This is a genomic window from Companilactobacillus allii, assembly GCF_001971585.1.
GTDB classification, from domain to species: Bacteria; Bacillota; Bacilli; order Lactobacillales; family Lactobacillaceae; genus Companilactobacillus; species Companilactobacillus allii.
The window spans coordinates 1,557,131-1,614,801 of sequence record NZ_CP019323.1; the positions used below are offsets into that span (position 1 = coordinate 1,557,131).

Consider the following 57,671-nt stretch of genomic DNA (forward strand, 5'->3'; position numbering starts at 1 on the left):
AATTCCTGATAAATTTAATATGAGTGAAGTTGAATTTGCTGAAAAACTTGCTGAACAAGGAAAAGTGGGAGTTACTCCTGGATCTGCGTTTGGTAAAGGTGGAGAAGGTCATTTTAGAATGTCTTATGCATCATCTATGGAAGATATTCAAGAGGCTATGAAGCGACTACGTAAATTTACAGAGTCACTAGAAAATTAAATTAAGATATAAAGGATGAATATTATGAGTGAAGGTTATGAAGTAGCTATTTTAGGTGCAACAGGTGCAGTGGGAACTCGTCTGATTCAACAATTGGAACAATCAACGATTCCTGTATCAAAAATTAGATTATTGGCGTCAAGTCGTTCTGCAGGTAAAAAACTTCAATTCAAAGGTAAAGATATTGTCGTTGAAGAAGCTAAACCAGAGTCATTTGATGGAGTAGACATTGTCTTAGCATCAGCTGGTGGAGCTGTTTCTAAGAGATTATTACCTGAAGCAGTTAAACGAGGTGCAGTATGCGTGGATAATACTAGTGCATTTAGAATGGAACCTGATGTTCCATTAGTTGTACCAGAAGTTAATGAAAAGGCTCTTTATAATCATCATGGAATAATCGCTAATCCCAACTGTTCTACAATTCAAATGATGGTAGCTCTTGAACCAATTAGAAAGGCGTTTGGTCTTAAACAAATAATCGTTTCAACTTATCAAGCGGCTTCAGGAGCTGGTCAAAGTGCACTAAATGACTTTTATAGTGAAGCTCAAGACTACTTAGATGGTAAGAAAATGTCATCTGATATATTCCCAACTAAAGGTGATAAGGAACATTATCCATTGGCCTTTAATCTGTTACCACAAATTGATGTATTAGAAGATAATCTATATTCACATGAAGAATGGAAAATGATTCATGAAACTAAGAAGATCATGCTTGGTGATATGAATGATCCTAAGATTAAGGTTACCGCTACTTGTGTTCGTGTCCCTGTGCCTATTAGTCACGGTGAGTCTATCTATATTGAGGTCGAAGATAAAGATGGTGCTAGTGTTGAAGCAATCCAGAATCTGATCAAAGAAGCACCAGGTGCAGTCCTTCAGGATGATCCTAAACACCAAGTCTATCCACAACCAATCAATGCAACTGGTAAGCGTGATACATTTGTCGGAAGAATCCGTCCAGATTTAGAGAATAAGGGTGCCTTCAACATGTGGGTAGTTTCAGATAATCTATTAAAGGGTGCTGCATGGAATACAGTGCAGATTGCAGAGAGATTAGTTGCTGATAATCTCGTTGAAGTTAAGTGAAATTATAGATTTGGTCTTGTCTTAAGCATGAATAATGCTATTTGATGAGGCTGTTTTTTGTTATTTTGGAAGGTGATTCTTGTGAGTGAAGCAAAAAAAGTTAACGGTTATACGACTTTTCAAGATGGAATTAGAAGTTGTTTACCAACAGTATTAGGATATTTAGGAATTGGATTTTCATTTGGTATTGTAGGTATTAATTCTCATCTCAACTTGTTTGAGATTACATTGATGTCTGCTGTGGTTTATGGTGGAAGCTCACAATTTGTATTGTGTGGTTTATTACTGGCCAATACATCAATCACCGGTATCGTTATGACGGTGTTTTTGGTTAATTTACGGCACTTATTAATGAGTATGACTGCAAGTCCGTATTTTAGAGAAGAGACATTATTGAGTAATATTTCTATAGGTTCATTATTAACTGATGAGTCCTTCGCGGTATTTTCAACTGCAGTTGCACAGGATAAGCACTTCTCGTTAAGATGGATGGAAGGATTAAACATCACTGCATATATAACTTGGATTCTTGCTACACTTTTGGGAGGATTAGTGGGTAATTTTATTAGTGACCCCGATAAGTTTGGGTTGGACTTTGCTTTAACAGCAATGTTTGCTGGATTGTTTCTAACGCAGTTTAAGTGGGAATTATCAAAGAATACTAAAAAAGCTATTTCTGTTGTTGTTACGGTAGGAGTTAGTCTTGTAATTCTCTTATATTTTGTAAGTTCGTCTGTAGCTGTGATTATTTCAGCTTTATTGGGATGTTTAGTAGGGGGTATTTTGGATGATAAGTAGAACCGTGTTATTAATATTAATCGGGAGTGCCTTAGTTACGTGGATTCCACGGATCACTCCATTTGTGCTAGGAAAAATGGTCAAATTTCCAGCCATTCTTAGTAGATTTCTAGGGTATCTACCACTATCTATTCTTTTTGCATTATTATTAGAAACGGTATTCAATAGTAAAGTTGGAGTTGTCCCAATTCCTAAAGTTGATGTCGTTTTGGCATTAATCCCCACCGTTATAACGGCAGTGGCTCTTAATGATCTAATGAAAACAGTAGTTGTAGGGATTATTTCCATGGCAGTAGTTAGATTGATCATTTAGTTAGGGTGAATGTTGAATTTAAAATTTGTTTGTATGCTGGTTGATTCCTTATCTTAAAGTAAGTGTTGTAGTAAAATATAAATAGTAAACGTCACAAGTAACTAGAAGAATAAAAAATTGATCAATGGATAGAGGATGTAACTTTGAAAAAGATTTTTGAAACCTTTTCTGAAGGTGTACTTAATTTATTTGCCAATGTAGGTGTGGTTATACCGTATTTTTTCTGTTTATCATTGTATAATCATAATAAAGATATTGCGGTTTATGTATTGCCGTTCTTAATGCTTTACACGTTTCGATCAATTGGAATGTTATTGACTGTATATATACCTTTTTCGGCAAGTACGATGTTGATAGTCTCCAATTTATTTGGAATAGTTGGTTCGTTGATGATTGTTGGCTCCTTGAATCCGGTTCTTGGTATTTTAGGTGGTATTTTATTAGGATTAGCCTCAAGTTGGATCTGGCCATATTTTTTAACGGTTAGAACGAAAGGAAAAATCATTAACGATTTTCATATTACAAAGCTACATTGGCAAGGTTCTATAATTGCAATGATGATATTGGGATTGGTGGAATTACTCTCAATAAAATTCAGTACTTATAACGTTGCCTTTATATTATTGGCTGTATTCTTCCTGATATCATTGATTGGTAGTTACACCATGAAAAATAAAATAAGCTTTTATCATAACGGTGGATTACCAAAACACGACCGTAATTATTCAATCATTGGTATTATATTCATTATTATTCTTGTGATGCTTGTCTTTGCAATTCGTTATTCAAGATTAAAGACTATTTCACATGGATGGGATTTAATAATCGGGTTAGTTGCATTAGTTGGCTTGATTGTTTTGCTACTGTATCAATTAAAGATTCATCGTAATTTATATCCACTTAGTTTGGCATCAATCAATCGTGGGATAGTGATGAACTTCATACTCTTGTATACAATATTTGATAGTAGTTTGAGATTTGGATTCAGTACTTTGCTAACTGTTTACATAATTTACTTAGTTGGTTTTGAATTTGGTCCATTTATCTTAAAAAAGCATTTGAATATGAGATATCCGTTACTAATACTGGGCTTGATCCTATCCATTTTTAATATTACTTATTTTGTGGGTATATTACTTTGTTCATTGTTTGTTGGTTCAGATAATTCAATATTGAATAATTCATTGTATAATGATCCTAAAATTGAATCAGAACGGGCATTTCTGGTTAAATATCAATTATCTGCAGTAGGAAATATCTCGCAACAATTATTTTATATGATCATTGTTTATATAATTGGATATATGTATAACGTAGATGTTTTGAACTTTTTCAATGTTAATGGCAATGTCAATTCTAAATGGCTTTTGATAGTTAGATTAGCAGTTACATTTGGTGTCTTATTATCAGCAACTGCTACGTACCTGGTTACTAGGAATATAAAAGAAGCTCAATCTTAAGATTGGGCTTCTTTTATATTCTCTTTATTATTTAAGGTCATTTTTCCATCCATTATTTGATAAATATTATCGGCAAATTCAGTCAATCGCAGGTCATGTGTAACGATAATCACTGAAATATTATGTTTATGAGCTAAGTCATGGAATATTTTCCCAACTTCCAAAACTCTTTGGCTATCAAGTGCTGCTGTGGGTTCATCAGCTAGCACCATATCTGGTTTCGTATACAACGCTCTGGCAATTGCTACACGTTGATTTTGGCCACCGGATAATTCACCGGGATATTTGTTGATTAATTCATCGATATCCAATTGTTTAAGTAATGATTCGAGTGCCTCTTTATCCAGATTATGATTTTTTTTAACTTTGTCGACTAATTGAAACTGTTCTTTAACAGTAAGATACGGTATTAGATTATATGCTTGTAGAATGAATCCGATGTTATTTAGTCGTAATGAATCACGTTGTTTATTGGATAGAGACTTGATATCCGCGTTCTCTAATTGAACATTCCCACTTGACGGTGTTTGTAGTCCACCCGCAATAGTTAAAAATGTGCTCTTTCCTGATCCTGATGGACCAAGAACTAAGTTGAGTTCACCTTTTTTGGCAGTGAAATTAACGTCTTTTAGTACATGTACACGACTCGAACCTTCACCAAAGTATTTATTTATATTATTTAATTTTAATATTGTCATAATTAACCTCCAATTACACTAACAGGATCTACTTTCAAAATTATTTTAATAGGTATTAAAGAACCTAGTAGTCCAGTGAAAACAAGTCCTAGACTGACTGCTGATAGGATAGGAATATTGAAACTCATCGGTACTGCGGAAGGAATTATTAGTGCGGTTATTGCTGTAAGAGCAATTCCGACCAGTAAGCCGCCAACAACTAAGGTCAATGATTGAGCAATTGTTGCAGAAATAAGTGTCTTATTTGGAATACCTTGTGCACGTAATACCGCATAATTTTGAATTTTTTGAATGGTCAAAATATATAGGAAGACTGCGATTACGATCAAAGAAATGATCATTAAGAAGGCAATCATGAAAGTAAACGTTGAATTCTGTGCCGAGTAACCTGGCAATTCGTCAATAAATTGTTTAGTAGAGTAAGTTTTTAACTGCGAATTATTGGCTTTGTAGTTACTTTTTTTAGAAACAATGGCGCTTGCAATAAGTGTATTATTAACGCTCTTCAGTGTTTTCCAAGTTGTTAAAGTACCGTATACAACAGGGGCAACATTTAATTTGGCATTTTTGACGAATCCTACAATTTCATATTTTGTACTATTTGAGTTGAATTCTAGGTTATCACCAAGTTTGTATCCATCGTTTTTGAATTTTTCATCCACTACGATTTGATTGCTACTTTTGATATTGTGCCCAGAAGTAAGCTTTAAATTTTTTGCAATGAATTGATTAGTGTGAAGTCCGATAAATTGTGCTGATTCTTTGGTTTTACCAGATTTTTTTTGCGACGACTGCAGCTTGTCCGATATATGCGTCGTTTTTAGATATTTTTGTATTCTTTACTTCATTTTTAGTAATTAATGATTGAGTCAAGCTGGTATCAGAATCTTTATCTAATACGACACTTTTTATATTCCAAGATTCGATGGCGTCAGTATTTTCTTGAGCCAATCCCATTGCTAGACTAGTTAGAATAAAGATTAAATAACAGATTAAAACAATCATCCCTATTATTAATCCGTATCTAAACTTTTCCTTTTTTATTTCTTTCATTGATAGAAACATTTAATCATCCTCTTTTGCTAAAACATGTAAAACATTGTCTAATTTTTTTAAAATCATTTCTTGGGACTCAGGATTAATCATGATTTTTTTTAGCGCATCATGAATTAGGACCTGTGTTGCCCAAAAGTATTCGTTTTCAATTATCACTTGATTATTGAAAGTGGAAATAAAAAAGCTCTCATTATAGAGCAGGTGCATCTTAACAATGGCATAGTAACGGCTATTGGTACTTTTGGTAATAAAATTTCTAATTTGTTCAACATAACTATCTGGAGTTAGGCCATCAGTTGTATCAGTTGAAACACTTTGATGTATTTCCTGTAATGCATGATGATAGATGTATTCATATGCATCGTTTAGATCCTTAAAGTATTTATAAAAAGCTCCACGTGCAATTTTACTTTCTTTAACTATTCTCGACACTTTGGCATCGGCCAGGGTGTGATGTGAAAATTCATTTAAAAGAGCATCTAAAATACGTTCTTGCTTGTCCTTATTTAAATTCTTGAATGTATCAGAAGCCATAATTCCTCCTAAAGTGACAAGGTGTCACTTTTAACTTATGTTATTGAGTATATTTACTATTGGATAAAGAGTCAATGGTTTTCACTTAACTTCCGATAAACGAAAATATATAAGATGTTATCGTTATATATATAAATGTAATAAAAATCAAAAAGCCCAAAAATATTTCTTGAATAAAATTCTTGATTTTTTATAAAATATCCGATCCAAATTCATGAAACATTTAGGAAAAATAAATTTATATTAACCAATTGCATACCATATATAGTGTGAAACAAAAACACTGTACTACTAGATATTGATTTAATGGATTTAACCACATATAATTAATCCATTCAATTGAAAAGGGTTGTGTGACTATGTACGAATTAAAAAGCCAAAATATACTGGATACTTTAAAGAGTATTTCAGTATTAAAAAGATCGGGAACCAAGACAGATTTTTATCCATACAAGATTGATTTTGTCTTAAATAAGTTGATTGACGATAAAGAAGTCATTAATAAAATTGAGTATGATTTGGTTTATAAATATCAAGATTCATTTTTGATTGAGACAAGCCAATTACATGATGATCTAATTCTTTTAATGAACAAATACAATTACAAAGCTTCTTCAAAACAGTATCAAGAATATTTTCAACTTGAGCAAAAGAACTTTGAGGATGCTACTAATATTGAAGAGAATATCAATAAACTTTTTGGCAATAACGAAAGAATTGTCCACGAAAATGCTAATAAGGACAGTAATATTTTTAATACACAACGTGACCTTGAAGCTGGGGTAACAAGTAGAGCTTTAGGATTGAAGATGTTACCAGAATTAGTTGCTAAAGCACATTTACGTGGTGATTTACATTGGCATGATCTGGATTATTCTCCAGTTACACCAGAAACTAATTGTTGCTTGATAGATTTTGATGAGATGTTAACTAATGGCTTTAAAATTGGTAATGCCTGGGTGTCTTCACCTAGATCCATTCAAACGGCAACTGCTCAGATGTCTCAAATCATTGCCAATGTAGCTTCTCTTCAATATGGAGGCTGTTCTGCAAACCGTATTGATCAATTACTGGCTCCATACGCACAATTGAATTATGACAAGCATATGAAAGATGCTAAAGAATGGGTCGCAAAAAATAGACGAGAAGAATTCGCAAAGGCTAAAACAAAAAAAGACATTTACGATGCAATGCAAGCCCTAGAGTATGAAATAAATACACTTTATTCTTCACAAGGACAGACACCTTTTACGACTATTAACTTTGGACTGGGAACAAATTGGATCGAGCGAGAAATTCAGAAGTCTATTTTAAAAATTAGAATAAAAGGATTAGGAAAAGAACATCGTACAGCAATTTTTCCTAAACTAACATTCACTATCAAACGTGGATTAAATTTGAATCCACAAGACCCAAACTATGACATCAAAGAGCTTGCCCTTGAATGTTCCACAAAACGTATGTATCCGGACTTATTAATGTATGAAAAAATTAAAGAAATTACTGGTAGTTTCAAGACGCCAATGGGATGTCGTTCATTTTTACAAGGCTGGAAGGATGAGACTGGTAAAGAGGTCAATTCAGGTCGAATGAATCTGGGTGTAGTAACTGTAAACTTGCCTCGTATTGCCTTGGAATCAAATGGTGATATTAATTTGTTTTGGGAAATTTTTGACGAAAAAATGAAACTTTGTAAAACAGCCTTAGAATATCGTGTTGAGCGTACTAAAGAAGCTAAACCCGAAAATGCTCCGTTATTGTATATGTATGGTGCATTTGGTAAAAGATTAAAGGCAGGTGACAGTGTGGATGAGTTATTTAAGAATCAACGTGCCACTGTGTCACTTGGCTATATCGGGCTGTATGAAGTTTGTACTAAATTTTTTGGTGGCAGTTTTGAAGATAATAAGGATGCTCATGAATTTGCACAGAGCATTGTAAAGGCTCTTAGAGACAGATGTAATAAGTGGGCAGAGGAAAGCGGATATCATTATAGCCTTTATTCCACACCTGCTGAATCGCTAACTGACACATTTTGTAGAGATGATATTAACAAATTTGGGAAAATCACCGATATTACAGATAAGGAATATTATACGAATAGTTTCCATTATGATGTTAGAAAACATCCATCACCATTTGCTAAGTTAACTTTTGAAGAGATTTTTCCACACTATGCATCGGGTGGATTCATCCATTATTGCGAATACCCTAATTTGAAACAAAATCCTAAAGCATTGGAAGCTGTCTGGGATTGGGCTTATGACCATGTCGGATATTTGGGAACTAATACTTCGATTGATCAGTGTTTCAAGTGTGGATTTAAAGGTGAATTCAATGCCACAGCTAGAGGATTCGTTTGTCCACAATGTGGTAATCATGATCCACAGTTTTGTGATGTTGTTAAGCGTACATGCGGTTACTTAGGTAATCCACAACAACGTCCAATGATTCATGGTAGACACGTAGAAATTGCTTCACGTAAAAAGAATATGACACCGGAGATGATACAAAATGCTGCACAATACGAGGTATCCAAACAATCCGACACCCAAAGAATGGCTAGCCAAGAATCTTAGTCAAAAGTTCATTGCTGATTATAAACCGTTCAATTTTGTCGATGGTGAGGGAGTTCGTTGTAGTCTTTATGTCAGCGGTTGTCCATTTCATTGTCCAGGTTGTTATAACGTTGCAGCACAGAATTTTGGCTATGGTAAGCCATATACACAGGAACTTGAAGATAGGATCATAACGGACCTTGACCATGATTATGTTCAAGGACTGACTCTTTTGGGTGGAGAACCATTCATTAATACTCAAGTTTGTTTGCAGTTATGTAAAAGAGTTCGTAAGGAATTTGGACATGACAAGGATATTTGGTCATGGACTGGATACAAATGGGAAGAATTGCAGAAAGAATCAGATGACAAATTAGAGTTGATATCGTTATTAGATATTTTAGTTGATGGAAGATTTTTAAAGGATAAGATGGATCTAACTTTACAATTCAGAGGTAGCTCCAATCAAAGAATTATCGATGTTCCGGAGACTTTAAAAACTGGCAAAGTTGTTATTTGGAGTAAATTGGTAAAATAGACTCAAATGAGTTCAAGCTTGTTTTATGCTTAGAACATATGATATTTATATTAAAATGGCATAAGTATGTAGGAATGTATTAAAAATTTCGGCTTAATGTTATCTTTGTTTTAGATAAGGGGGTAATATTATGAATTCAGACAAATTGAAACTGTATAGTACATTAACCATTGGTGTTGTTGCCTTTGTTTTTGAGTTTTTGCTAAAAGAACCCCTTTGGTCTCAAGTTATTATTAGTGTTTTAGGATTGATATTGGCACTGATTATGTTCGTTGATATGATCAAGGTTTTGAGAAGTGGGAATTTTGGTGTCGATTTGTTGGCCATAACTGCAATTGCTGCAACAATATTATTGGGTCAGTATTGGGCTGGATGGATTGTTTTGTTGATGCTAACAGGTGGTGATACTCTTGAAGAGTATGCAGCAAATAAGGCTAAAAGTGAGCTAAAAACTTTATTAGATAATACACCTTCTAAAGCACACTTAATGATTGATGGTGTGGTTAAGGATAGAGATATTGACGATGTTAAAGTTGGAGATATTTTACTGATTCGTCCAAAAGAACAAGTTCCAGTTGATGGTATTGTGATTGAAGGTGAATCAAACGTTGATGAATCTTCATTGACAGGAGAATCGGTTCCAATCAATATTTCTAAGGATTCACATGTTATGTCAGGATCAATTAATAGTGAAGTACCATTTAAAATGAAAGCTGAAAAAATTGCTGCAGATAGTGAATATCAAGCGATTGTAAGATTAGTTAAAGAGTCCGCCACTAATCCAGCACGTTTTGTAAGATTAGCTGATAAATACGCTGTTCCGTTCACTTTGATTGCGTATGTGATTGCAGCAATAGCATGGTATATCTCAAAAGATCCGATTAGAATTGCGCAGGTCTTGGTTGTCGCTTCACCATGTCCACTTATATTGGCAGCACCGATTGCTTTTGTATCAGGGATGAGTCGTACTAGTAGGAATGGTATTATCGTTAAATCTGGAACGGCATTGGAGAAAATTTCATCGGCTAAGTCAATTGCCTTTGATAAAACTGGAACAATTACAAAAGGAAAATTAGTAGTTGATAATTTTGCTGTGAAAAATAATTTTGATGAAGACGAAGTGTTAATATATGCAGCGTCAATCGAGCAAAGTTCTAGTCATGTTATGGCACAAGTCATTGTGGATTTTGCTGTAGATAAGGGATTGAAGCTTAAGAACGCTGAAAATGTTAAAGAAATAACGGCCCAAGGTATTGTTGGTGTAATCGATGGATTAGAAATACGAGTTGGTCAAGAGGACTTCATTACGAATGAATCTGTCAATGAAGTAAGTGGTTCAGGTGTTTATGTGTCAATTGATGGTAAGTACGCCGGTGTTTATAGCCTTCTTGATCAAATTAGACCAGAGTCTAAGGCAACAATTCAACGTTTAAAGGATTTTGATATCAAAAATATTATGATGATATCTGGAGACAAAAAAGAAGCAACCGAATCAGTTGCTTCAGAGGTTGGAATCACACAAACATATCCAACTAGTTTGCCAGCAGATAAAGTGAAAATCATTCAAAGCCTACATAAGGATTATCGCCCGGTTATTATGATTGGGGATGGCGTTAATGATGCTCCAGCATTAGCTTTAGCAGATGCTGGTATAGCTATGGGATACAAGGGAGCTAATGCCGCTAGTGAATCAGCTGATGCAGTTATTTTAAAGGATGATCTAAGTAAAGTGGGGGATGTTGTTAAGATCTCTCGTGATACTTTAAAAATTGCCCGTGAAGCTGTTTTGATCGGTATTTTCATTTGTATAATTCTAATGATAATTGCTGGATTCGGATTGATTCCCACTATAATTGGTGCGATGTTGCAAGAAGTAGTTGATACAGTGACTATTCTTTATGCATTACGTGCTAGAAGCGACAAATTATAACCAACCATATGAATCCAAATCCATATCCTTTTTGTATATTTTGGATACATACGGATTACCTTCAACGATAAAACGCATTTTTTTAGAAGTCCATGGTTCCTTATTTGGGACACCAATTCTAGGTGTTGCCAAGATGTTTTTGGGAATCTGGACTTTTTTTGTTGAAAAAATAAAATTATCTGAGTTTAAGAATGTTCCTGATAACTGCTTATCCCTTATACCAAAGGACCTGATCCATTTTGCTGGTCCATTTGACACGTCAAATCCAGTTTTGTGGCGATTTTCTTCCATCATTTCTAGACCTTTTAGTGGTTGAATACCACGGATCAAGATACCGTTTGGAACACCAGCTTTTTGAATGCTGATATCCATATCAAGCCAGCTATGTATTGAATAGATATAAATGGTCCCACCAGGCTGGTATAAGGGATCATTAGCTTTAGTGTGTCGGCCGTTATAACTATGTGCTGCCATATCTTTTATTCCTAGGTATGCTTCTGTTTCTACAATGATACCTGAAAAAATTCCTTGATCAGAATTATACGTAAAAGTATGGCCTAGCATGTCTTTGGCAATGTCCATTGTTTCGTTATTTTCAAAGTAATTTTGTATATCCAATATGTCCTCCAATAATTTTTTTGAGAAAAACAAGAAAAAGACTTGTCACGTCTTTGTTCTTAATATATAATATTTTTTGTGCTTGAGAAAGAGTAACTTATCTAATACTTTTTATAAGCAGAAAATGACCCGTTGGTCAAGTGGTTAAGACACCGCCCTTTCACGGCGGTAACATGGGTTCAAATCCCGTACGGGTCACTATTTGGAGGATTAGCTCAGCTGGGAGAGCATCTGCCTTACAAGCAGGAGGTCACAGGTTCGATCCCTGTATCCTCCATCATAAAGATGGAACTTAAAAAGATATTCACGTATGTGAGTATCTTTTTTTTGCAAATAAATGACAAGGCTTACATACTAGGTTATGATTGTGGTATTCAAATTTATCATAGGAGTGTGATTAAAATGTTAGAACATCACTTTGCGCCAAAAGTAACTGAGGCTGATAAAGATAGGCTCGTTAAACTAATTAATGATAAGCCATGGATAGTTCCTTCAACAATGTTATTGGAAATTATTCCGGTATCAATTGTTGCTTATGGATTTTTTAGAAATTGTCGTTTAAGAACTAAGCTTAAAATTGAACGTGAAAAAACAATGCAAGCTTATATGAAACGTACTAAATCAGGTGAAATGTCGATGGAAGAACAACATTTTTTGAAACGGTTGTAGAATATAATAAAAGCACGAGATTGACGTAATTTTGTCATAATCTCGTGCTTTCTTATATACTAATAAGATTTTGTTGTAGATCTAATGCAATCTTTTTTAAATTTGATTGAGTTTCTTTGAATAATTTACTATCAAAATTAGTCAATGTCTCTTCGCCAAAGTCTCTATCCTCAATGTATTTATTGTAGCGTATCTCCACTTGCATACTGTTGATATGTTCATTTTTACCGAAATGTTTAGTTATTTTACCACCGGTAAATGGGAAATTATCAGAGACAGTGTATTTGTTTTCAAATAGTTTGTTAGTTAACCATAGGCGATTGATTGAAGTACTCGTGCCATCGTAGTCGTTACCAATAACAAAATCAGCCGGTGACATTTTTTCAAATCTAGGGTAATAGTAAAAACTGTGTAGATCTACTAAATAAATATCGTCAAACACTTCTAGTTTTTTGGTAATTAATTCTGTCAGTAACTGGTGATACGGTAAATAATAATCATCCATTCTATTTCTTATAGTGATATTGCTCAAAGGAACATTGTACAGTGGATGATCAAAAGAATTTTTATTAGGGATAGCGTTGTGCGTAGTATCCAAAAAGAAATTTTGCCTGTTTGGGTCAGCAACATAACGGTTTACATTGTTTTGAATAGTTGTAAATCCCATGTCTGGTAAGAAATCATACAATTCCTTTAAGAACCAATCGGTATTAGTTAATCGTACATTAGATATTAAATCTTGCTTCATTTCATCAGGAACGTATGTACCGCTATGTGGTAGGCTAAAAATGATTGGATAATCATGTAAAGTTGAGTTGAAATAATCAATTCTTTGCATCTAAGTCCTCGTTTCTAGATTATATTAAAAGTAGAAGGTTGCCAATAAGTCGATAGAATAGGTTTGATGTGGAAATCTGTTTGAATTTTTTTAGCAAAACGGCTACAACTATGAAAACAACAATTGTGATAGAAGTTAGAATACTTACATATCCTAATAAGAATAATACCAAAGTTAGAACGACTAGTGTTACTAATTGAGCATAGTCAGCTTTTCCGCCATCGAAATAATCTACTAAAATCGCTGCAATATTCACTAGTAATAGTGGAACCACGAAGGTAAATGAGACAAAATGCATATATGTATACGCTATGGCAATTGACATAAAGCTTGGTATGATAAAACTATCAATAAGTATCTGAATCAGTTTGTATTTTTCGCTGATGTATTTGGTTAGGAATAAGAGCATCAATTGAATGAATATCAAGATAATAACGTTGATATTTAAACTTCTAAACGATAAGAAAATTATAATTACGTAAATTGCACTATAAAGTCCATTGAAATACATATTGGGCTTTAGTGTTCGGATATATTCCTTATAAAAGGCAATCATAGCTATCATAATGGCGAGAAACCAATTTATAGTGTAGTTACCTAAACTATGAGTGAAGATAAAAATAAATGGGAAAACGTGATAACTGATGAACTCGATAACAGATACAATTAATTTCTTATACTTTAAATTGGCCATAACTACTCCTTGTTTTATAAAATTATATTAATGTAGAAAACGGACATCGTCAATTCAATATTTTCATGAAAAAAATTTGTTTTGAATTAAATCTGTGTTAATCTATTAAGAGGTTCCTGATGGGATCCTTTTTTTATTTGCCGTAAAAGGAGAAGCCCTGTAACCGAAAGGTGGAAAAAAATATGTCAAAGAATTACTTATTTACTTCTGAATCTGTTTCAGAAGGACATCCAGATAAAGTCGCAGATCAAATTAGTGATGCGATTCTTGATGCCATTTTAGCTAAAGATAAAGATGCACGTGTTGCCTGCGAAACAACCGTTACTACTGGCTTAGTATTGGTTGTCGGTGAGATTTCAACATCGGCTTATGTTGATATTCAAAACGTTGTTCGTAATACTATCAAAGAAATCGGATATGATGGTACAAATCCTGGTTTTGATGGTAATAGTTGTGCTGTTCTAGTTGCACTTGACGAACAATCACCTGATATTGCACAAGGTGTTGATGATGCGCTTGAAAAACGTGGACAAGATAAAGATTATGATCCATTGGATCAAATCGGTGCTGGGGATCAAGGTTTTGTATTTGGTTTTGCTACAAACGAAACTAAAGAATACATGCCACTTCCCATTTCATTAGCTCATAAACTTATGCGTAAAACCGCAGAAGTTAGAAAGAACAAAACAATTGACTACTTGATGCCAGATGCAAAGTCACAAGTAACAGTTGAATACGATGAAAACGACAAGCCAATACGTGTTGATACGATTGTCTTAAGTACACAGCATAAAGCTGAAGCTACTCTAGAACAAGTACAAAAAGATATCAAAAAATACGTTATCGACGAAGTTGTGCCAAGTAATTTAATTGATGATAAGACTAAGTTTTTGATTAATCCAACTGGTCGCTTTGTTATTGGAGGACCTGAAGGTGATTCTGGTCTAACTGGTAGAAAAGTTATTGTTGATACTTATGGTGGATTTGCTCGCCATGGTGGTGGTGCATTTTCAGGTAAGGACGCAACTAAAGTTGATCGTTCTGCTAGTTATGCTGCAAGATATATCGCTAAGAATCTTGTTGCCGCTGGAATCGCTGAAAAGGTTGAAATCCAAATTGCTTATGCCATTGGTGTTGCAAGACCGGTTTCAATTCACGTAGATACATTTGGTACCAGTGATTATTCAGAAGAACAGATTGTTGAATGCATTGATAAGTATTTTGATTTAAGACCATTGGGTATTATTGAGATGCTTGATTTGCAAAGACCAATTTATAAACAAACAGCTGCATATGGCCATTTTGGACGTACAGATATTGAACTTCCATGGGAAGAACTTGATAAGGTTGATGACATCAAGAGCTTCTTCAAGGATTAGTAGGTGATTACAGAGGCGTTCCTTTGAAGCAATTGCTTTTAAAGGAGTCTCTGTTTTTTTTTTGCAATTTTTAGATTTTGGGGAGGAATTATTTTTAATGGAACAAAAAAATAAATCAAATATAGCAATTGTTACCACAGCAATTTTTATTGCTACATTTATGACGGCGGTCGAAGGAACGATTGTTTCAACGGCTATGCCCACAATTATTGGAAGTTTACATGGGGTTAAATTAATGAATTGGGTTTTCTCAATTTATTTGTTAATGACAGCCGTGTCCACACCAATTTATGGTAAATTATCAGATATTATAGGGCGTAAACCAGTTTTGTTATTTGGACTAGGATTATTCATCGTGGGATCAACGCTTTGTGCAATGTCTAATTCAATGATGACATTGATAATGGCACGTGTTATTCAAGGATTAGGATCAGGGGCTATCCAGCCACTAACATTTACAATTATTGCTGATATTTATCCATTGGATAAACGTGCCAAGATTCTTGGATTCAATGGTTCGGCGTGGGGAATAGCTGCAATTTTGGCTCCTTTACTAGGTGGATTCATTGTTGAAAAATTGAGTTGGCATTGGATATTCTTGATCAACTTACCTGTTGGATTGATCACAATGGCTTTAATTTGGATCTTCTTAAAAGAAGAGAAGCGAGAACATGATAAGGTGAAAATTGATTACACCGGAACAGCATTATTAGTTCTGATACTTTTACCATTAATGTTAGCTTTACAAAATCTAAGTTCTGCCAATGTATTTATTCCTATCGGATTAGTACTTGTTTCAGTTATTTCAGTATTTTTGTTTATTAAAGTTGAAAAAAGAGTGGCAGATCCAATCTTGCCATTACAATTATTTAAAAATAAAACATTTATCATTCAAAATATTATTGCATTACTAGTAAGTGGTTTTTTGATTGGATTTGAAGCTTATATTCCAACATGGATGCAAGGAATTCTCGGACTAAGTCCTTCTATGGGAGGCTTTGCGGTAACACCAAGTTCAGTTGTCTGGATCATTGGATCGTTTTGGGCTGGATCATTGATCAAAAAAATGGCTCCCAATCGTGTTATCTATATAAGTCTGATTTTTCTTGGATTAGCCAACGTAGCATTATTATTTGCAAACGTTTCATCACCATTTGTATATTTCTGTGGTTTGGCTGCAGTTGCTGGATTAGGATTTGGACTAACGATAACGACGACGACTGTAACAACGCAAACTGTTGTTGCACCTGAAAATGTCGGTGTTGCAACTAGTTTTAACACCTTATTACGTACGATTGGTCAATCAATGATGGTTTCAGTTTATGGTATTATTCTTAACACTGCCTTAATTAAAGGTGCAGCTGAGAATAAAAAAATAACTGTCGATATGATGAATCAATTGATTGATCCACAAACCGCCAGTTCCTTACCAGTAGAGCTTTTACCCAAAATGAGACAAATTCTTTTTTCTGGATTGCACAATATGTATATCGCATCTCTAGTATTATTAATATTAGGCCTAATTTTAAACGCCTTTGAGCTTAAGAATAAGAAAATTCTTGGTTCTGAACAATAGAGTTGTAAAAGTTATGATAATCGATGCTAATAAATAACCTCCAACAACATCACTAGGATAATGAACCCCTAGAAATATTCTGCTGTATCCAACCAATAAAACAATTGTAATGGCAACAATGCTAGCAATTACTTTGACACTTAGTTTTTTGAAAATGAGTAAGGCAACAATTAATAGTGAAATATAAAGTGCAAATGAACTTGCAGAGTGACCACTAGGGAAACTGTAACCACCAGCGTATACATAGTGATGGTGCAGTGGGCGTGGTCTTCTTATATTCACTTTGATTGTATGATTTAGCCAAGAAACTATAATTTGGTTCAGTGCTACGAAAAATGCAGCACTGAAATTCCTTGATACAGATAATACAATTACAGAAATAATAGTTAGAACTATGATTGTGTTAGTGTTTCCAAAAGAGGTCATAAATCTAAAGAACCACAATGAAAATGAATTGTGGTGATAAACTTGGTTGATGACAAACTTGTCAAATAGACTAATAAAGTGAGATTTTGTTGCAACGGAGAAACTCCAAATAGTAAAGCAGATTATTAGCAATATATTAGAAAAAAGCACAAATTTTGATATTTTCATTATTTTTACTCTCAATTGTTTAAATTTTGTTTAAGAAATTATATAATAATGCATAGGTATTCATGTGGGGTAAAAGAATATGACAATTACACGTCGTCAGCGTATTCAAGAAGAAAATCGCTTAACTAGATTAAATAATAAAAGCGTTAAAAGTTCAAATATAAGCAAAAATGTTACATTTTTGGGTGGAAGCCTAGTTTTAGGCGGAGTGGTTACTTCACTTGCAAGTGTAGAAACTACTGTGCCAGTCTATGCTGAGGCTACATCTGCAATTAGTGCAATTAGTGCAATTAGTGCAACTAATACAGTCGATACAAGTACTGATATTGTTACACCACGTGGTGTTGGCGATACAAACTTTATAAACTATATTGGTAATTCAGCACGCAAATTGGCCAATAACAATGATATCTATGCCTCAGTAATGATTGCACAAGCAATGGTTGAAAGTGGCTGGGGTACTAGTGGACTTGCTAGTGCACCTAACTATAATTTATTTGGTATTAAGGGTTCGTACAATGGTGAGTCAGTTAATATGGGAACTCAAGAAGATGATGGTACTGGTAGTCTTTATTCGATCAGTTCTAATTTTAGGAAATACCCATCATACAAGGAATCTCTTGAAGACTATGTGTCTTTAATTAGAGGTGGAGTTTCAGGTAATCCTGAGATTTATGCTGGAGCTTGGAAGAGCAATACTACTTCTTATGAAGATGCTACAGCATATTTGACAGGCCGTTATGCTACTGACACTACTTATGCAGACAAATTGAATGCAATTATCAAGAAATATGATTTAACTAAGTTTGATACAGCCGATGGTTCACAGGATCAAACTTATGTATATGCACAAGGTGACACACTACAGTCGGTCGCCGATAAGTTCAATATGACTGTTGAAACATTGATGGATCTTAATAATTTGAAGACATCTAGCTACGTGTATCCAGGTAAGACGTTAACAGTTCTTAAGGTTATTGGTAATGATAATCAAGAACAACCAGTCACTGTGAATAATTTGTCTAACGTTGTTGGAACAACTAGTTCAGATTCAGACACTACTTCAGATGTTTCGGATGTATATGGTAAGAGTCAAGCACCAGTTATCGTTCAAGACGAAACAAACGGAGTTAAAAAATATGACTCTTCAAATAGTTCATCCAATGTTGCAGTTGCAGTTAAGAACACTTTAACATCAGATGATTCGAATAGTAACTCAAGTGATGATACTGTTACCGTTCAAGATGGTGACACGATTGATTCTATTGCTGCACAGGCAAATACAACGACTGATCAGATAAAGCAAGACAATGATTTAAATTCTGATTTATTAGTTGTCGGACAGAAGTTAATGGTATAGTATATAAAGCAACGGAAATAGTAAATTTAAAAAGAATTTCAGAAAGTACGTGGTTAATGTGAACGTATAACTTTTTAAATTGAACTCATCCATTTAATTTAACTGCTGAATTTAGTAGGTGGTTACGAATCGTCCGCGTTAAGGATTTTGAGAGTCACTTCTTTGTGGAGTGGAACTTAGGTGGTAACGCGATAATTCGTCCTATGATATCTTTAATTTAGATATCATGGGACTTTTTTATTATCGTGAATTTTTTTTGGAGGGTGTAAAATGTATAATCACAATACAGTTGAGAAAAAATGGCAAAAGTACTGGAAGGAAAATCAAACTTTCAAGACTACTAATGACAAAAACAAAAAGAACTATTACGCACTAGATATGTTCCCTTATCCATCTGGACAAGGTCTACATGTTGGACATCCAGAAGGGTATACAGCTACTGATATTCTTGCACGTATGAAGCGTGCTCAGGGATATAACGTGTTACATCCAATGGGTTTTGATGCATTTGGATTACCTGCTGAGCAATATGCAATGGATACAGGACATAATCCTGCAGATTTCACTGAGAAGAATATCCAAAACTTCAAGCGTCAAATTAATTCATTAGGATTTTCATATGATTGGGATCGTGAAGTTCAGACTACTGATCCTAAGTATTACAAGTGGACACAATGGATATTTGAACAGATGTACAAAAAAGGTTTGGCTTATGAAGCTGAAGTTCCAGTTAATTGGAGTCCAGATCTTGGTACAGTTGTCGCTAATGAAGAGGTTATCGACGGTAAAACAGAACGTGGTGGATTCCCTGTAGTTAGAAAGCCTATGCGTCAATGGATGCTGAAAATCACAGCCTATGCTGACAGATTGCTGGATGATCTTGATTTGATAGATTGGCCAGAAAGTATCAAAGAAATGCAACGTAACTGGATCGGTAGATCCATTGGGGCACATATTGACTTTGCAGTTGATGGCTTTGATGATAAGAAAATCACAGTCTTCACAACTCGTGCTGATACTGTGTTCGGAGTTTCATATATAGTGTTGGCACCAGAAAATGATCTAGTTGACACAATTACTACAGATGAAAATCGCGAAGCAGTCGAAGCATATAAAGCTGAGGCCTCACGTAAGTCAGATCTTGATAGAACTGACTTGAATCATGATAAAACCGGTGCTTTTACTGGTTCATATGCAATAAACCCTGTAAATGGTGAAAAAGTTCAAATTTGGATTTCTGATTATGTTCTTGCTACTTATGGTACAGGTGCAGTTATGGCTGTTCCTTCAGGTGATCAACGTGATTATGAATTTGCAAAGAAATTTAATTTGCCTATCGTACCAGTTATTGAGGGTGGAGACCTTTCTAAAGAGGCCTATACCGGTGATGGTGCTCATATCAACTCTGGATTCTTAGATGGATTACATAAAGATGATGCAATCAAGAAAATAACTGAATATCTAGAAGATAACGGTTGTGGTAAGAAGTTCGTCAATTACAAACTTCGTGATTGGTTGTTCTCACGTCAAAGATATTGGGGTGAACCAATTCCTATTATCCATTGGGAAGATGGTGAGACAACTCTAGTTCCTGAAGATGAATTACCTTTGAAGTTACCAGCAGAAGCAGATATCAAGCCATCTGGTACAGGTGAATCACCACTCGCTAACTTGACTGACTGGGTTAATGTTGTTGATAAGAACGGTCGTAAGGGCCGTCGTGAAACTAATACGATGCCACAATGGGCTGGTAGTTCTTGGTATTATCTAAGATATATTGATCCACATAATGATGAAAAACTTGCCGATTATGATTTATTGAAAGAATGGCTACCTGTTGATCTATATATTGGTGGTGCAGAACATGCGGTACTTCACTTGTTGTATGCAAGATTCTGGCACAAAGTATTATATGATATGGGTGTAGTTCCAACTAAAGAACCATTCCAAAAGCTATTTAACCAAGGAATGATTTTGGGTGATAATCATGAAAAGATGTCTAAGTCAAAGGGTAATGTTGTCAATCCAGATGATGTTGTCGAGTCATTTGGTGCAGATACTTTGAGAGTTTACGAAATGTTCATGGGTCCATTGGATGCATCTATTCCTTGGTCAGAAAATGGACTTTCAGGTGCTCACAAATTCCTTGATCGTGTGTGGAGATTATTCATAAATGATGATGATTACAGCACACTTCGTGAAGGATATGTAGTCGATACAAACGATGGTAAATTAGATAAGATATATAATGAAACAGTTAAAAAGGTAACTGAAGATTATGATGCATTGCGTTTCAATACAGCAATTTCACAAATGATGGTCTTCGTTAATGAAGCACATAAAACTGACTCTATGCCTAGAGAATATGCTGAAGGATTCGTTAAGTTACTTGCGCCAATTGCTCCACATATGATGGAAGAATTATGGAGTAAGTACGATCATAAAAATTCAATCAGTTATGAACCATGGCCAACTTATGATGAAAGTAAGATGATCTCAGATACTGTTGAATTGATTCTTCAAGTTAATGGTAAATTACGAGACAAGATGGAAGTTCCTGTCGGAATGGGCAAAGAAGAAATTGAAAAACTTGCTCGTGAAGATGAAAAAGTCCAGAAATTTACTGAAGGTAAAAATATTGTCAAAGTAATTGTTATTCCTAATAAGATTGTAAATATCGTTGTTAAATAACATTTTTTATTTCAATTAGAGATTATGATGTAAAAATCATGATCTCTTTTTTTAAGATTTCGTTGCATTTATTGAAAATTAAGAGTAATTTAAGGTTTCTGAGTTCACAATTTTGCTATAATTGAGAAGATAGTTTTTAAGGTGGTGCAGGACTTGAACAAAAACCGTGATGATGAAGAGGTTACACCAGTTCTAAATCCTGAAGCTTCAACACAAGATACAATGTTGAAGGGTTCAGCTTGGATGACTGCTGGTAGTATTTTTTCACGTATTTTAGGTGCGATATATATTATTCCATGGATGGCCTGGATGGGTTCATCCTATCCGCAAGCCAATGCTTTGTATGCAAAAGGGTATAATATCTATAGTTTATTTATTATTATTTCTACTGCTGGTATACCAGGAGCTATTTCAAAGCAGATTTCACATTATAACGCTTTGGACGAATACTCGACTGGTAATAAGTTATTCAAACATGGTTTAAAAATAATGACCATAATGGGTGTAGCTTTTGGAATATTAATGTATTTTGGTGCACCGTTAATGGCAGCCATTTTTGCTGATGGTGATCCAAGAAGTATTCCAGTTATTAAGTCATTGGCAATTGCTGTCTTGATAATTCCAATCCTGAGTATAATGAGAGGGTACATGCAGGGATATTCTGACATGGCACCTTCAGCTATTTCTCAATTTATTGAACAGATTGCTAGAGTTATCTATATGCTTGGCGCAACATATTTAATAATGGAAGTTAATAACGGTAGTTATATTAGCGCAGTTGTTCAGTCAACCTTTGCGGCTTTTATTGGTGCGGCATTTGCTATAGCTATTTTGGCATTCTCATTTATAAAAAAGCTTCCTCATTTACGATCTTTGTCTAGAAATGGGAAAGCCCCTAAAGAATTAAACAAGAATTTTACTAGAGAAATTTTTGAGCAGGCAGTTCCATTTATTATTTTGGACGCTGGTATCACTTTCTTTAATTTATTTGACCAATCAACATTTAATCAATTTATGAGAATGTTTGTAAAAGCCACTGGTGATCAATTGGATAATTACTATTCCTTATTTGGTTTCCAAGCTAACAAACTGATTATGATTATTGTTTCATTATCAACTGCCATGGCAGTTACAGCTATTCCCATTCTTTCTGGGCTGTACTCTAAGGGAGTTAAAAAAGATATTGAGAATCAGATTTCTAATACATTAGAGTTGTTTTTCTTTGTCATGATTCCCGCATCCTTGGGGATGTATGCTGTGTCACAACCATTGTGGACGACATTCTATCGTTATGATCAGTTGGGTATTTTAATGCTACAATTTAGTTCAGTTATCTCAATATTGTTAGGATTATTTACGGTTCTTTCGGCTGTTTTACAAGCTTTGTATCGTAATGGACTAGCAATTAGATACTTTGTTTATGGATTTATTGTAAAGGTAGTAGTACAAATTCCAATGATTGGATTATTCCATGAATTCGGCCCATTAGTTGCAACAAGTATAGGTATGGGTGTTGTTTGTTGGTTGATGACCAAAAAGCTGCATGATATTTATCCATTTGATACTAATCGATTGTCGCGTAGAATAAGTGGTATCATTCTGTTCTCATTGATTATGTTTGCCGTAGTCGTTCTTATCAACTGGATAGTATTCCATTTTGTAGGAAACTCTAATCGAGTATTGAGTATGGTTATCTTAGTTGTGGAAGCTGTTATTGGTGGTTCGATCTACGGATACCTTGTTTTGAAGACACAATTAGCGGATAAGATACTTGGTAGTAAAGTTGAACGCATTAGACGTTTAGTTAAAATTAAGTGAAAATAAAAGCTGACCGGTTTGGTCAGCTTTTTGTGTAGAAAATTTGTGATGGATCAGATTGCTTATAAATAAGAAGATGGAGGTTATATAATGAATTCTATTCGTTTACATTATTTTTGTGATGTTGCCAGATTACGAAGCTTTTCAAAAGCAGCTGAAGAAAATTACATTTCACAAACGGCAATTAGTCAACAAATTGCTAAGTTAGAAGATGAATTACAAATAACTTTATTAGATCGATCAAAGCTTCCTATTGAATTAACAAGAATTGGACAGGTAGTGTATCATCGTTCAAAAATAATATTGGAACAGTATAATGTTTTGAGAGGTGAAATTGTTCAAATGAAACAAACGGATAAGGTAGTGACGGTCGCATATCCCAATGGAGCAGTTGAACCAGTAGAGAAATTTGTGTTACCAAAAATAAAAGAAATTGTTGGTCTAGAATTGTTTTTAGTAAAAAGTGATTTGAATGATATTCAAGATAAATTATTAAATAAGACCGTAGACTTGGCGATTACATTTGATTCTGAAATTACCGAGACGGGCCAGTTATCTACTTTGGATTTAACAAGTGGAAATTATGATGTTGTAGTTGGTGAGAACCATCCCTGGTATTTTATTGATGAAATCAAGCCAGAACAATTAATAAATGAAAAGGTGATCTATGTTCAAAATCGGCCTAACACTAATTCATATTTAAAAATGAAAGATCATTCACAAGCCGACAATGTTCCATTGAATATAACAGCTACGGTTTCTGATATTGATACCGCATTACTATTAGTTCAATTGGATAAGGGAATTACTTTTATGCCTGATTATAAATCTTTAACTAATGAATATAAGAATTTACATCGTGTAAAATTATTAAATAGTCAACATAAATATAGAATTTGCTTAGCTTGGCGTAAAAATGATCAAAATGGAAACTTACAAAAAGTGATAGACAAATTCGATAGATAGAAGCATTCACTTATGAGGTACTAAATTTCGATGTTGGTATTTGATAAAATATTCACATATGATTGATTTATCAAATTAAAGGTGGTACTTACTATGGATAAATATGTTTTTACTGGAGTAGACGGTAATTTTGGTAGAATTGCTGCTGAAACTGCTTTGAAACTTTTAGATAAATCTCAATTGATATTTACTGCACCAACACAACAAGGCGTTGAAAAGTACGCTAAACAAGGCATTGAAACAAGAATAACTGACTTTAATGACTCTGTAGGATTAGCCAAGGCATTTACTGGTGCTACTAAAGTATTGTTAATATCTATGCCTTTTGTTGGAACTAAACGTCAACAAGCACATAAAAATGTCATTGATGCATGTTTAGCTTCTGGTGTAAAACAAATTGTCTATACATCACTTGTTAATGCTAGTGACCCAACCAATCCTAGTATAGAGAAAATTGATCATGCATGGACTGAGTCATACGTTGAAAATACTAAACTTGATTATATTTTCTTGCGTAATTCTCAATATGCTGAAGCAATGATCTCCAATTATTTTGCTATGTTGGAACAAGGTGTGCTATCCAATAATCAAGCTGAAGGAAAGATGGCTTACATTTCTCGCCAAGATTGTGCAATTGCCGCAGCATATGCAATGGCATCTAATTTGGAACATTCTATTTTAAATATTAATGGACCAGAGTTAATTACTATTTCTGACTTAATTGCTATTGGTAACGAAGTAACCGGTAATAAGTTAGCTTATCAAGAAGTTAGTGATGAAGAGGACTATGCTGTTTTTGATAAAATGGGAGTTCCAAGAAATACAGATGGACAATTCAAGAAGGGGAGTTCGGCACCATTTTCTTCTGATGGGATGGTAACTTTTGGCCAAGCTATTCGTGAAGGCAAAATGAGTACTTTCTCAGATGACTTCTTGAAGCTAACCGGTTCTAAACCACGTACTGTAAGAACAATGTTTGAGCATGCTGATGATTATCAAATTGGTGCTAGACATTCAATTGATGCTTAAGTTGGGATGGTGATAAAATGACTGATATAAAAACAGATATTTTAGTTGTTGGTGCAGGAGCTTCAGGAATTGGTGCTGCTTTATCGGCAGCTGAAAAAGGAGCAAGTGTTGTTCTACTTGAAAAAGGTGACAAATTTGGTGGAGCCGGTATGTTTGGTGCACAAGGATTATTTGCCGCGGGTAGTGAATTACAAAAGGAAAATAATATTGATTATTCACCAAAAGATGCTTATCAAGAGATGATGAATTATACACATTATCGTTCCAATACAAGATTGACGCGGGCAATTATCAATAAGTCAGCTGATACAATTTCTTGGCTGTCGAAAAATGGATTAGAAACAGAATTGGTTAATAATACGCAAGAGGTTCATCAAAACCATCCACGTGTTTACCATCAATACATTGATAAGTTTAATGGGTTTCAAAAACTGATAGACAAGTTTATAAGTAATGGTGGTCGATTATTTACAAAAACTGTAATTAAAAAATTTAATTATACTGATGGTAATATTGTAAATGTAGTTATTGATAAAGATGGTCATGAAAGTACAATCTATTGTCAAAAGATCATCTTTTCCGATGGTGGATTTGTTGGTAATTCTGAGATGGTCGATAAATATTTACAAATAAGTAGTAAGAATCTTTTTAGCATGGGTGAACGCAAGGCTACAGGTGATGGAATTAGGATTCTGGCTGAATTAGGTGCAGATACTAGTGGTATGGGTGTTTTTGAAAATCACGCTGCGTCAGTAGTTTCAAATACTGATCCTAAGTGGCATAATGACACAATTTTTACACTAACTAATTTGCCATTTCTATGGTTGAATCGTAATGGTGAACGTTTCGTCAATGAAGATATTTGTTACGACTTTGCCCTATGGGGAAACATTACATATACTAATGGTGGGTATTATTATTTTATTTTGGATCAAAATACCATAGATTATTTGAAATCTAACCAATTAGATTGGACAAATTCTTTTGAAAGAACATTCACTACTCTTGCTCATACTCCAGTTACTCATGTTGTTGGTCCTTTTCCAAATATTGAATCTGATATTCAAGAATCAATCGATAAAGGTGCTACGGTAGTAGGTAAGGATGTTTCAGAACTATCCAAATATTTAGGATGCAATCCAGACACCGTAAATAGGAATTTAAATGAATATAATAAAATTATTTCTGATAACAATGATTCTGATTTTGGTAAGTCTACAGAGTTTTTGAAATTCCCAGTTTCTAAAGGTCCATTTTATGCAATCAAAGCACAGTCCACTACGCTTGGAACTATTGGTGGTGTCAGTGTTAATGATAATCTACAAGCACTTGATAAAAATGGAAGAGTTATTAAAAATGTTTACGCTACTGGTAATAACGCCAGTGGGATGTATGATACATCATATCCAACGCTTGAAGGTATAAGTTGTGCATTTGCCTGGAATTCAGGACGACTTGCTGGTGAAAGTGCTAAAGCAACATTAAATAAATAAAAAATATCGCAGATAGTGTTAAAAAACACATTTGCGATATTTTTTCAGTTCATTTATTTATTAGAGGTGAATTTTTTCATATATTTTGGAATTTTACTAATTAAAGTTGAAGGTAAGACAACATAATTACTTTTATAAATTTGATCAGCAATGTAACTATGAAGGAATAATCCAGTCTGTACAGTTACCAATGAATTTCCAAATTGACCAATAAAACCTGCAAGAACTCCAGTGAGTGTGTCTCCCATACCACCAGTTGCCATACCAGCATTTCCAGCCTGAATTTGAGATACTTTATTTTGATAATAAATCTCAGATAAATGTTTTTTAACAATCAAGGTAGCATTGGGGGCAAGTTTATTTATTGCTTTCAAATTGTTTTCTTTGGTTTGTTCTGGAATCGATAAATTGGATAGGCGCTGCCATTCACCTTGATGTGGTGTTAATATCAAATTATTAATGGATGTCAAATCAATATTGTTTTCTGCTACAACACTTAGTGCAGAGGCATCCATAATAATCGTAGTATTCTCATCGCAATATTTTATGATAAGTTGAATAATCTTGTCAGTAGAATCTGATGTCCCTAGTCCTGGTCCAAGTACTATAACGTTATTTTGGATTATGGCAGCTATTAATTCTTGTGATTTATTATAGTCAATTGTCATTGCTTCTGGAATCTCAACGTTCAAGGCAGTAAACTTCTCAGGGATGGTTGCAACCGTGACTAATCCGGCCCCAGTGTGAATCGCTGCTGATGCTGAAAGTATTGCTGCACCGCCAAAAGGCAATGATCCTGCAATAATTAGCACACGTCCATAATTTCCCTTATACGATTCGGTATTTCTGACTTTAATTACCGTAGATAATACAGATTTATTGATTTTTTCCATTACAAGAACCTCCAATTGTAGTATCATTTAATATTGTAAGCCATAACAAATGTGTTTAACAAGATAATGCCACTGTGGCGGAATTGGCAGACGCGCAGTGTTCAGGTCGCTGTATGGTTAATCCATGTACAAGTTCGAATCTTGCCAGTGGCATATTGAGAATAAAAGAGAACAAAACAAGCATATTTATTTGTAGGAACGTTGATAAATCAGCGTTCCTATTTTTTTACTATGTGATAATTAAAGAAATATAAAGCTATTTTGCACGTTGAATTTAATTGTTTCTCACAGTTTAAAAAAATCGTATCTTTAGGTTGCTCTAAAGTAGTCTTCATAGTTTATGATAGTAGTATTGATTGGGAAAGCTGGTAATTTAATCATGAATAGTAAACAAGTTTCTGAAATAATGGATCTACCTGTTGCGACTCTGCGATATTATGAAAAAATTGGAGTAATACCACCGATAGGCCGTGACAAAAATGGATATCGAGATTATCGACCAAATGATTTGAATTGGATATTTTTAACTAAATGTTTGAAACAAGCAGGATTATCACTTAAATTATTGAAGGAATTTGCGGATCTTAATCAAAAGGATGAAGATACTAGCGAAGAACGAAAAGATATTTTACGTGAACAACTGGATGATCTTAATGATAAGCTAGATGAAATGAATAAGACACGTGACTTATTAGTACATAAAATTGACACATTTGATGATCATATGGTCAAATTTGAATCTGGTGAGATGGATGAAGATCACGTTGAAGAATTGTGGACGATGGGTGAGTTTCAGTCGTCTAAGAAGTAAATATTAATAGTTGTTATATGCGTCAAAAGGGAGCATTAGAAATATGTCAGAGTATTTATCTGAAGGAAGTTCTATAAAGGCAAAAGTATGTGACATTACAATGATCAAGTGTGATGCGATTGTAAATGCCGCAAACAAAACACTATTAGGCGGTGGTGGAGTTGATGGGGCAATCCATACTGCTGCTGGTCCGAAATTATTGGAAGAATGTATTGCTCTTAATGGATGTGAAACTGGTGAGGCCAAGCTGACTAGGGGATACAATTTACCGGCTAGATACATTATTCATACAGTTGGACCAATTTATTCTGGATCTGATAAAGATCCAGTAATGTTGGCTAATTGTTATAAAAATTCTCTAAATGTAGCTAAACAAAACAATCTTCACAGTATAACTTTTGCAGCAATTTCGACTGGTATATATGCTTATCCTATTGATGATGCAGCAAAAATCGCCTTGAACACTATTAAAGATTGGATTGTAGCCAACAAGAATTACAAAGTTGAAGTTTTAATGTCTTGTTTTGACGGAAAAATCAAAGGTTCATACGATAAATATTTGGCTTTTCTTTAAAAAAATCTTACGATTGCTATTAAATGATGGTTATTTGTTGTGCAAACCACTGTGAAAATAGCATAATTATTGTAGTGATTTTTTTTAGAAGGGGAGATATGAATTATGATTAAAGAATTTAAAGACTTTATCAGTCGCGGTAATGTGATGGATCTGGCAGTTGGTGTAATTATGGGTTCTGCATTTACCGCCATAGTACAATCACTTGTTGGTAACTTAGTTAATCCGTTGATAGGAATATTTTTAGGTAAAGTCGACTTAGCAAATTTAAAGGTTGAAGTTGGAGAAGCAACGTTCAAATATGGGGCTTTTTTGGAATCAATTATAAACTTTATAATTATTGCCATCGTTGTTTTCTTATTGGTCAAAGGGATGAATAAGGTTATTAATGCTAGAAAGTCAGCCGAAGATGAAAAAGAAGAAGAAAAGGAATCTTCAACAGATGAAATGATCATGTATCTAAAGAAAATTTCAGAATCAATTGATTCTAATAAAGAAGAACAAAAGTAATGGATTTGCTATATTGGCAAATCTTTTTTTGTTCACTTGTATAATTAACTGCGTTAGAATTAGAAAGTTATTGAAAAATGATTGGGAGGACAATTATTTTGGAGACTGTATTTCTAGTTTTGTTGCTAGTTGCAGCGGTAGTTTTAGCTAATGCAATTTATGCACGTTTCAATATTGTTCCAGTAGCATTTTTGCAAATTGGTGCTGGATTAGTTTTGTCTTTTGTACCATTGTATAAAAATTTTGAATTAGAGCCGGAACTGTTTTTGTTTGCGATTATTTCTATGTTAATGTTTAACGACGGTCAAAATACTAATATTAGAAGACTTATGCATCAAATGGGAACTACCTTGTCTCTGTCAGTTGTACTGGCAATAATTACGATTTTGGTAGTGGGAAGTGTTACCCATGTTTTAATTCCACAATTCTCATTAGCTTTGGCATTAGCTTTAGGAGCAATTATTACACCAACTGATGCTGTCGCAGTTTCGTCTATAACAAGTAAAGTGCTAGTTCCCAAAGAAGCTATGAATACGCTAGAAAACGAGTCGTTATTTAATGATGCCTCTGGTATCGTGGCTTTTAATTTGGCAATTGCTTCAATAGTAACTGGTAAATTTTCAGTAGTTAGTGGTGTTGAGAGCTTTATGTATGTATTTATAGGCGGTATTCTTGTTGGCTTAGTTATGGGCTATATAATTGTCGCCATTAGAATTATGCTGATTAATATGCGCGTTGATACGCCATCAGTGATTGTTCCATATACTCTCTTAACTCCATTTGCAGTTTATTTGATAGCTGAATCAATTGATGTATCAGGTATTCTAGCTGTTGTTGCAACTGGATTGATTCATGGATTACAACAAGATAGATTACGTTTAACAACTTCTAGATTACAGATAGTTATGGGAACGACCTGGTCTATTATTTCCAGTATTTTAAATGGAATTGTATTCGTGTTATTAGGATTGTCACTGCCTGAAGTTATACAAAATTTACAACAACGAGATACGGGTTCAATTGCTATTTTGGTAGGTTTAGGTTTTGTTTTGTATATAATGATGACGTTATTAAGATTCATCTGGACTCAATTTGATTTTGCTAAGATTCGTGCTTGGAATTTTCACGATAAGATTATGAACAGTTTGGTTATGGCTTTGAGTGGAGTACATGGAACCATAACTTTAGCAATGGCTTTTTCTTTGCCATTGACCATAAAAGGTCAACCTTTCGCGTATCGGAATGATATTATTTTTGTGGCAGCAGTGGTTATTTTAATTAGTTTAATTGTTCCTACACTAGTTTTGCCATTTATTCTTCCCAAGAAAGTATCCGTTGTTGATGGGGATGACTTGTCACGAGCAAAGTCTGAAATGGTACGTGATGCCGTTAAAATGGTTCAACATCAATATGGTGATTCACTTGAAAGTGGAGAAATCATCAGAATTATTGGAAGCCAGCGAACAGTGGAAAAGCGTCCTAATAAGTCTGTAATGTCTAATTTATTTGATGAGACTTTTAAGATTGAAAAAGCCGTTATTGAAGATATGTTAAGTAAGGGTGAAATAACGATCCAAGAGTTCAATCTTTATATGATGATGTTACGTAAGACGATTATTGATCACTCAAATGGTTTTAGAAAACAAATGATTTTTATTATAAGATTTACCGTTATTGCCAAAATATCTCTGAGTAAAAGTGCTAGAAAGCGTCGGAGAGAAATAAGAAAAATTAAGAAAAGAAAACGCAGTAGTAGTCGTGAAGATGCGACCGAACGTAACTATCAGTGGGGCCGTATGCGATCAATTGAAGCTGTTCCTTACAAAAAGGTAATGTTATATTTAACTTCTGTGATGACAGAAAAAAATGAGGTTGAAGTTGAACTAGTTAGACGATCATTTGATCAAAGACATCGCAGATTATCTGGTTCTCGTGCATCTCAAGCTAATCAAAATGAACTATTAGTCACAGTATTTCAACATGAACATAATTTTGTTCAGTCTAAAGTTTCTAGTGAAGAGTATAGTCATGAGTTAGGAAATGAACTATATCAACAAATTTCTACTGATCAACTTGTAAGTTTCCAAACCTTTGATTAATTTCCAACAAAAAAGAGACCGATACGGTCTCTTTTTTTGTTGGAAATTAATATTTTTGTGTAACTTCTTCGTTATTTGAAACGAATACTCCCATTTTACCAAGTACCATACCAAGGACAAAACCTAGTAAGGTAGGTGTTACCCAACCAAGTCCCATACTGGCGAATGGTAGGTATTGATGATAAACATTTAATACTGTTTTAACAAAGCCAGTCTGCAATACTGCAGGTGCGGCATTAAACATATCAAGAACAGCAGGTAGTACTGTGAATGCAATAGTCATTTTATAAACGACACCTTTATATGACTTAGTATGAACGGTCAATGATGTTAAGATCAAGGCAAGTGATAGTGGGTAAAGTAACATAAGTACTGGCAATGACCAACTGATGATTGTATCTAGTCCAGCGTTTGCAACTACAAATGAAACGAAACATGTAACACGTAACCATCCTAGATAACTTACTTTAGGGAACAATTTGTGAAAGTCTTGTGCAAATGATGCAACCAATCCAAGAGCTGTTGTGAACACACCTAATGTAACTAAGACACCAAGTAATGCAGCACCAAAGTTGCCGAAGTAATCACCAACGATACTTGATAGTGCATCGCCACCGTTTGCTGATAATTTCATTTTGTTCAAACTGAAGGCACCTAATAAAACTAATCCTAAGTAAACTAAAACCTCAAGTGAGATAGCCATGGTACCGGCTTTAGCAGTAACTGTAGAAAGTTCCTTATTCTTGTAACCTAATCCTTTGACAGCACGAACAAATGTAACGGATAAGGCAAGTAAAGCTACAGCATCGACTGTATTGTATCCTTCTAGTAAACCACTAACAGTAGCGGTTGTTTGATAAGCGGTAGTAGGCATGTGATTTAAGCCACCCATAGGATTAACAAATGCGACTACAAAGATAACTGCTAATAATGCCAAGAAGATAGTATTTAAATATTTACCAACATATTTAACCAATCTATTTTGGTGAACACTCAAGACGTAAGCAAGACTGAAAAATACAGCTGTGAAGATCAACATACTAACTTGATTGTATTGTGCTGGTAGAAATGGTTTTGCGGCCATTTCAAAAGCCGTCGCTGCAGTACGTGGAGTACCAAAGAAAGGTCCAATGGTTAAATGAACTAAAACAAGAAATAATGCGGCATAACGTTTTCCAACTGGGCGGGCTAGATCATATAGACCGTCACTTTTTGTTACCACAACAGCTAGAATTGCTAGTAGTGGGAATAATGATCCAGAAATAGCAAATCCAATTGCGGCAGCAAACCAGTTGTTACCAGCCATTTGTCCCAAGTGAACTGGGAAAATTAAATTACCTGATCCAAAGAACATCCCGAAGATAAGTGAGCTAACAACCAATAGTTGTAAGAATTTACTCTTGTTTGATTTTGATTCCAATAAATCGTTTTGCATAAGTGATCCCCCTAAATGAATCGTATAAATTTGTTTTTTTAAGTCTTATATTTATCTGACTAATCTGTATAATGCCACTAATATCAGAATCCATAATTCTCACCACCTTAAATTTGAAAAAAAAGAGCCCTTCTCCCGATAGGGAAAAGGGCTCCAATAGTAGAACGGTACCACCTTTTTGAGTAGCTAAAAAACTACTCGCTTTAATCGCAAACTGATTAATTTGCTAGCCATATATTGGTGGCAACCACGATAACCTACATATCGGTATCGAGCTCAGAAATGATTTTCAAAATTCCCATAACGACCACTTCCCATTAAACGTGGCTCACTGTGCGTAGTTGAGATTTCTACTTTTTTCTTCAACGCTTGTTTGATTTGTTGTTGCCAATTATAAGCACGGAAAAAGTAAATTGCAAGAGGATTTATTAATTTAATTCTAATTGTTTTTTTCCTTCTATAAATATCTTTTTGAAAAAGTTTGAAATATGGTAATTCAGCAATGAAAAGGTTTACATGAAGAAAATATCCAATATACACTTGTATTAATATAAGAACGGTGTTAAATTAAATTACACAAAATTAATTTTTTTCTAATCGGAGGAGAACGTATTATGACAGAAACAAAGAAAGTAGTATTAGCTTATTCAGGAGGATTGGATACATCAATTGCCATTCCTTGGCTGAAGAATAAAGGATATGACGTCATCGCTTGCTGTATTAATGTTGGTGAAGGCAAGGATGTTGATTTTATTAAAGAAAAAGCAATCAATGCTGGTGCAATTAAGGCCATCGCAATTGATGCAATAGACGAATTCGCAGAAGATTATGCACTTGTTGCGTTGCAAGGACATACTCTTTACGAAGGTATTTACCCGCTACTCTCCGCTCTCTCCCGACCATTGATTAGTAAAAAATTAGTAGAAGTAGCAAAAGAAGAAAATGCCGATGCAATTGCACACGGTTGTACAGGAAAAGGAAACGATCAAGTCCGTTTTGAAGTTTCTATTCATGCTCTAGCCCCCGACCTAGAAGTATTGAGTCCTGTTCGTGACTGGCATTGGGCTCGTGAAGACGAGATCGACTATGCTAAAAAGCACAATATTCCAGTTCCTATTAATCTTGATTCACCATATTCTATCGATGCCAATATTTGGGGTCGTGCCAACGAATGTGGAGTTCTTGAAGATCCATGGGCAGAAGCACCAGAAGATGCCTTTGGTATTACTAAGCCAATTGAAGAAACACCAGATGAACCAACAAGTGTTGAGATTACATTTGAAAAAGGTATTCCAGTTGCCCTTGATGGTATTGAAATGAAGTTTGCTGATATTATCAAAGAACTTAATACTGTTGCTGGTGAAAATGGTATTGGTCGTATCGATCATATCGAAAACCGTTTGGTTGGTATTAAATCTCGTGAGGTTTATGAAACACCAGGTGCTGAAGTATTGATGAAGGCACATAAAGAACTTGAAGATCTTACACTTGAAGGTGGATTGGGTCACTTTAAGCCAGTTATTGAAAAAGAATTGACTGAACTTATTTACAATGGTCTTTGGTTCTCACCACTAATGAAGTCACTTCTAGCATTTCTTGATGAAAGTCAAAAAACTGTTAATGGTGTTATCAAGATGAGATTGTTCAAAGGTAATACATGGATTCAAGGACGTAAGTCACCTAACTCATTGTATGATTTGAATCTTGCTACATACACAGCTTCAGATTCATTTGATCAAGAAGCAGCTAAGGGATTCATTAAACTTTGGGGTCTTTCAACTCAAGTTGCAGCTCAAGTTGCTCAAAAAAATGAGAAAGAAAACACCAAAGAGGTGCAATAATGAGCACACAAAAGCTTTGGGGTGGCCGTTTTCAAGCTCAAGCAGAGTCTTGGGTCGATGAATTTGGCGCTTCAATTAATTTTGATCAACTCATGGCTGATGAAGATATCGAAGGTTCATTGGCACACGTTAAGATGCTCAAGAAAACTCAGATATTGAGTGCAAGTGATTGTGATCAAATAATTTCTGGTTTAAAGGAATTACAAGAGGAGTTGCACGCAGGTAAACTTAAATTCACAGTTGAAAACGAAGATATTCATATGAATATTGAAAGTATTTTAACTGAAAAGATAGGTCCAGTTGCTGGTAAACTACACACAGGTCGCTCACGTAATGATCAAGTTGCTACAGATTTTCATTTGTATGTCAAAAATCGTTTGCCACAGATCGTTGCTGAAATTAAAACTATCCAAAAAACTTTGGTAAGTTTGGCAGAAGACAATGTTGAAACTATAATGCCTGGATACACTCATTTACAACATGCACAACCAATCTCTTATGGTCACTATTTAATGGCATATTATTCTATGCTAAAACGTGATGTAGAGAGATTTGAGTTTAACATGAAACATGCAGATATCTCACCACTTGGTGCAGCAGCATTGGCTGGAACAACTTTCCCTATTGATCGTGAGTTCACTGCTAAAGAGCTTGGATTTAACGATATCTATGTTAATTCACTAGACGCCGTATCTGATCGTGATTTTGCTTTAGAGTTTTTGAGTAATGCATCTATTTTGATGATGCATTTATCAAGATTTTGTGAAGAAATCAGTATGTGGGTCAGTTATGAATTCAATTATTTGGAATTAAGCGACAAATATACAACTGGTAGTTCTATCATGCCTCAGAAGAAGAATCCTGATATGGCAGAATTGATCAGAGGTAAGAGTGGTCGTGTTTATGGACACTTGATTGGATTGTTATCGACTATGAAGTCATTACCATTAGCTTATAATAAAGACTTGCAAGAGGATAAGGAAGGTACTTTTGATACTGTCAAAACCTTACTTCCAGCCTTGAAAGTATTCAATGGTATGATATCGACAATTAAAGTTAATAAAGATAATATGTATCATGCTACCGAGAATGACTTTTCGAATGCTACTGAATTGGCTGATTATTTAGCTACTAAAGGTATTCCATTTAGAGAAGCACATGGCATTGTTGGACAATTGGTATTGAAGGGGATTGAGACTCATAAAAATCTCCAAGATATTTCAATGGAGGAGTTTAAGAAAATTTCACCTCTTATTGAAGATGATATATACAATGAATTGAAACCAGAGGTTGCCGTAGAGAGACGTAATTCTCTTGGCGGTACAGGTTTTAAACAAGTTAAGATGCAAATTGAATTAGCAAAAAAAGATTTGAACTAAATTAAAAAAGGCGAGGCAAAACACAATTAACGTGTTTTGCCTCGCCTTTTTTGTATTTCACAGTGCTTTCACTTGCTGCTGTAAAAAGTAATTCAATAAGTCAGCTTTATCAGGTTTGTCTAAGTAGATGTAGGATCTAGGTACTTTAAACTTTGGAAAATTTCTTTGTACGGTATCCAATGATATTTCATTGGCAAGTTCGGTATGGGAGATAATAGACATTTCATATCCATCTTCAACCGTTCTAGGCTTTCCTAAATTCAAAAATAGACTTATCGACTTATCTTCACCAGATGAGTAGATTATTGCTTGACATTCAGTGTGCAGAAACCTTTTGCGATGTTCTACAGTTTGTTCACCAAGAATTATCTTCCTTGCATATTCACTTCTTAGGGACAAAAGAATTATTGGTAATTTAGGATTATATATCTCCGTTAACTTCATCGTAAACCTTCTCGAATACTTCACATAAACAAGGGATATCATCGTTAAATTCTTTTCCAGCAGCAAGGTATTCTTTAGTGAAGAAATCTTCATGAATAACACGCCAATATTTTAAGCTACGGTCACCTTCACCTTCATGATAAGCATGTTCTGCACTTACTTGTTTGAAGGGGACAATCTCTGTTACAAGAGTTTTAGTTATACAAACTGGTAATTCCTTGTCATCGAGAATAATGTTATAGTCTCCAGTTGTTGGCATATATTCTGTTTTTGTATATAAATCGTATGCTGAAGTTGTCGCCGTTTTGATACCTTTATCGACTAAATTGGCCAGAGTTTTGGGATCACCGCCAAAAATAGTGATGTCTCCGATAGGGTAGTCTTCACGCGGACTTTTATTCTCAAGAAACTTGTCCCAGTAAGCTTTAATAATTTTTTTATCCATGAAGCAAACCTCCAAATATATGAATATATATAAATAATATCATTATTCATATCTTGAAGTTGGTAAATATTTGGGAATTAAATGGCATCAACTAAGCTCCAATTCCACTCACTATTGAATTCACCATATTTAGGTAGTCCGTCGTATTGAAATACGAGAGCTAACTTTTGTTTAACAATATCTGTAAAGTCTGTTTTTGTGACCCAATTGCCATCTTTGGGATCAGTACTTGTTCCAATATTTAAGTTGTCGTCGGTTAATTGATCATCCCAATAAACTAGATGGTTGAGTTTCATTTTTTCGTATTTAATATTTTGAAAATTATTTATTTCCAAAAGTAAGTGCATGGAATTACCAGTATTAGCACGATAATCAGTAACCTCTAATTTATCTTCAAACTGTGGATGAATTTTTGAACTATCATTACCTGCAAGTATATGTTCACCAAAGCTTATTTCTGTTGGGGTAGATAGACCAATTGTTCCTTCTTTACGTTGAAAGTACATTGTGTCAGACCCTTGTAGATCGTTGTCATCGTATATAGTCATAGTTAATTTATGAGGTTTCAAGTCAGTTACATGTGATATATCAAGTTTGGGTATTTTCCAGAGGACTTCTTTTCCGGGATGTGGATTATTCAAATCAGCATCAGGAATCAAGTTTTCTGGTCCATCATCAATTGTATAAGACATCTTCTTTAAAGTAGAACTATTAAGGTCAGTCCAATATCCATGCAAACTGAGGCTCTCACCATTTGGAGTAAACGGAGCATTTTGAGTAGCGTGGGGTGAGGTGATAATTAGTTGAGGCTCATTTGTTGCTGCTCTAGAGATATTTATTGAAGATCTTTTAACAACTGATTTATTTCCTTCTTTATCCATCATCCAGACGTTCACTGTATGTAGTCCTGGTTTGTAATCCTTTACTGAAATTTTCTCATTCCAATCATGGGGAACACCGTCAATTCTATCATTGGAACTTTGAGAATAGCTATTGATCTTCTTTTTGCTATCAAGAGTTTCATCGTCCATGGTCCAATATAGATCTGTTGATAAACTATCAAAATCATACCAACTACCTGACAGATTGTAATTATGGCTATCCGGTTCAATCATATCCGGTTCATCCAGAGTACCGTTTTGATCAAGAATTACTACTGGAGCAAATTTTTCATCTATTATATCGAAACTTCTGGAATATCGTATAGTTTCAGTGTCATCGACCTCTAAAATTTTAGGATCAGTTCGCATTGTCATTCCTGCATCCCATAGGTAGGTTTTTTCATCGATAAAATTTGCAAATCCTTTTTTCTTGTAAATACGTCCTAACCGTTTACCAGCACCAGGCTCGTTTCCTTTGTCACCTGGATCTTCAAAGGTTCTAAAGGAGTTAAATAGTCCCTCAGGAACATTACCGGGCTGATACCACGGAGTACGTCGATATTTATCGTTCATATGGTGCTTCCATGGGTTACCAGTGAATTTTGCTTGTAAAATACCAGTGAACACTAGTGAAAGGATTCCTCCAGAGGCCGTGTAACCTTTGAATTGATGACTAGAGTTAGTAGTTGTTCTAGCAGCCCAAGCAGCTGGACTGTCACTTTTATTCATGTGGAAATTAACTCTGGCATGGATACTATCGGATTGAGCATACATTCCACGATTATTTCCCAGAGATCTCAGTGGTACATATCCGCCATGATAGATTTTTTTGCTCTTATCATATTCTTGAGCATAGTCTTTGTTGAAGGCAATGTCGTGAAAAACAAATCCAATGAAGTCTTTGAATTCTTTATCACCGATATTCTTGTAATTTACTTCTGTTACCATTTCACCAGATTTATTGAATTTGATAATAATAGTTATTTCGATCTTATATTTTATTTTTCCAGCAATATATTGTTGCTGAAAAGTTAATTTTTGCTGTTCATAACCAGTATCAGGGTCCTCTTTATAAAATAATTTTGGGATAGTCAACATTGCAACAGTTGATCCTAGATTGTCAGGTCCCATCATTGAGGGCATTGAACGCTGGTCTGTCACGTGATTATAGTTGTGAATATCTGTGGTAACAAAAGTTCCTTTAGAGCCTGTAACGTCATCTTTTTGCTGACCATCGCCCATATTGTGGGTATAAATATGACGTCCTTTGGTTATAAATTCTTTTCCTATTTCACCATTGTCTTTTTCATCGGAACTTGTCGTATGAAGTTCTTCTTTGTCATTGGCTTTTTGAAGTACAGTCGCAAAGTTAGGTGCTGTTAGGCTATTAAATCTTCCACTTTTACCACGTCCGGTGTCCTTTTGATAGGCTTCTTGAACTTTCATTTCTTTTCTGGCATAAAAAAAGTCCCCAAAGTACAAGAAGGGGGTAGCTTTATTACCACTAGCATATTCAAGCGTTGGTCCTTTACTTAAGCGAAGTGTGTAACTTTGTTTCCATGAAAAATCGTCGTCTTTATTGTTTTGAGTATTAGTGACTTCTTTAGTCTCGTCAACAGTGTTGATTTCTTTTTCATCATTATCTGAATCGGCATTTTCTTCATCATTGTTAACAATTTTTTCTTTATCAGTATTCAATTCTTTTGTTGTAAGTATATTTCCATCGGAATCAGTAATTGAAATACTGAACGAATCGGTTTTGTCTAGTTTGAAGTTAAATGTACCTTGTAATTTTTTATCGGCATGGTTGCTTAAATTAAGAGTGATAATGTCAGTTTCTTTATCTAAAGTGACGTTTTTACTTCCAAGTTCACTTTTAAAAACGTCTAAATCAAACTTTGATGGATCTGAACTATTTATCTTCAATTCTGTTTTATCAGAATCCAAAGTGTAATTAATACTTCCTTGGTAAGTTCCATCCAATTCTGTAATATCAGTTATTTCAGCTGAGGAATTTGTGGTAGTGGCTGCATAACTATAAATTATATTTGTACAGAGTGTTGATAAACTTAAGATTAATATTAGGAATAGAGATAACAAGCTTTTCCTTTTCATTGCGGGGGAATCCTCCGTTGATTCTGATTTGTTTAATCAGATTATCATATGCTTAAATTTTTCACAATTCAAAAAACATAATTTTTTTATTAAACTTTTTGAAATGATTTATTAGAATAATAATTTATTTTATTTTTTATATACGTCAAAAGAGGCCTGAATACAATATTCAGACCTCTTTTTTTTATATTATTTAATGCTTAATTGGTAGTTCAAAAATGAATTCACTGCCGGTTGGTAAATTGCTTCTTACAAATATTTTCCCATGATGATTATTAATTATTTGTTGAGCAATGGCTAGTCCCAATCCGTGACCACCACTATTATGATTTCTTGATTTATCAACACGATAAAATCTTCCAAAAATCTTCTTCTTATCAGTATCACTTATACCAATACCAGTATCAGAGACAATTATTTGATACTTTGAACCATCAATATAGTCATAGATCCTTATGGTCCCATTTTCCGGTGTGTACTTTGTTGCATTGTCTAAAAGTATTATTAGAACCTGTTTGATCTTATCCCGGTCAACATTTAATTTAACATCATTTTTATGATGAATGTTAACTTGGAATACCTTGTTTTGTGAGTTGATGATTTCTTTAAATGGCATAATGGGATCTTTTAAGAAGAACTCAGGGGTGGTTATCTTATAGTCCATCTTAGTTGTTGCCTGATCTGAGCGGGCCAAAATAAGTAGATTATTCGTTAAAGAGTTAAGTCGATTGACTTCATCCAGTGAAACAGAGATCGACTCGGCTTCGTCAATGATGGTTTTGTGAGGTTTAGTCAACATGTATTCTAACTTACCTTGAATAATAGTTAGAGGCGTACGTAATTCATGTGCGGCATCGTTAACAAATTCACTTTGTTGTTTCCATGACTTGATTATAGGAAACATACTGATCCTAGTAAGTACATAGGACAAAATCAAAGCGATGATCCAAAAGATGAAGAAAGTAATGATCAATATTTTTTGGAAGTTATTCACTGCTTGGATTTGAGTATCAATATTTTGCATTATCAACACATAGTTGCCAGCATACATGGGATTATTGTTTGTTTTCGAAACTTTAATTAATAAGGCACGAAAACTCATCTTTTTTATAGTAAGAGTTTGTTTCTTATTGATATTCTTTTTATTCAATTTGATATGTTTTAAGACTGAATATCTATTACCTAAGCTTGTCTTATTCAATAATTTACCACTACTGCTAAATACCAAAATAGAAGCCTGAAATGGCGCTTGAGGATCGGGCTGTCGATTATTTTTTTCATTACTAGTGTCTGGTCCATGTGGTCCATCTTGTGTTTTTTTCTGCAAGGTCGGTTGTTTTTTTACTGAAGCAACTTGGGATTTAATATCAGAATCAATACTTCGATAGGTTGAACTTTGAAATAAATTAAAAATTATTATACCAAGAGTAAGAAAAAGAATAGCAAAGGTCGCCATTATGGATAGGAATAATTGAAACTGTTGTCTACGAGTTATCCGGTTCTGTCTAGTTTTGACTTTCATCTTGAAAAATATACCCAACGTTTCTAATAGTTTTAATTAAGTAATCATTATTTGATGGACGCATTTTTTTACGAAGGTTACTCATATAGACTTCAACAACCGTGATTGAAGTATCTGAATCAAATCCCCAAATACGTTCAAAAATTTGATCCTTAGTTAGAATGGTATTTTTATTTTGTAATAGATAAACTAGTAGATCATATTCCTTACCATTCAATAAAATAGCCTGTTGGTCAGCAAACACTTCATGATTATTCAAATTAACCTTGATGTTGTTGATTCTCAATATCGAATCGTCAGCCAATACACCACTTCGCTTGAGCAAGGCTTTAACACGAGCTTGTAATTCTTCACGGTGAAATGGTTTAGTCAAATAGTCATCAGCACCTAAATCAAAGCCATGAACCTTATCATCTAATTCTGCTTTGGCAGTAAGAATTAGTACAGGAGTTGTAATCTTGTTAGCTCGAATATCTTTTAATATGTCATATCCATTCATCCCCGGTAGCATCAAATCAAGAATTATTAAATCGTGAACATCTTCTATAGCAGCAAATTTGCCACTAAGACCATCATTTTCAATATCAACTTCGGCAATGTCGGAAAGAAACGATGCGACATTACTAGCCAGGTTCTCATCATCTTCCACAACAAGAATCTTAATATTTTTTTGCATAAATTTTCTCCTCAGTATTAGTAGTTCCCATACACTTTGATCAATAAGTTTATTATAAAGCATTTTTTTAACTTTAAGCTTAATTTAAGTTAGCTTGGATAATCTGTTCACATTGTTAAGAAAGGATGTTAAGCAGATGAAAAAAAGACTTAGAAAGTTTAGTCCCATTTTCTTCTCGGTCCTCGTTTATTTCTTCATTTGTTTTTTAATTAATATTGCCTTTTAAGGAATGGAGTTTGATAAATGATGCAAAATGAACCGACGCGTACTACAAAAAAGCAAAAGGTGAGTCTATGGACTAGGATCAAATTGATTAAGTATGATTATTGGTTAATAGCCATTCTAATTTTAGCGACCTTTTTATATACATGGAACATTTGGGAGGCTGGTGAAGCCAATAGCTTTTATACTGCGGCTGTTGTCAGTATGACCAAGAGCTTTAAAAACTTCTGGTATGCCAGTTTTGACCCAGCTGGATTTATTACAGTTGATAAGCCACCCGTTGCACTTTGGTTTATGGCAATTAGTGTCAAGATATTTGGTGTTCATGGTTGGAGTTTAGTTTTATCATCAATTCTATTTGGAATTGGTTCGGTATATCTGATGTACAACCTTATTCACAGGCGATTTGGTAAGATACCTGCTAGATTAGCGGCCTTGATTATGACATTAACGCCTATTGTTGTTGCCGATTCAAGAACTAACAATATGGATGCAACATTGATATTTTTCTTATTATTATCGATATATTTTGTTCAAAAAGCGGTATTTAAGAATCAGCAACGATATTTATGGATAGGCTTTTCATTGATGGGTATTGCTTTCAACGTCAAAATGTTACAGGCCTTTATGATTCTACCGGCCCTATATCTTTATTATTGGATTGCTACTAATATTGGCTGGAAGAAAAAATTAGCTCATCTGGGAATCGCTACAGTTTTCCTAGCGGTGTTTACATTGATTTGGCCATTATCAGTTGATATGACCAATCCATCCAATCGTCCATATGAAGGTGGTTCTGAAACTAATTCAGCGTTGGAGCTTGCCTTTGGATATAACGGTACGCAACGTTTGTTAGGACAAACAACTGGTACTGGTGGAGCATTCCCTGGTATGGGATCGAGTTCCAAGAAGAGTGCTAGTTCAAAAGCTCCTGGATCTTCGTCGAAGAAATCTTCAAATAATCCACCGGCAAAGCCAAGTTCATCAACTTCTAAATCATCATCTAAAAAGCCAACTGGAACGCCTCCAACGAATAAAACTGGAAATGGTCCTGGAGGTAGTACGAAAGGAGCTGGTACTGGTGGTGCTGGGGGTGGAGCCTTTAGTATCGGTAGTGTTGGTCCGTTTAGATTATTTGGACTAGATTTAGGACCTCAAATAAGTTGGTTATTAATTATTTCTATTTTAGGTCTAATATCCAGTTACTTTTATTTCCGTGGTTCACGTATGAAGAAGTGGTGGTCTCTTACACCACAACGTAAGGAATTATGGCTTTGGGCTGGTTGGTTAGTTCCAGTATATGGATTCTTCTCAGTTGCCAGTTTCTTCCATCCTTACTATACAATCATGCTTGCACCAGCGATTGCTGCATTAGGCGGTGTTGGTATTTATACAATGATCAAGCAGTGGAAAGAAAAATCTCTTTGGTCAATGATTTTGCCAATAGCAATACTATCAACAGCTATATTACAAGCGTGGTATGTTGCACAGTATTATTCAATAATAGCTTGGGTATTATTGGGCGTTGGTGTCTTGATATCAATTCCATTATTCGCCCTACCTTGGATTTCTATAAATTTGAAAAACAAGCACATTTGGCCAATTTCTGGAGTTATTTTAATAATGTTGGCACCGACATTTTGGTCATTAACACCAACAATAGCTGGTGAATCTGCGCAGATTCCTACTGCAGGACCTTCATTATTAACATCCAGTGGTGGAATGACTACTGCCGGAGGTATGGGAGGTTCAGTTGATTCTACGTTGCTTAAGTATTTAAAGAAACATCAAGGAAATGCTGAATACTTATTTGCGACAGATGATTCAAGTACAGCTGCACCTTACATTATTTCTACTGGTAAAGCAGTCATGTCTATTGGTGGATTTAATGGAACAGATAAAGCTATTACATTAAAACAATTTAAAAAGTTAGTTAAAGAAGGAAAAGTTAAGTATTACTATTCAGGTGGTAAAACTGGTGGTAGTAATACAGCGATTGTTAACTGGATTAAGAAGAATGCCAAAAAGGTCAAATTAAGTGGCAATAATTCAGCAACATCCTCAATCACCACATCTACAAAAACAAGTTCTACATCTGCAAATGAAATGGGAACACCGCCAACATCTGGAAATGCGCCAAGTGGAGCAGGTGGAAATTCTTCAACAGCACCAACTTCACAAGGAGCAACACCACCATCAGGTTCCTCAAGTAAAAAGATGAAAAAACCATCAGGTTCATCAAGTAAGATGAAGAAACCTTCTAAGAAACCATCTAACATGGGTGGTGCACCTGAAGGAATGACTGGTGGAATGACCGGTGGAATGGGATCATCTGGAACTCTTTATGATCTATCAGATATCTATGATTAAACTTAAATGAAAGGAATGAGTAGTCATGGCTCAATTAATTTCAATTGTCTTACCGGTCTTTAACGAAGAACCAGGTATACAGGCAACTATTGATACATTATTAAATTTCACGGAGCAACAAAAGGAGGATTATGAACTGATTTTCGTTGATGACGGTTCAAAGGATAATTCAGCCCAAATCATTCATAAAGCAATTGAACAAAATCCTAGTATTAAACTAGTTGAGTTTTCACGTAATTTTGGTCATCAATTGGCTATAACTGCGGGTCTTCAATATACTCATGGAGATGCCGTTGTAGTAATGGATGCAGACCTTCAAGATCCACCAGAGGTAATCCCAAGGATGATTGAGAAGTGGCATGCAGGATATGACATTGTTTATGGAAAGAGAATGCAAAGGGATGGTGAAACGGCTTTTAAAAAGTTCACCGCCGCAATGTTTTATCGAACCTTCAAAAAACTAGCAACTATTGATATGCCACTTGATACTGGAGATTTCAGGTTGATGAATCGCAAGGCTGTTAAACAATTGCAAAAATTACATGAACAAGATCCCTTTGTTAGAGGACAAGTTACCTGGATAGGATTCAAACAAACTAGTGTTAAATATCATCGTCAAGAACGTATCGCAGGTGAAACCAAGTATCCTTTGTCCAAGATGATCAAATTAGCAATTGATGGAATCACGTCATTTTCAATGAAACCATTACAGTTCGCAAATATGTTTTCGATTATTCCTTTAGTTAGTGGTGTGTTTTATCTTGGATATTTATTCACGACTGGCAACTATACTGCGTCCTCAGTTGGTGTAACTATATTATTATTCACACTTGGATTGCTGCTATTATCCATAGGAATCCTAGGAAGTTATCTTGGCCGTGTGTTGGACCAAGTCAATAATCGACCAAGGTTTATTGTCAGTGAAACCCAAGGATTTCAAGAGCGTAATAAAGGAATTCATCACTTGGAAACTAGACAGATTCGTAACTAGGTGAAAAATGACACAGATTTTGATTGGAGTAACTAGTTTATTAGTTATTGTTGGTATTCTAGTGATACCAACGGATGCTAATCAGTCAAGTAAAGATAAGGAACGAAACAAAAGAAAAGAAGGGAAGTGACGATTAGTTCTCTCACAAATTTTAATATGATTAACTTAGTGTTTTAACATGTTGAAACAAATTTCAACTATTTGAAGTTGAATGCTTTTTAAACTCACGCTAGTGTGTTAAAGTAGTGATAAATTTGGTAGGTAACGCAATTGTCATGGACAATTGAATACCAGATTGAACATGAACTATCCCATTCATTGAAGAAGCTGATGATAACCCAGTCATCAGCTTTTTTTTGTATAAAAAAATAGGATTTTCACAAAAGTGAAGATCCTATTTTGAGCATCAAATTGAATATTTGAGTAGTATTAGTCACCGTTATAAATAGAATTTTTAACGATTACGTAATCAACTTTTCTAAGTGAATCAAGAGTCTTTCCACCAGCATATGAAATGGCTGATTGGAGATCTTCTTGCATCTCTGTCAATGTGTTTACAATGGATCCTTTATAAGGAACCAACATCTTTTTACCTTCAACGTTCTTATAAACGCCTTTTTGGAATTGAGATGCAGAGCCAAAGTATTCTTTGTACTCTTGACCATCTTTTTCAACAATTTTACCGGGAGACTCAGTATGTCCAGCAAATAGAGAACCAATCATTACCATACTTGCTCCAAAACGTACTGATTTAGCGATGTCACCGTCATTTCTTATACCACCATCAGCTATAATGGGTTTGCTTGCGGCTTTTGCACAGAGTCTAATAGCGGCTAATTGCCAACCACCAGTACCAAATCCTGTTTTTAATTTAGTAATACATGCTTTACCAGGACCAATACCAACCTTAGTGGCATCTGCACCAGCGTTTTCCAATTCACGGACTGCTTCAGGAGTACCGACATTTCCGGCAATTAAAAATGAGTCGGGCAAGTAGGATTTAACACACTTAATCATTTGAATAACACGATCGCTATGACCGTGAGCAACGTCAATTGTTATATAATCTGGTTTTAGTCCTTGATGCTTTAATTCATTGATAAATTCAAATTCTTCATCTTTTATACCAACACTTATTGAGGTAAATAGATTTTTTTTGTTCATATCTTTTATAAATTCAATACGTTTCTCAGGTTGAAAACGATGCATAATGTAAAAATAATTGTTTTCAGCCAATTTTTCAGCTAAGTTTTCATCAATAATGGTTTGCATATTAGCAGGTACCACGGGAATTTTAAAAGTTCGTGGTCCAAAAGTGACACTTGTGTCACATTCTGAACGACTGTCAACAATACATTTATTCGGGATTAGTTGGATATCTTCATAATCAAAAACTTGCATATATTTATTCACTCCAAAATACGAACAATAATTATTTTAATATCTTGTTTTGTTCGCATATATAACTTAACGTGTAACTTACTAATTGTCAATTAAAAAATATGCCATAACCCTTTATTTTTCATAGTACTTTCTAGTACAATTATAAGTAAATTAAATTAATGTATGTTTTCTTTAATAATTGATTTGACAGCATTAAATGAAATTGGTATTATCGTTCTATTATCAAAAAACACCATGAGAATGGCGCTGGTTAAAGACTCACTAAAAAATGGTATATACAAATAGGAGTGGTTATTGTGCATAAGTATTCTGCTGAAGATATTAAAAAGATGACTGTTGATGAAAATGTCGAATTTATTTGTTTGATGTTTACAGATATCAACGGAATCATCAAGAATGTTGAAGTACCAGTATCTCAAATCGATAAGGTGCTTGCTAATAAGATTACATTCGATGGTTCATCAATCGATGGATTTACAAGAATTGAAGAAAGTGACATGTTGTTACATCCTGACTTGTCTACATGGTTGATTTTCCCATGGGGATCAGAACATGGGAAAGTTGCCCGATTGATCTGTGATATTTACACAACTGATGGACAACCCTTTGCAGGAGATCCACGTGTAAACTTACAACGCATTGTTAAAAAGATGCAGAAAATGGGATATACGAACTTCAATATTGGACCTGAACCAGAATTTTTCTTATTTAATACAGATGAAACAGGCCAACCTACACTTAAGCTCAATGATGATGGTAGTTATTTTGATTTCTCACCAGTTGATTTGGGCGAGAATGTTCGTAAAGATATTGTATTAAAACTTGAAAAAATGGGATTTGAAGTTGAAGCAAGTCACCACGAAGTCGCACCTGGTCAACAAGAAATTGATTTCAAGTATGAAAATGCACTTTCAGCAGCTGACAGTATTCAAACATTTAAATTAGTAGTAAAGACTATTGCTAAGGAAAATGGTATGTATGCTACATTTATGCCAAAACCTCTACAAGGTATCAACGGATCCGGAATGCACATTAATATGTCTCTATTCAATGGGGATGTAAACATCTTTGATGATGAAAACGATATGTTATCAGATGTTGCTAAGCAATTTATGAGTGGAATCTTGAAACATGCTAGAGCATTGACAGCAGTCAACAATCCAACAGTTAATTCATACAAACGATTAGTTCCAGGATTTGAAGCACCAACTTATATTGCTTGGTCAAGTAAGAATAGATCACCACTTATCCGTGTACCTGCCGCAAAAGGTAAGTCAAAACGTGTTGAAATGAGAAGTGTTGATCCAACAACCAATCCATATTTGGCCATTGCATGTATTCTTGATGCCGGACTAGATGGAATTGCTAATAACTACGAGTTAATGCCAGAAGTTAAAGAAAACATTTATGAAATGACAGAAGACGAGCGTCGTATTGAAGGCATCGTTGATCTTCCTTCAACACTACATAATTCACTAAAGGCACTACGTAAAGATGAATTCGTTCAATCTTCACTTGGTAAAGGACTAACAAATAGTTTGTTTGCTGCTAAGAATGCAGAGTGGGCACGTTATCAACAAACCGTTTCTCAATGGGAACGTGATACTTATATGCCATTGTATTAATATTTACAGATTGGAATTCAAGTACTAGTTTCTGGACGCCATTAGAAATTAGATGTTAGAATTTGGTGTAATCATTTTTTGATTACTGCTTTCCCCCAGAGAGCATAAAGGATATTGAAGGGGAGACACAACATTTAAATTGTGTCTCCTTTTTTTTGTAAATTTTTTTTGATATTTAGAACTTTTTATATGATATAATTTCATGTGAATTTTCATTTTAATAAATTATATTTTGTTGAGAAGGTTTAAATTTGATTGAGGGAAGAACATCTAAAAAGTTTAATTTCATAATTGTATTGATCACGGCCGTTTTAATGATTTTACAGCGTGCCATGACTTCTAGTACGATGCCAGATTATAGTAGTAATGAATTGAGGTATTTGGCGTACCAATTATTGACGTCTGTTTCAATTTTGGGATTGAATCTATTGCCAATGTATTTTGGCTATTATTCGTCGAGATTTAAAAAAGGAAAGTTTACTCAAAGTATTGGAAAATATATATTGTATTACGTCATTTCTATTTTGGCTATGGATGCAATATTATTGATCCGTTCAACAGAATTAACCTGGCGTAATTTTTGGGCAATTCTGTTTCCGATGAGTACCAATATTTTTGCTTATGGTTCTGCACTGGTATTAGTTATGCTACTTATTCCATATTTATTTACTTATATGGAAGCCAAGAACGACGTGTTTATCAGAAGATTATTGATGGCAACGACGTTTTTATTTGTGATTGTTCCAACACTTTTTGGTCACGATGTTTGGCTATTAAACTCAGGTAGTAATCCAGTCTGGTTACTTTATCTAGTAATTGTTGGTTATGCAATTCAAAGATTTGACTTCATGAAAGTACGATTTAAGTTGCTACATCTGATTGTTAGTGCTGGAATTTACTTTGGGTTGACTTGGCTGATGGAACAAATTTCTTACATGATCAACGAAAATACAGAAGCAATGACTAGATTTGATGTACCGAATTCTATTTTTGCGATGTATTTGACATTTTTTCTGTTTGTGTTTGGAATGGCTATATTCAAGAGATTCAAAACTTCAGCCAGTGTAATTGGAGCTTTTTTAATTAGTGTTCAAGTAGTGATTAATTGGGAACCTAATATTACTTTAATAGAGAAATACCTAACTGGCTTTACGATTAGTTCAACTAAGCAGTGGTTATTAGTATTATTAAAGGATTCGATACTTATGTTTGTTGCTGCCATGGTAATGGCTATAGCTTTAATTTTATTATCAAAAATACCCGTTTTCAAAAAGATAGCATCTAGTTTATCTTTTTCTAACTCTACTGAATTTATGCTTAAATTAAGAAATATTGGTAAGTGGGTTGGTTCTCATAAGAAGATATTCTATTCAGCTTTGTTCTTTTATGTAGTGACAATAGTGCAAATGTTGTCAGTTTCGCCAGCAAAGCTTAAAGTTGGTGTTTCTACTTGGCATCCGTCAATTTTGTATATTCTATTTAGTCGCCAAGCCGCAATTGTTATTAATATGTTGTTTGCAATGTCATTATTGATATTAATATATATGATTACTAAACGTTTTTGGTATTCATTTATTATTCCGTTAATAATTGAATTGGCTTTGGGAATTGCTAATTATCTTAAGATGCCATTGCGTGATGAGCCGGTATTACCGTCTGATTTACAAATGCTTGGTGGTATTAAGGATATTTTAGGGATGGTTAATCCAGCATTGATTATTATTGGGTTTGTATTGATATTTGTCTTCATTTTTGGGGCAGTATTTTTACAACATCGATATTCTCAACAAAGTACTTTAAAAATGACTTGGATAGGAAGAATTATTTGGACAGTTTTGTCAGTAGTATTCCTATCAAGTGCCTTTTTCGTTAACCATGAGAATTCAATCCCGTTTACTGTATTTAATATGTCTAAAATAAATCGTTTCTTTTACAATCAAGAATTAGGTGCACAAGTTAATGGTCCAATTGTGCAGTTTGTAAATAATGTTGATACTAAGGTTATGGATAAACCATCTGGATATTCAAAAGCTGAAGTGAACAAGATTATGAAAAAATATGACAATGAGGCAGATTCCATTAATGAGAATCGTACTTCTTGGTCGAAGGATCAAACATTTATTTTTAATTTAAGTGAAAGTTTCAGTGATCCTGATCGTGTACCTAATCAAGCAGTCACACCGGATCCAATGACAAATATAAGAAACATTAAAAAGAACACGACTTCAGGATTAATGATGTCGACAGGTTATGGTGGCGGTACGGCAAATATTGAATGGGAATCACTTACAGGACTTGATCTAAGCTCGTTATCCCCAACATTGCCAACACCGTACACACAATTGGTAACAAAACAGAATATAGCGCCTAATATTACAAACTTGTTTGATGAAAAAGTTGCCGTTCATCCATATGTTGCATCATTATACAATCGTAAAAATGTCTTTAAAAAATTCGGATTTCAAAAGTTTTATTATGTTGGAAGTAAAGATAAGCTGAAGTACACCAAAAAAATTGACGATAGTCCATATATTGATGATGAATCAGCTTATAAAGATACTTTAGATGTGATTTCTAATTCAACGAATAAGACACAGTTTATTCAACTGTCTACTATGCAAAATCATATGCCGTTTAATAACTACTATAAGAAACATAATTATACGATCAGTGGAAATGCGGCTCCTGATGTATATAGAGCTCGTGTTGAGTATTATTCACAGGGGTTAAATTATACAGATAAAGCGACTAAGAAATTCCTTGCTAAATTAGATGGAATAAATAAACCGATTACTTTAGTTTGGTATGGAGATCATCTTGCTTCGTTGTATGATAATGATTCAATGGATGAGTACGGAATCCAATTGCATCAAACGGATTACTTTATTTACAATAATAAGTATATTCGTGATCGTACTAAGCAAAGCGGGGTACAGGTAATATCACCTTATGAATTTTCTGCATTAGCAATGAAACAGGCTGGAATTAAAGTCAGTCCGTATTATGCAATGATGACTAAAGTGGCATCTACGTTACCTGCTGCAACCACAAACACGTCAGATAACGGTTCTAACGCCTTTAATGGGTCACAAGTATTCATTACTAAGAATAGCAAGAAGATTGAATCAGATAACCTTACAGCCAAGCAAAAAGAAGTTCTGCATGACTATAAGATGATTCAATACGATATTACTGCTGGTAACCAGTACTCTGCTAAATGGGCTGAACAAAAAGTTAAGTAAAGTATTTTTTTGAATAAAAAGGACAAATATCCAGTATTTACGCAAAAGTAAATACTGGATATTTGTCCTTTTATTTAATTAGATCTTAATCTCTACTTATACCAAGAACCGCAGTGGACTTAAATGTCTTATTACTATCTTTTCCAATAGTGAACCAATCAGCTGCACCAATCAAGCCTTCGATTTTTACTACTTCATCTTCTTCGGTGACTTTGCCATCTTCAAAGTTACCTTCAAAAATATTCTCCAAGTAATATCCATCCCCGTCATCACTAAAACGTGATGATGAAGATTTCCAAGCTTTAATATAAGTGTTATCTGTTACTGTGATTGAATCGCCGTTGATCATGTTAATATCTAATTTCATAATTTCGCCCCTTTAGTGGTATCTATCAAAAGTATACCAAATATCACCATCATCGTGAAATGCTTCGCAAATTGACTAATTGTATGCACTCAATAGTACCAAATAATTGTTTGCTAAAAGACCATGGTGGTAAATTACATATATGGCAAGTTTTCCTGCTTTGAAAAGAGGCTAAATCAATGATTCTGTTTATTGCGCTTGCTATTATGATGGGATTGATTTTGCCATTTCAAACTGCAATCAATTCACGTTTGAGAGGCTTAGTTATCTCGCCATATTTAGCTTCTTTGATCTCATTTATGGTTGGTGCTATTTATTTAGGATTCATAACGATAATATCAGGAACCAAGTTAACGGTGCCATTACGCTTGTTTTGGGAAAATCCTTGGTGGATTTGGATAGGTGGAATATTAGGCTTTTCCATTTTAACAATCAATATTTTGGTATTTCCACATTTGGGAGGAGTTCAAACAGCGGTTTTACCCATTGTAAGTCAAATTATTACAGGCTTAATAATCGATAATTTCGGATGGTTTGACTCTAATCAACAAAATCTTACACTGATACGTATCTTGGGTATGATTGTCATGTTGATTGGTGTATATCTTGCAATGATTATTAGTGGACAAATATTACAGCACAAATATATTACTAGAAAACGTCAAACAAATAAGGTTTGGCCTTGGAGATTAATGTCGTTAGCTGCTGGATCAATGATGTCTTTACAAACTGCAATCAATGCCCATTTAGGTGTAGTCGTTAATTCCAAATTGCATGCGTCATTCATATCTTTTTTTGTGGGTACGATTATGTTAGTACTAGTAGTATTATTTTATGATCATGGAATAAGCAATATTAAATTGGCCTTTACCAAGAAAAATCCATGGTGGTTATGGATAGGTGGTATTCTGGGCGGATCTTATGTACTAATTAGTATTGCTATGGTTCCTATACTTGGAACTGGTAAAGTTATAGTCCTGTCTTTACTGGGTCAAGTATCAGCTGGTATGTTGATTGATGAGTTTGGATTGTTTGGTTCTAGGAAGAATCCAATAGTATTAATTCAGGTTATTGGTATCGTAGTTATGATTGCTGGAGTTTTACTGATCAATGCGTGAATGTATGTTTATGAAAACCCTAAAATTGAAAGCGTTTTACAGAAATAGAATAAAATATTTGACAAATTTATGAAAACGTTTAACATTAGGAGATATTAACTATTAAGGAGGTAAACAAGATGAAATATCAAGTAACTTTAAATACGGATACTCAATTGTTTACCGTTTACGAAAAAAACGATTCAAATGTTTTTGCTAACGGTAAAACAATCGAAGAAGCCGTCGGCAAACTTCAAAAAGCCTAAGTAAACAGTATAATGAGAGGTTTAGAACTTATAAAGTTCTGGGCCTCTTTTTTAGTGGCGTGATTATTACAGACATTCTTATTTGGATAGTATTTTTCAAACGGTTGCGCTTACACAAAATGTTAGATACAGTTGTATAGGTAATATTTCAATTTTGGGGGAGTTATTTATGTATAAAATGATTGTTTGTGATCTTGATGAAACATTAATGAATGATGATGGTAGTTTATCTGAAAAAAATGTAGCTGCCATCAAAGCAGCCACTGCTAAAGGAGTACACTTTGTGCCAAATTCAGGCCGAAGCTACACATCATTTCAAAATGATTTAGAGAAAATGAATTTACGTGACCAACCAAATGAGTATTCAATCTCATATAATGGAGGATTAGTTTTAGAGAATAAGGATAATCGTCCATTAATTGTTAATGCAATGCCGTTCGATGTTGCTAAGAGTGTTTTTGAGATCGGTGCAGCTAATAAGAAGGCCGCAACTCACGTTTATACGCAAGACAAATTGTATATTTTCAATCCAGCTACTGATGATTCAATGTATTTGAAGAATCGAGGAGTTTCTTTCAGCACAATGACAACACCTGATTTTGATCAATTTGAAGGTCAAAATATTATGAAGGTAATTATGGCACTGGAAACGATAGATGAACGTAAAGAAATGCGTAAAGATGTTGAAGAACAAGTTGATCCAAGTAAATTAGCAGTAACATTCTCATCTGGACGCTATGTGGAATTCAATCCATCCGGCATTGATAAGGGAAGTGCAGCTATCCAGTTGGGTGAGTCATTAAATATTAAGCCAGAAGAAATTATTGCTGCTGGTGATAATAGTAATGACCTGTCGATGCTTAAAGTAGTTGGTCTACCAGTTAGTGTTGCCAATGGAATTGACAGTGTAAAAGCAGTCGCTAAGTATGTGACTGAAGCTGATAACAATCATGACGCCTTGGCTGAAGTTATTAATAAATTCATACTGTAGACAATAAGTTTTATTTCCTAATCGTAGTGAAAATTGAAGTACAAAAAAATCGCTAGTCAACTGACTAACGATTTTTTGTATACATTATTTGAAACTCTATAAAGCGAACTACGAGGAAGATACCCTCAATGGTCAAAATGCCTTAATAGCAATAGGTACAAGGGCTACAGCCTGTTAAAATATATCCGTGACACACCCGTGACACACTTTAAAAATTCACAAACTTTGCGAGGTTGTTAACAGTATTCATTTGTGTTTTATTAGATATGTGCCAATAAACTTTCATGATTTGGGATGTATCGGAGTGTCCAAGTTGAAGTTGAACAGCTTTGATACTTGAACCAGATTCAAGCATGAGGGAACATGCTGTATGTCTGATTCCGTGAATGTTAATACGTTTTAACTTTTCGTCATGATTTTTATTGTATGTATTTATTATGACCTGTAACCATTTATTGATTTTAGTTAAGCTCAATAGTTCGTTGTATGTGTTAGGGAACAATAATTGATCGTTTGAGCTATCAATATTATAACCAAGGACAAACATTTCTTTTCTCAATTCTTTAAGCCACTTTTTTAAAACTGAACAAGTTTGACTATCAAGACCGATAGTTCTAACAGACGTTTTAGTTTTAGGTGTAGAAATAATAGGTTTATTATCTATTCCACGACTTACAGTTTTATTGATGGTTAAAGTTTTATTATCAAAATCAATATCGTTGATCTGCAATGCTAAGAGTTCACCTTTTCTCATTCCGGAAAAAAATAAAAGTCTGAACATTGCTACAGCTTTTTGATTATGGTCGGAATAAGTTTTATATAGTTGGTCAAAGAACATAGCTGTTTCTTCCTTAGTCCAAAAATTAGCTGGTTTATTAACCACTTGTTGTTTTTTCTTTGGCATTACAATTAAGCTCATAGGGTTATCATAGATAATCTTTAATCTAATGGCTTCTTTAAATACAAGATTCGCATAGTATTTAACCATTTTGAATGATGATAGTTCATTAGACCACTTATTAACCGCTTCCTGGCACATAGGAGTGGTTATTTTTTTTATCTTGAAACTTCCTAGTGGAGGCAAGATGTGGTGCTTAAAAAGCCCCTCAACACGATTTAGCGTGCTCTCTTTGACTGTATTTTTATAGGACTCAAGAAAATATTCATATACTCTTTTATAAGTAAGATCAGAGTCGTTAGAATATCCATGGTTATCAATTTCAGATAATTTTGCATTTAGAAACTTTTGACACTCCGCCTTAGTTTTAAAGCCACGTTTTGTAGTTCTTTTTACTTTATTTGTTAATGGATCAATGCTACTAGGATAAATACATCTCCACATTGACTTGCCATTTTTTAATGTATATTTTGTTATTGTTGCCATATTATTACTCCTCATTTCAAGCGTGGGAGCGCAAATTATGAGAGTAAATCAGGTATCACCTCCTTAATTTTGGTAAAAATAAATAAGCCTACTTGAGACTTAGATTTATTTTTGTGATTAATTGTCAAATTTCATTTCATTACCAACATCACGATGAGCAATTTGCTGTCCATTGGGTAAAATGATTTTAATATTTGGTGTCTCTACATTATTAGCATCGGCACGTCTTAGAGTTACTGCCTGTAATAATGTTATAAGTGGCTCTAAATCATTATGAGAATAATCCTCCCAAGCTTCAAAACCAGTCCAAGTTACGGTATTACCAGTCTGATCATAACTAACATCAGTTGCATTACCACGGTTTACATAACCATTCAATTGTTTAGTATATTTATCGTATTTATTTATTTTCTTTTTAGGTGTGTTTTTATGATTGGTATTTTCAATAAAAATAGCGCCATCATTATTAGTAAGTCGATTACTAATTTTTGCTTCTATATAATATTCGATCTCTTTCTTGTCTGTTTCACCTGTACCAGGACCATTTAATTTGATGGTCCATTTTCCGTTATTATTAGCAGTAATTTTTTTAATTACTCGATAATTATCATCTGGATTTTCAAATTTAATAATTGCGTTTGGTGAACTAGTACCACTAGCAGTAATAGTATTTCCATCGGTATTATTGATAATTAAAGCATTATTGGAATTAGAATGATTTACATGCAATTTTGTATATGCTGATTCTGGGATGTCTCCGACAGATATTTTAAGTGTATCTGATTTTTTACCATTTTTTTGGGCCGTAACTTTATAATCAGTACGATCATCTAACCCAGTTGCTTTAAAAGTACCGTTCCCATTAGACTTAACAATAATATTGTCATCTATGCCATCAGCATCTTTTAAAATCACTTTACTGTTTGATAGTGTTTCACCATATAAAACACCTTTGGTATGTGTACCATTAATATGTACATTCTTAGATCTTAATTTTAAAAATGGTGTGGGATGAATAATACTGTCAGCATTAGAAACTATGCCATTTAACAAAGGTATTATAAGTATTACCGATACAATTACTGAAATTACAAATAATATCTTGTTGTATTTTTTACTTTTATAACTTCTAAACATCCAATAAATTAGTGCAACAATCAGTAATACATTAAAAATTATCCAAAAATAG

Annotated in this window: 48 protein-coding genes, 3 tRNA genes, 1 pseudogene, 1 riboswitch and 1 other annotated feature (2 of these 54 running past the window's edge); of the genes and pseudogenes, 34 read left to right on the forward strand and 18 right to left on the reverse strand. The window is 34.3% G+C overall.

Annotated elements, in window-relative coordinates:
- The 5 genes from BTM29_RS07520 to BTM29_RS07540 all read left to right on the forward strand — a co-directional run.
- A protein-coding gene (locus BTM29_RS07520) for an aminotransferase class I/II-fold pyridoxal phosphate-dependent enzyme (RefSeq protein WP_076615599.1) crosses the window boundary here: on the forward strand, positions 1-199 show its end. The gene continues 992 nt to the left of window position 1, outside the view; only the last 199 of its 1,191 coding nucleotides appear in the window; its start codon lies off the left edge, out of view; its stop codon occupies positions 197-199.
- Positions 200-223: 24 nt separating this feature from the next.
- Positions 224-1,288 carry an aspartate-semialdehyde dehydrogenase gene (locus BTM29_RS07525; protein WP_076615604.1) on the forward strand — a complete coding sequence of 355 codons (1,065 nt, stop codon included), beginning with the start codon at positions 224-226 and terminating at the stop codon, positions 1,286-1,288.
- Between the two features lie 81 nt (positions 1,289-1,369).
- Positions 1,370-2,086, forward strand: coding sequence for an AzlC family ABC transporter permease (locus BTM29_RS07530; RefSeq protein WP_076618813.1), 717 nt, complete (start codon positions 1,370-1,372; stop codon positions 2,084-2,086).
- A complete protein-coding gene (locus tag BTM29_RS07535) occupies positions 2,076-2,399 on the forward strand; it encodes an AzlD domain-containing protein (RefSeq protein WP_076615608.1) in 324 nt (107 codons plus the stop codon). The genes BTM29_RS07530 and BTM29_RS07535 overlap by 11 nt, the downstream gene beginning before the upstream one ends.
- A gap of 143 nt (positions 2,400-2,542) precedes the next feature.
- Complete coding sequence (locus BTM29_RS07540) at positions 2,543-3,859, forward strand: hypothetical protein (RefSeq protein ID WP_076615611.1); 1,317 nt, start codon at positions 2,543-2,545, stop codon at positions 3,857-3,859.
- Here the strand turns inward: BTM29_RS07540 and BTM29_RS07545 are convergent.
- From BTM29_RS07545 to BTM29_RS07555, 3 genes and pseudogenes are all read right to left on the reverse strand, one after another.
- Positions 3,856-4,557, reverse strand: a complete 702-nt coding sequence (locus tag BTM29_RS07545) for an ABC transporter ATP-binding protein (protein ID WP_076615615.1) — start codon at positions 4,555-4,557, stop codon at positions 3,856-3,858. The two genes, BTM29_RS07540 and BTM29_RS07545, sit on opposite strands and share 4 nt — an antisense overlap.
- A 2-nt stretch (positions 4,558-4,559) precedes the next feature.
- Positions 4,560-5,622, reverse strand: a pseudogene (locus BTM29_RS07550) (ABC transporter permease).
- Entirely contained in the window at positions 5,623-6,147 is a 525-nt protein-coding gene (locus tag BTM29_RS07555; protein ID WP_076615618.1) for a TetR/AcrR family transcriptional regulator, read from the reverse strand.
- A gap of 359 nt (positions 6,148-6,506) precedes the next feature.
- Here BTM29_RS07555 and nrdD point away from each other — a divergent pair, with 359 nt between their 5' ends.
- The 3 genes from nrdD (at position 6,507) to BTM29_RS07570 (ending at position 11,173) form a co-directional block, all read left to right on the forward strand.
- Positions 6,507-8,726 carry an anaerobic ribonucleoside-triphosphate reductase gene (nrdD, locus tag BTM29_RS07560; protein ID WP_076615623.1) on the forward strand — a complete coding sequence of 740 codons (2,220 nt, stop codon included), beginning with the start codon at positions 6,507-6,509 and terminating at the stop codon, positions 8,724-8,726.
- Positions 8,662-9,243, forward strand: a complete 582-nt coding sequence (nrdG, locus tag BTM29_RS07565) for an anaerobic ribonucleoside-triphosphate reductase activating protein (RefSeq protein ID WP_076615627.1) — start codon at positions 8,662-8,664, stop codon at positions 9,241-9,243. The genes nrdD and nrdG overlap by 65 nt, the downstream gene beginning before the upstream one ends.
- Positions 9,244-9,373: 130 nt before the next feature.
- Entirely contained in the window at positions 9,374-11,173 is a 1,800-nt protein-coding gene (locus BTM29_RS07570) for a heavy metal translocating P-type ATPase (protein ID WP_076615630.1), read from the forward strand.
- Here the strand turns inward: BTM29_RS07570 and BTM29_RS07575 are convergent.
- A complete protein-coding gene (locus BTM29_RS07575; RefSeq protein WP_076615634.1) occupies positions 11,168-11,791 on the reverse strand; it encodes a DNA-3-methyladenine glycosylase in 624 nt (207 codons plus the stop codon). The genes BTM29_RS07570 and BTM29_RS07575 overlap by 6 nt on opposite strands.
- Before the next feature lie 126 nt (positions 11,792-11,917).
- Between BTM29_RS07575 and BTM29_RS07580 the strand changes: the two genes are divergently transcribed.
- The 3 genes from BTM29_RS07580 to BTM29_RS07590 all read left to right on the forward strand — a co-directional run bounded on the left by BTM29_RS07580 (position 11,918) and on the right by BTM29_RS07590 (position 12,460).
- A tRNA-Glu gene (locus BTM29_RS07580) sits at positions 11,918-11,989 on the forward strand.
- A 6-nt stretch (positions 11,990-11,995) separates the two neighbouring features.
- A tRNA-Val gene (locus BTM29_RS07585) sits at positions 11,996-12,068 on the forward strand.
- Between the two features lie 125 nt (positions 12,069-12,193).
- Positions 12,194-12,460, forward strand: a complete 267-nt coding sequence (locus tag BTM29_RS07590; protein WP_076615638.1) for a hypothetical protein — start codon at positions 12,194-12,196, stop codon at positions 12,458-12,460.
- A gap of 52 nt (positions 12,461-12,512) precedes the next feature.
- On the opposite strand, the gene BTM29_RS07595 is transcribed toward BTM29_RS07590, so the two are convergent.
- Together BTM29_RS07595 and BTM29_RS07600 are read right to left on the reverse strand one after the other, a co-directional pair.
- On the reverse strand, positions 12,513-13,298 hold the full coding sequence (locus BTM29_RS07595; protein ID WP_076615642.1) for an N-formylglutamate amidohydrolase: 786 nt from the start codon (positions 13,296-13,298) through the stop codon (positions 12,513-12,515).
- Between the two features lie 19 nt (positions 13,299-13,317).
- Positions 13,318-13,992, reverse strand: a complete 675-nt coding sequence (locus tag BTM29_RS07600) for a hypothetical protein (RefSeq protein WP_076615647.1) — start codon at positions 13,990-13,992, stop codon at positions 13,318-13,320.
- Between the two features lie 100 nt (positions 13,993-14,092).
- Positions 14,093-14,177: riboswitch (SMK box riboswitch) on the forward strand.
- Between BTM29_RS07600 and metK the strand changes: the two genes are divergently transcribed.
- Both metK and BTM29_RS07610 read left to right on the forward strand, forming a co-directional pair.
- Entirely contained in the window at positions 14,175-15,371 is a 1,197-nt protein-coding gene (metK, locus tag BTM29_RS07605) for a methionine adenosyltransferase (protein ID WP_076615650.1), read from the forward strand. Its footprint overlaps the riboswitch before it by 3 nt.
- A 97-nt stretch (positions 15,372-15,468) precedes the next feature.
- Positions 15,469-16,947, forward strand: coding sequence for an MDR family MFS transporter (locus tag BTM29_RS07610; RefSeq protein WP_076615654.1), 1,479 nt, complete (start codon positions 15,469-15,471; stop codon positions 16,945-16,947).
- Here BTM29_RS07610 and BTM29_RS07615 read toward each other — a convergent pair.
- On the reverse strand, positions 16,897-17,541 hold the full coding sequence (locus tag BTM29_RS07615; RefSeq protein WP_076615657.1) for a phosphatase PAP2 family protein: 645 nt from the start codon (positions 17,539-17,541) through the stop codon (positions 16,897-16,899). The genes BTM29_RS07610 and BTM29_RS07615 overlap by 51 nt on opposite strands.
- Positions 17,542-17,620: 79 nt before the next feature.
- Here BTM29_RS07615 and BTM29_RS07620 point away from each other — a divergent pair, with 79 nt between their 5' ends.
- The 6 genes from BTM29_RS07620 (at position 17,621) to BTM29_RS07645 (ending at position 26,898) form a co-directional block, all read left to right on the forward strand.
- Entirely contained in the window at positions 17,621-18,901 is a 1,281-nt protein-coding gene (locus tag BTM29_RS07620) for a glucosaminidase domain-containing protein (protein ID WP_076615660.1), read from the forward strand.
- Positions 18,899-19,108: a binding site (T-box leader), on the forward strand. It overlaps the preceding gene by 3 nt.
- 63 nt (positions 19,109-19,171) lie before the next feature.
- Positions 19,172-21,592 (forward strand): leucine--tRNA ligase, encoded by a 2,421-nt coding sequence (leuS, locus tag BTM29_RS07625; protein WP_076615664.1) that lies wholly within the window; start codon positions 19,172-19,174, stop codon positions 21,590-21,592.
- Between the two features lie 222 nt (positions 21,593-21,814).
- The gene (locus BTM29_RS07630) at positions 21,815-23,410 is read left to right on the forward strand and encodes a putative polysaccharide biosynthesis protein (RefSeq protein ID WP_076618816.1); all 1,596 of its coding nucleotides are present in this window, start codon (positions 21,815-21,817) and stop codon (positions 23,408-23,410) included.
- Between the two features lie 90 nt (positions 23,411-23,500).
- The gene (locus BTM29_RS07635) at positions 23,501-24,376 is read left to right on the forward strand and encodes a LysR family transcriptional regulator (protein WP_076615667.1); all 876 of its coding nucleotides are present in this window, start codon (positions 23,501-23,503) and stop codon (positions 24,374-24,376) included.
- Between the two features lie 93 nt (positions 24,377-24,469).
- A complete protein-coding gene (locus BTM29_RS07640) occupies positions 24,470-25,405 on the forward strand; it encodes an NAD(P)H-binding protein (RefSeq protein ID WP_076615671.1) in 936 nt (311 codons plus the stop codon).
- Positions 25,406-25,422: 17 nt separating this feature from the next.
- Positions 25,423-26,898, forward strand: coding sequence for an FAD-dependent oxidoreductase (locus BTM29_RS07645; RefSeq protein ID WP_076615675.1), 1,476 nt, complete (start codon positions 25,423-25,425; stop codon positions 26,896-26,898).
- 53 nt (positions 26,899-26,951) lie between these two features.
- On the opposite strand, the gene BTM29_RS07650 is transcribed toward BTM29_RS07645, so the two are convergent.
- A complete protein-coding gene (locus tag BTM29_RS07650; RefSeq protein WP_076615678.1) occupies positions 26,952-27,791 on the reverse strand; it encodes an NAD(P)H-hydrate dehydratase in 840 nt (279 codons plus the stop codon).
- A 68-nt stretch (positions 27,792-27,859) separates the two neighbouring features.
- On the opposite strand from BTM29_RS07650, the gene BTM29_RS07655 reads away from it, so the two are divergent.
- The 5 genes from BTM29_RS07655 (at position 27,860) to BTM29_RS07675 (ending at position 31,785) form a co-directional block, all read left to right on the forward strand.
- Positions 27,860-27,944: transfer RNA gene (locus BTM29_RS07655), tRNA-Leu, on the forward strand.
- 187 nt (positions 27,945-28,131) lie between these two features.
- Positions 28,132-28,602 carry a MerR family transcriptional regulator gene (locus BTM29_RS07660; protein WP_335582993.1) on the forward strand — a complete coding sequence of 157 codons (471 nt, stop codon included), beginning with the start codon at positions 28,132-28,134 and terminating at the stop codon, positions 28,600-28,602.
- Positions 28,603-28,645: 43 nt separating this feature from the next.
- Complete coding sequence (locus BTM29_RS07665) at positions 28,646-29,176, forward strand: O-acetyl-ADP-ribose deacetylase (protein ID WP_076615682.1); 531 nt, start codon at positions 28,646-28,648, stop codon at positions 29,174-29,176.
- A 105-nt stretch (positions 29,177-29,281) separates the two neighbouring features.
- Positions 29,282-29,686, forward strand: coding sequence for a large-conductance mechanosensitive channel protein MscL (gene mscL, locus BTM29_RS07670; protein WP_076615686.1), 405 nt, complete (start codon positions 29,282-29,284; stop codon positions 29,684-29,686).
- Positions 29,687-29,784: 98 nt separating this feature from the next.
- Positions 29,785-31,785 carry a cation:proton antiporter gene (locus BTM29_RS07675; protein ID WP_076615689.1) on the forward strand — a complete coding sequence of 667 codons (2,001 nt, stop codon included), beginning with the start codon at positions 29,785-29,787 and terminating at the stop codon, positions 31,783-31,785.
- 46 nt (positions 31,786-31,831) lie between these two features.
- Here the strand turns inward: BTM29_RS07675 and brnQ are convergent, their stop codons facing one another.
- On the reverse strand, positions 31,832-33,220 hold the full coding sequence (gene brnQ / locus BTM29_RS07680; protein ID WP_076615692.1) for a branched-chain amino acid transport system II carrier protein: 1,389 nt from the start codon (positions 33,218-33,220) through the stop codon (positions 31,832-31,834).
- Between the two features lie 611 nt (positions 33,221-33,831).
- Between brnQ and BTM29_RS07685 the strand changes: the two genes are divergently transcribed.
- Complete coding sequence (locus tag BTM29_RS07685) at positions 33,832-35,061, forward strand: argininosuccinate synthase (protein WP_269466423.1); 1,230 nt, start codon at positions 33,832-33,834, stop codon at positions 35,059-35,061.
- Positions 35,061-36,440, forward strand: coding sequence for an argininosuccinate lyase (argH, locus tag BTM29_RS07690; protein WP_076615698.1), 1,380 nt, complete (start codon positions 35,061-35,063; stop codon positions 36,438-36,440). The genes BTM29_RS07685 and argH overlap by 1 nt, the downstream gene beginning before the upstream one ends.
- A 57-nt stretch (positions 36,441-36,497) precedes the next feature.
- On the opposite strand, the gene BTM29_RS07695 is transcribed toward argH, so the two are convergent.
- The 5 genes from BTM29_RS07695 to BTM29_RS07715 all read right to left on the reverse strand — a co-directional run bounded on the left by BTM29_RS07695 (position 36,498) and on the right by BTM29_RS07715 (position 42,523).
- Positions 36,498-36,884 carry a hypothetical protein gene (locus tag BTM29_RS07695; RefSeq protein WP_076615701.1) on the reverse strand — a complete coding sequence of 129 codons (387 nt, stop codon included), beginning with the start codon at positions 36,882-36,884 and terminating at the stop codon, positions 36,498-36,500.
- The gene (locus BTM29_RS07700; RefSeq protein ID WP_076615705.1) at positions 36,862-37,329 is read right to left on the reverse strand and encodes an ASCH domain-containing protein; all 468 of its coding nucleotides are present in this window, start codon (positions 37,327-37,329) and stop codon (positions 36,862-36,864) included. The genes BTM29_RS07695 and BTM29_RS07700 overlap by 23 nt, the downstream gene beginning before the upstream one ends.
- A 77-nt stretch (positions 37,330-37,406) precedes the next feature.
- Complete coding sequence (locus BTM29_RS07705; protein WP_076615709.1) at positions 37,407-40,325, reverse strand: hypothetical protein; 2,919 nt, start codon at positions 40,323-40,325, stop codon at positions 37,407-37,409.
- 193 nt (positions 40,326-40,518) lie between these two features.
- Entirely contained in the window at positions 40,519-41,847 is a 1,329-nt protein-coding gene (locus BTM29_RS07710; RefSeq protein WP_076615712.1) for a sensor histidine kinase, read from the reverse strand.
- Positions 41,831-42,523 carry a response regulator transcription factor gene (locus BTM29_RS07715; protein WP_076615716.1) on the reverse strand — a complete coding sequence of 231 codons (693 nt, stop codon included), beginning with the start codon at positions 42,521-42,523 and terminating at the stop codon, positions 41,831-41,833. Before BTM29_RS07715 ends, BTM29_RS07710 begins: the two co-directional genes overlap by 17 nt.
- Positions 42,524-42,769: 246 nt before the next feature.
- On the opposite strand from BTM29_RS07715, the gene BTM29_RS07720 reads away from it, so the two are divergent.
- The 3 genes from BTM29_RS07720 to BTM29_RS13065 are packed head-to-tail and all read left to right on the forward strand — an operon-like array spanning position 42,770 to position 46,236.
- Entirely contained in the window at positions 42,770-45,115 is a 2,346-nt protein-coding gene (locus BTM29_RS07720) for an ArnT family glycosyltransferase (protein ID WP_083686027.1), read from the forward strand.
- A 25-nt stretch (positions 45,116-45,140) separates the two neighbouring features.
- Positions 45,141-46,106 carry a glycosyltransferase family 2 protein gene (locus BTM29_RS07725; RefSeq protein ID WP_076615720.1) on the forward strand — a complete coding sequence of 322 codons (966 nt, stop codon included), beginning with the start codon at positions 45,141-45,143 and terminating at the stop codon, positions 46,104-46,106.
- Between the two features lie 7 nt (positions 46,107-46,113).
- On the forward strand, positions 46,114-46,236 hold the full coding sequence (locus BTM29_RS13065) for a hypothetical protein (RefSeq protein ID WP_257787681.1): 123 nt from the start codon (positions 46,114-46,116) through the stop codon (positions 46,234-46,236).
- 299 nt (positions 46,237-46,535) lie between these two features.
- Here the strand turns inward: BTM29_RS13065 and BTM29_RS07730 are convergent, their stop codons facing one another.
- Positions 46,536-47,507: a GMP reductase gene (locus tag BTM29_RS07730; RefSeq protein WP_076615723.1), complete on the reverse strand. Its 972-nt coding sequence runs from the start codon at positions 47,505-47,507 to the stop codon at positions 46,536-46,538.
- A 299-nt stretch (positions 47,508-47,806) separates the two neighbouring features.
- On the opposite strand from BTM29_RS07730, the gene glnA reads away from it, so the two are divergent.
- Entirely contained in the window at positions 47,807-49,135 is a 1,329-nt protein-coding gene (glnA, locus tag BTM29_RS07735) for a type I glutamate--ammonia ligase (RefSeq protein WP_289781537.1), read from the forward strand.
- Between the two features lie 251 nt (positions 49,136-49,386).
- Entirely contained in the window at positions 49,387-52,377 is a 2,991-nt protein-coding gene (locus BTM29_RS07740) for an LTA synthase family protein (RefSeq protein WP_076615727.1), read from the forward strand.
- An 85-nt stretch (positions 52,378-52,462) separates the two neighbouring features.
- On the opposite strand, the gene BTM29_RS07745 is transcribed toward BTM29_RS07740, so the two are convergent.
- Positions 52,463-52,744, reverse strand: coding sequence for a hypothetical protein (locus tag BTM29_RS07745; RefSeq protein ID WP_076615730.1), 282 nt, complete (start codon positions 52,742-52,744; stop codon positions 52,463-52,465).
- Between the two features lie 179 nt (positions 52,745-52,923).
- On the opposite strand from BTM29_RS07745, the gene BTM29_RS07750 reads away from it, so the two are divergent.
- The 3 genes from BTM29_RS07750 (at position 52,924) to BTM29_RS07755 (ending at position 55,098) form a co-directional block, all read left to right on the forward strand.
- A complete protein-coding gene (locus BTM29_RS07750) occupies positions 52,924-53,862 on the forward strand; it encodes a DMT family transporter (RefSeq protein ID WP_076615733.1) in 939 nt (312 codons plus the stop codon).
- A 119-nt stretch (positions 53,863-53,981) separates the two neighbouring features.
- Positions 53,982-54,107 (forward strand): hypothetical protein, encoded by a 126-nt coding sequence (locus tag BTM29_RS13070; RefSeq protein ID WP_257787683.1) that lies wholly within the window; start codon positions 53,982-53,984, stop codon positions 54,105-54,107.
- 169 nt (positions 54,108-54,276) lie between these two features.
- On the forward strand, positions 54,277-55,098 hold the full coding sequence (locus tag BTM29_RS07755; RefSeq protein ID WP_076615737.1) for a Cof-type HAD-IIB family hydrolase: 822 nt from the start codon (positions 54,277-54,279) through the stop codon (positions 55,096-55,098).
- Positions 55,099-55,306: 208 nt separating this feature from the next.
- On the opposite strand, the gene BTM29_RS07760 is transcribed toward BTM29_RS07755, so the two are convergent.
- Together BTM29_RS07760 and BTM29_RS07765 are read right to left on the reverse strand one after the other, a co-directional pair.
- Positions 55,307-56,482, reverse strand: coding sequence for a site-specific integrase (locus BTM29_RS07760; RefSeq protein ID WP_076615740.1), 1,176 nt, complete (start codon positions 56,480-56,482; stop codon positions 55,307-55,309).
- Between the two features lie 117 nt (positions 56,483-56,599).
- Positions 56,600-57,671, reverse strand: partial view of a hypothetical protein gene (locus BTM29_RS07765; protein ID WP_076615743.1) — the 3' portion only. It continues 5 nt past the right edge of the window; the window shows 1,072 of its 1,077 coding nt (coding positions 6-1,077); its start codon lies beyond the right edge, outside the window; the stop codon is at positions 56,600-56,602.

Coding starts and splice junctions, on each gene's coding strand:
- nrdD (WP_076615623.1), top strand. CDS start 6,507: ATGTACGAATTAAAAAGCCAAAATATACTGGATACTTTAAAGAGTATT.
- BTM29_RS07600 (WP_076615647.1), bottom strand. CDS start 13,992: ATGGCCAATTTAAAGTATAAGAAATTAATTGTATCTGTTATCGAGTTC.
- argH (WP_076615698.1), top strand. CDS start 35,061: ATGAGCACACAAAAGCTTTGGGGTGGCCGTTTTCAAGCTCAAGCAGAG.
- nrdG (WP_076615627.1), top strand. CDS start 8,662: ATGCTGCACAATACGAGGTATCCAAACAATCCGACACCCAAAGAATGG.
- BTM29_RS07715 (WP_076615716.1), bottom strand. CDS start 42,523: ATGCAAAAAAATATTAAGATTCTTGTTGTGGAAGATGATGAGAACCTG.
- BTM29_RS07695 (WP_076615701.1), bottom strand. CDS start 36,884: ATGAAGTTAACGGAGATATATAATCCTAAATTACCAATAATTCTTTTG.
- BTM29_RS07535 (WP_076615608.1), top strand. CDS start 2,076: ATGATAAGTAGAACCGTGTTATTAATATTAATCGGGAGTGCCTTAGTT.
- BTM29_RS07555 (WP_076615618.1), bottom strand. CDS start 6,147: ATGGCTTCTGATACATTCAAGAATTTAAATAAGGACAAGCAAGAACGT.
- leuS (WP_076615664.1), top strand. CDS start 19,172: ATGTATAATCACAATACAGTTGAGAAAAAATGGCAAAAGTACTGGAAG.
- BTM29_RS07710 (WP_076615712.1), bottom strand. CDS start 41,847: ATGAAAGTCAAAACTAGACAGAACCGGATAACTCGTAGACAACAGTTT.
- BTM29_RS07730 (WP_076615723.1), bottom strand. CDS start 47,507: ATGCAAGTTTTTGATTATGAAGATATCCAACTAATCCCGAATAAATGT.
- BTM29_RS07755 (WP_076615737.1), top strand. CDS start 54,277: ATGTATAAAATGATTGTTTGTGATCTTGATGAAACATTAATGAATGAT.
- BTM29_RS07745 (WP_076615730.1), bottom strand. CDS start 52,744: ATGAAATTAGATATTAACATGATCAACGGCGATTCAATCACAGTAACA.
- BTM29_RS07640 (WP_076615671.1), top strand. CDS start 24,470: ATGGATAAATATGTTTTTACTGGAGTAGACGGTAATTTTGGTAGAATT.
- BTM29_RS07570 (WP_076615630.1), top strand. CDS start 9,374: ATGAATTCAGACAAATTGAAACTGTATAGTACATTAACCATTGGTGTT.
- BTM29_RS07700 (WP_076615705.1), bottom strand. CDS start 37,329: ATGGATAAAAAAATTATTAAAGCTTACTGGGACAAGTTTCTTGAGAAT.
- BTM29_RS07635 (WP_076615667.1), top strand. CDS start 23,501: ATGAATTCTATTCGTTTACATTATTTTTGTGATGTTGCCAGATTACGA.
- brnQ (WP_076615692.1), bottom strand. CDS start 33,220: ATGCAAAACGATTTATTGGAATCAAAATCAAACAAGAGTAAATTCTTA.
- BTM29_RS13065 (WP_257787681.1), top strand. CDS start 46,114: ATGACACAGATTTTGATTGGAGTAACTAGTTTATTAGTTATTGTTGGT.
- BTM29_RS07645 (WP_076615675.1), top strand. CDS start 25,423: ATGACTGATATAAAAACAGATATTTTAGTTGTTGGTGCAGGAGCTTCA.
- BTM29_RS13070 (WP_257787683.1), top strand. CDS start 53,982: ATGAAATATCAAGTAACTTTAAATACGGATACTCAATTGTTTACCGTT.
- BTM29_RS07590 (WP_076615638.1), top strand. CDS start 12,194: ATGTTAGAACATCACTTTGCGCCAAAAGTAACTGAGGCTGATAAAGAT.
- BTM29_RS07660 (WP_335582993.1), top strand. CDS start 28,132: ATGATAGTAGTATTGATTGGGAAAGCTGGTAATTTAATCATGAATAGT.
- BTM29_RS07610 (WP_076615654.1), top strand. CDS start 15,469: ATGGAACAAAAAAATAAATCAAATATAGCAATTGTTACCACAGCAATT.
- mscL (WP_076615686.1), top strand. CDS start 29,282: ATGATTAAAGAATTTAAAGACTTTATCAGTCGCGGTAATGTGATGGAT.
- BTM29_RS07545 (WP_076615615.1), bottom strand. CDS start 4,557: ATGACAATATTAAAATTAAATAATATAAATAAATACTTTGGTGAAGGT.
- BTM29_RS07615 (WP_076615657.1), bottom strand. CDS start 17,541: ATGAAAATATCAAAATTTGTGCTTTTTTCTAATATATTGCTAATAATC.
- BTM29_RS07595 (WP_076615642.1), bottom strand. CDS start 13,298: ATGCAAAGAATTGATTATTTCAACTCAACTTTACATGATTATCCAATC.
- BTM29_RS07725 (WP_076615720.1), top strand. CDS start 45,141: ATGGCTCAATTAATTTCAATTGTCTTACCGGTCTTTAACGAAGAACCA.
- BTM29_RS07720 (WP_083686027.1), top strand. CDS start 42,770: ATGCAAAATGAACCGACGCGTACTACAAAAAAGCAAAAGGTGAGTCTA.
- BTM29_RS07620 (WP_076615660.1), top strand. CDS start 17,621: ATGACAATTACACGTCGTCAGCGTATTCAAGAAGAAAATCGCTTAACT.
- BTM29_RS07750 (WP_076615733.1), top strand. CDS start 52,924: ATGATTCTGTTTATTGCGCTTGCTATTATGATGGGATTGATTTTGCCA.
- BTM29_RS07760 (WP_076615740.1), bottom strand. CDS start 56,482: ATGGCAACAATAACAAAATATACATTAAAAAATGGCAAGTCAATGTGG.
- BTM29_RS07665 (WP_076615682.1), top strand. CDS start 28,646: ATGTCAGAGTATTTATCTGAAGGAAGTTCTATAAAGGCAAAAGTATGT.
- BTM29_RS07630 (WP_076618816.1), top strand. CDS start 21,815: ATGTTGAAGGGTTCAGCTTGGATGACTGCTGGTAGTATTTTTTCACGT.
- BTM29_RS07705 (WP_076615709.1), bottom strand. CDS start 40,325: ATGAAAAGGAAAAGCTTGTTATCTCTATTCCTAATATTAATCTTAAGT.
- metK (WP_076615650.1), top strand. CDS start 14,175: ATGTCAAAGAATTACTTATTTACTTCTGAATCTGTTTCAGAAGGACAT.
- BTM29_RS07525 (WP_076615604.1), top strand. CDS start 224: ATGAGTGAAGGTTATGAAGTAGCTATTTTAGGTGCAACAGGTGCAGTG.
- BTM29_RS07650 (WP_076615678.1), bottom strand. CDS start 27,791: ATGGAAAAAATCAATAAATCTGTATTATCTACGGTAATTAAAGTCAGA.